This window comes from Thermosulfuriphilus sp. (assembly GCF_054026695.1).
Genome location: NZ_JBPMLP010000053.1, coordinates 56,723 through 114,393 on the forward strand (window position 1 = coordinate 56,723; position 57,671 = coordinate 114,393).

Annotated in this window: 51 protein-coding genes and 1 pseudogene (2 of these 52 running past the window's edge); 38 read left to right on the forward strand and 14 right to left on the reverse strand. The window is 53.0% G+C overall.

The window, feature by feature from the left end; translation table 11 throughout:
* From ACXJJX_RS09505 to ACXJJX_RS09550, 10 genes are all read left to right on the forward strand, one after another.
* Window positions 1-404: the final stretch of a B12-binding domain-containing radical SAM protein gene (locus ACXJJX_RS09505; protein ID WP_456434357.1), read on the forward strand. 1,345 nt of this gene lie to the left of the window's left edge; 404 of the gene's 1,749 nt are visible here — the last part of the coding sequence; its start codon lies off the left edge, out of view; the stop codon is at window positions 402-404.
* A 2-nt stretch (window positions 405-406) separates the two neighbouring features.
* Complete coding sequence (locus ACXJJX_RS09510; RefSeq protein ID WP_456434358.1) at window positions 407-1,096, forward strand: 2-phosphosulfolactate phosphatase; 690 nt, start codon at window positions 407-409, stop codon at window positions 1,094-1,096.
* 68 nt (window positions 1,097-1,164) lie between these two features.
* Complete coding sequence (asnB, locus tag ACXJJX_RS09515; protein ID WP_456434359.1) at window positions 1,165-2,976, forward strand: asparagine synthase (glutamine-hydrolyzing); 1,812 nt, start codon at window positions 1,165-1,167, stop codon at window positions 2,974-2,976.
* Window positions 2,963-4,117: a glycosyltransferase gene (locus ACXJJX_RS09520; RefSeq protein ID WP_456434360.1), complete on the forward strand. Its 1,155-nt coding sequence runs from the start codon at window positions 2,963-2,965 to the stop codon at window positions 4,115-4,117. The genes asnB and ACXJJX_RS09520 overlap by 14 nt, the downstream gene beginning before the upstream one ends.
* A 123-nt stretch (window positions 4,118-4,240) precedes the next feature.
* A complete protein-coding gene (locus tag ACXJJX_RS09525; protein WP_456434361.1) occupies window positions 4,241-4,459 on the forward strand; it encodes a rubredoxin in 219 nt (72 codons plus the stop codon).
* On the forward strand, window positions 4,459-4,779 hold the full coding sequence (locus ACXJJX_RS09530) for a hypothetical protein (RefSeq protein WP_456434362.1): 321 nt from the start codon (window positions 4,459-4,461) through the stop codon (window positions 4,777-4,779). Before ACXJJX_RS09525 ends, ACXJJX_RS09530 begins: the two co-directional genes overlap by 1 nt.
* 129 nt (window positions 4,780-4,908) lie before the next feature.
* Window positions 4,909-5,523: a CerR family C-terminal domain-containing protein gene (locus tag ACXJJX_RS09535; RefSeq protein WP_456434363.1), complete on the forward strand. Its 615-nt coding sequence runs from the start codon at window positions 4,909-4,911 to the stop codon at window positions 5,521-5,523.
* 9 nt (window positions 5,524-5,532) lie between these two features.
* Window positions 5,533-6,936 carry an efflux transporter outer membrane subunit gene (locus tag ACXJJX_RS09540; protein WP_456434364.1) on the forward strand — a complete coding sequence of 468 codons (1,404 nt, stop codon included), beginning with the start codon at window positions 5,533-5,535 and terminating at the stop codon, window positions 6,934-6,936.
* 9 nt (window positions 6,937-6,945) lie between these two features.
* The gene (locus ACXJJX_RS09545; RefSeq protein WP_456434365.1) at window positions 6,946-8,106 is read left to right on the forward strand and encodes an efflux RND transporter periplasmic adaptor subunit; all 1,161 of its coding nucleotides are present in this window, start codon (window positions 6,946-6,948) and stop codon (window positions 8,104-8,106) included.
* Complete coding sequence (locus ACXJJX_RS09550) at window positions 8,103-11,240, forward strand: efflux RND transporter permease subunit (RefSeq protein WP_456434366.1); 3,138 nt, start codon at window positions 8,103-8,105, stop codon at window positions 11,238-11,240. The genes ACXJJX_RS09545 and ACXJJX_RS09550 overlap by 4 nt, the downstream gene beginning before the upstream one ends.
* On the opposite strand, the gene ACXJJX_RS09555 is transcribed toward ACXJJX_RS09550, so the two are convergent.
* From ACXJJX_RS09555 to ACXJJX_RS09565, 3 genes are all read right to left on the reverse strand, one after another.
* Window positions 11,209-12,903, reverse strand: a complete 1,695-nt coding sequence (locus ACXJJX_RS09555) for an AsmA family protein (protein ID WP_456434367.1) — start codon at window positions 12,901-12,903, stop codon at window positions 11,209-11,211. The two genes, ACXJJX_RS09550 and ACXJJX_RS09555, sit on opposite strands and share 32 nt — an antisense overlap.
* 83 nt (window positions 12,904-12,986) lie before the next feature.
* The gene (locus tag ACXJJX_RS09560) at window positions 12,987-14,777 is read right to left on the reverse strand and encodes an ABC transporter ATP-binding protein (protein ID WP_456434368.1); all 1,791 of its coding nucleotides are present in this window, start codon (window positions 14,775-14,777) and stop codon (window positions 12,987-12,989) included.
* Window positions 14,749-15,756 carry a M48 family metallopeptidase gene (locus ACXJJX_RS09565; RefSeq protein WP_456434369.1) on the reverse strand — a complete coding sequence of 336 codons (1,008 nt, stop codon included), beginning with the start codon at window positions 15,754-15,756 and terminating at the stop codon, window positions 14,749-14,751. The genes ACXJJX_RS09560 and ACXJJX_RS09565 overlap by 29 nt, the downstream gene beginning before the upstream one ends.
* A gap of 87 nt (window positions 15,757-15,843) precedes the next feature.
* Here ACXJJX_RS09565 and ACXJJX_RS09570 point away from each other — a divergent pair, with 87 nt between their 5' ends.
* Both ACXJJX_RS09570 and ACXJJX_RS09575 read left to right on the forward strand, forming a co-directional pair.
* Window positions 15,844-16,941, forward strand: a complete 1,098-nt coding sequence (locus tag ACXJJX_RS09570; RefSeq protein ID WP_456434370.1) for a two-component system sensor histidine kinase NtrB — start codon at window positions 15,844-15,846, stop codon at window positions 16,939-16,941.
* An 11-nt stretch (window positions 16,942-16,952) separates the two neighbouring features.
* A complete protein-coding gene (locus tag ACXJJX_RS09575; protein ID WP_456434371.1) occupies window positions 16,953-17,336 on the forward strand; it encodes a response regulator in 384 nt (127 codons plus the stop codon).
* On the opposite strand, the gene ACXJJX_RS09580 is transcribed toward ACXJJX_RS09575, so the two are convergent.
* Window positions 17,323-18,837 (reverse strand): two-component system sensor histidine kinase NtrB, encoded by a 1,515-nt coding sequence (locus ACXJJX_RS09580; RefSeq protein ID WP_456434372.1) that lies wholly within the window; start codon window positions 18,835-18,837, stop codon window positions 17,323-17,325. The two genes, ACXJJX_RS09575 and ACXJJX_RS09580, sit on opposite strands and share 14 nt — an antisense overlap.
* Before the next feature lie 3 nt (window positions 18,838-18,840).
* Entirely contained in the window at window positions 18,841-19,272 is a 432-nt protein-coding gene (locus ACXJJX_RS09585; protein WP_456434373.1) for a hypothetical protein, read from the reverse strand.
* Window positions 19,273-19,441: 169 nt separating this feature from the next.
* On the opposite strand from ACXJJX_RS09585, the gene ACXJJX_RS09590 reads away from it, so the two are divergent.
* The 17 genes from ACXJJX_RS09590 to ACXJJX_RS09670 all read left to right on the forward strand — a co-directional run bounded on the left by ACXJJX_RS09590 (window position 19,442) and on the right by ACXJJX_RS09670 (window position 37,802).
* A complete protein-coding gene (locus ACXJJX_RS09590) occupies window positions 19,442-20,836 on the forward strand; it encodes a sigma-54-dependent transcriptional regulator (protein WP_456434374.1) in 1,395 nt (464 codons plus the stop codon).
* Between the two features lie 150 nt (window positions 20,837-20,986).
* A complete protein-coding gene (locus ACXJJX_RS09595; protein WP_456434375.1) occupies window positions 20,987-21,676 on the forward strand; it encodes a redox-sensing transcriptional repressor Rex in 690 nt (229 codons plus the stop codon).
* Window positions 21,677-21,699: 23 nt separating this feature from the next.
* Window positions 21,700-24,549: a molybdopterin-dependent oxidoreductase gene (locus ACXJJX_RS09600; RefSeq protein WP_456434376.1), complete on the forward strand. Its 2,850-nt coding sequence runs from the start codon at window positions 21,700-21,702 to the stop codon at window positions 24,547-24,549.
* Window positions 24,550-24,624: 75 nt separating this feature from the next.
* On the forward strand, window positions 24,625-26,292 hold the full coding sequence (locus tag ACXJJX_RS09605; RefSeq protein WP_456434377.1) for a GAF domain-containing protein: 1,668 nt from the start codon (window positions 24,625-24,627) through the stop codon (window positions 26,290-26,292).
* 8 nt (window positions 26,293-26,300) lie between these two features.
* Window positions 26,301-27,413, forward strand: coding sequence for a DUF362 domain-containing protein (locus ACXJJX_RS09610; protein WP_456434378.1), 1,113 nt, complete (start codon window positions 26,301-26,303; stop codon window positions 27,411-27,413).
* A 91-nt stretch (window positions 27,414-27,504) separates the two neighbouring features.
* Window positions 27,505-27,978, forward strand: coding sequence for a Fur family transcriptional regulator (locus ACXJJX_RS09615; RefSeq protein ID WP_456434379.1), 474 nt, complete (start codon window positions 27,505-27,507; stop codon window positions 27,976-27,978).
* 8 nt (window positions 27,979-27,986) lie between these two features.
* Window positions 27,987-28,217, forward strand: a complete 231-nt coding sequence (locus ACXJJX_RS09620) for a FeoA family protein (RefSeq protein WP_456434380.1) — start codon at window positions 27,987-27,989, stop codon at window positions 28,215-28,217.
* Window positions 28,218-28,227: 10 nt separating this feature from the next.
* The gene (gene feoB, locus ACXJJX_RS09625) at window positions 28,228-30,264 is read left to right on the forward strand and encodes a ferrous iron transport protein B (RefSeq protein WP_456434381.1); all 2,037 of its coding nucleotides are present in this window, start codon (window positions 28,228-28,230) and stop codon (window positions 30,262-30,264) included.
* 61 nt (window positions 30,265-30,325) lie between these two features.
* Window positions 30,326-30,556 (forward strand): DUF4911 domain-containing protein, encoded by a 231-nt coding sequence (locus ACXJJX_RS09630; RefSeq protein WP_456434382.1) that lies wholly within the window; start codon window positions 30,326-30,328, stop codon window positions 30,554-30,556.
* A gap of 14 nt (window positions 30,557-30,570) precedes the next feature.
* Window positions 30,571-31,863 (forward strand): TolC family protein, encoded by a 1,293-nt coding sequence (locus ACXJJX_RS09635; RefSeq protein WP_456434383.1) that lies wholly within the window; start codon window positions 30,571-30,573, stop codon window positions 31,861-31,863.
* Window positions 31,864-31,899: 36 nt separating this feature from the next.
* A complete protein-coding gene (gene miaB / locus ACXJJX_RS09640; protein WP_456434384.1) occupies window positions 31,900-33,273 on the forward strand; it encodes a tRNA (N6-isopentenyl adenosine(37)-C2)-methylthiotransferase MiaB in 1,374 nt (457 codons plus the stop codon).
* A gap of 30 nt (window positions 33,274-33,303) precedes the next feature.
* Entirely contained in the window at window positions 33,304-33,789 is a 486-nt protein-coding gene (locus tag ACXJJX_RS09645; RefSeq protein ID WP_456434385.1) for a bifunctional nuclease family protein, read from the forward strand.
* 3 nt (window positions 33,790-33,792) lie between these two features.
* Entirely contained in the window at window positions 33,793-34,437 is a 645-nt protein-coding gene (locus ACXJJX_RS09650) for a histidinol phosphate phosphatase domain-containing protein (RefSeq protein ID WP_456434386.1), read from the forward strand.
* Window positions 34,438-34,481: 44 nt separating this feature from the next.
* Entirely contained in the window at window positions 34,482-35,147 is a 666-nt protein-coding gene (aroD, locus tag ACXJJX_RS09655; protein ID WP_456434387.1) for a type I 3-dehydroquinate dehydratase, read from the forward strand.
* On the forward strand, window positions 35,135-35,962 hold the full coding sequence (locus ACXJJX_RS09660) for a shikimate dehydrogenase (RefSeq protein ID WP_456434388.1): 828 nt from the start codon (window positions 35,135-35,137) through the stop codon (window positions 35,960-35,962). Before aroD ends, ACXJJX_RS09660 begins: the two co-directional genes overlap by 13 nt.
* Before the next feature lie 20 nt (window positions 35,963-35,982).
* Complete coding sequence (gene aroA / locus ACXJJX_RS09665; RefSeq protein WP_456434389.1) at window positions 35,983-37,254, forward strand: 3-phosphoshikimate 1-carboxyvinyltransferase; 1,272 nt, start codon at window positions 35,983-35,985, stop codon at window positions 37,252-37,254.
* Window positions 37,251-37,802 (forward strand): shikimate kinase, encoded by a 552-nt coding sequence (locus tag ACXJJX_RS09670; protein WP_456434390.1) that lies wholly within the window; start codon window positions 37,251-37,253, stop codon window positions 37,800-37,802. The genes aroA and ACXJJX_RS09670 overlap by 4 nt, the downstream gene beginning before the upstream one ends.
* Here the strand turns inward: ACXJJX_RS09670 and ACXJJX_RS09675 are convergent.
* From ACXJJX_RS09675 to ACXJJX_RS09715, 9 genes and pseudogenes are all read right to left on the reverse strand, one after another.
* Window positions 37,763-39,775, reverse strand: coding sequence for a sensor histidine kinase (locus tag ACXJJX_RS09675; protein ID WP_456434391.1), 2,013 nt, complete (start codon window positions 39,773-39,775; stop codon window positions 37,763-37,765). The two genes, ACXJJX_RS09670 and ACXJJX_RS09675, sit on opposite strands and share 40 nt — an antisense overlap.
* A gap of 11 nt (window positions 39,776-39,786) precedes the next feature.
* Window positions 39,787-40,014 carry a helix-turn-helix domain-containing protein gene (locus tag ACXJJX_RS09680; RefSeq protein WP_456434392.1) on the reverse strand — a complete coding sequence of 76 codons (228 nt, stop codon included), beginning with the start codon at window positions 40,012-40,014 and terminating at the stop codon, window positions 39,787-39,789.
* Window positions 40,015-40,127: 113 nt separating this feature from the next.
* Window positions 40,128-40,433, reverse strand: coding sequence for an HU family DNA-binding protein (locus ACXJJX_RS09685; protein WP_456434393.1), 306 nt, complete (start codon window positions 40,431-40,433; stop codon window positions 40,128-40,130).
* Window positions 40,430-41,707, reverse strand: coding sequence for a phosphopyruvate hydratase (gene eno, locus ACXJJX_RS09690; protein ID WP_456434413.1), 1,278 nt, complete (start codon window positions 41,705-41,707; stop codon window positions 40,430-40,432). Before eno ends, ACXJJX_RS09685 begins: the two co-directional genes overlap by 4 nt.
* 81 nt (window positions 41,708-41,788) lie before the next feature.
* Window positions 41,789-43,705 (reverse strand): annotated as a pseudogene (locus tag ACXJJX_RS09695) (molybdopterin biosynthesis protein); the annotation flags it as partial.
* Window positions 43,706-43,714: 9 nt separating this feature from the next.
* Window positions 43,715-44,395 carry a HesA/MoeB/ThiF family protein gene (locus ACXJJX_RS09700; RefSeq protein ID WP_456434394.1) on the reverse strand — a complete coding sequence of 227 codons (681 nt, stop codon included), beginning with the start codon at window positions 44,393-44,395 and terminating at the stop codon, window positions 43,715-43,717.
* The gene (locus ACXJJX_RS09705) at window positions 44,388-44,669 is read right to left on the reverse strand and encodes a MoaD/ThiS family protein (protein WP_456434395.1); all 282 of its coding nucleotides are present in this window, start codon (window positions 44,667-44,669) and stop codon (window positions 44,388-44,390) included. The genes ACXJJX_RS09700 and ACXJJX_RS09705 overlap by 8 nt, the downstream gene beginning before the upstream one ends.
* A gap of 13 nt (window positions 44,670-44,682) precedes the next feature.
* Window positions 44,683-46,491: an aldehyde ferredoxin oxidoreductase family protein gene (locus tag ACXJJX_RS09710; RefSeq protein WP_456434396.1), complete on the reverse strand. Its 1,809-nt coding sequence runs from the start codon at window positions 46,489-46,491 to the stop codon at window positions 44,683-44,685.
* Between the two features lie 70 nt (window positions 46,492-46,561).
* A complete protein-coding gene (locus ACXJJX_RS09715; protein ID WP_456434397.1) occupies window positions 46,562-47,806 on the reverse strand; it encodes a molybdopterin molybdotransferase MoeA in 1,245 nt (414 codons plus the stop codon).
* A 335-nt stretch (window positions 47,807-48,141) separates the two neighbouring features.
* Here ACXJJX_RS09715 and rplM point away from each other — a divergent pair, with 335 nt between their 5' ends.
* The 9 genes from rplM to groES all read left to right on the forward strand — a co-directional run.
* A complete protein-coding gene (gene rplM / locus ACXJJX_RS09720) occupies window positions 48,142-48,570 on the forward strand; it encodes a 50S ribosomal protein L13 (RefSeq protein ID WP_456434398.1) in 429 nt (142 codons plus the stop codon).
* A gap of 14 nt (window positions 48,571-48,584) precedes the next feature.
* Complete coding sequence (gene rpsI, locus ACXJJX_RS09725) at window positions 48,585-48,977, forward strand: 30S ribosomal protein S9 (protein WP_456434399.1); 393 nt, start codon at window positions 48,585-48,587, stop codon at window positions 48,975-48,977.
* 74 nt (window positions 48,978-49,051) lie between these two features.
* Complete coding sequence (gene argC, locus ACXJJX_RS09730) at window positions 49,052-50,107, forward strand: N-acetyl-gamma-glutamyl-phosphate reductase (RefSeq protein ID WP_456434400.1); 1,056 nt, start codon at window positions 49,052-49,054, stop codon at window positions 50,105-50,107.
* Window positions 50,108-50,121: 14 nt separating this feature from the next.
* Complete coding sequence (truA, locus tag ACXJJX_RS09735) at window positions 50,122-50,862, forward strand: tRNA pseudouridine(38-40) synthase TruA (RefSeq protein WP_456434401.1); 741 nt, start codon at window positions 50,122-50,124, stop codon at window positions 50,860-50,862.
* Window positions 50,863-50,885: 23 nt separating this feature from the next.
* Window positions 50,886-52,085 carry a pyridoxal phosphate-dependent aminotransferase gene (locus ACXJJX_RS09740; RefSeq protein ID WP_456434402.1) on the forward strand — a complete coding sequence of 400 codons (1,200 nt, stop codon included), beginning with the start codon at window positions 50,886-50,888 and terminating at the stop codon, window positions 52,083-52,085.
* An 18-nt stretch (window positions 52,086-52,103) separates the two neighbouring features.
* Window positions 52,104-54,938, forward strand: a complete 2,835-nt coding sequence (gene ileS / locus ACXJJX_RS09745; RefSeq protein ID WP_456434403.1) for an isoleucine--tRNA ligase — start codon at window positions 52,104-52,106, stop codon at window positions 54,936-54,938.
* On the forward strand, window positions 54,908-55,384 hold the full coding sequence (lspA, locus tag ACXJJX_RS09750; protein WP_456434404.1) for a signal peptidase II: 477 nt from the start codon (window positions 54,908-54,910) through the stop codon (window positions 55,382-55,384). Before ileS ends, lspA begins: the two co-directional genes overlap by 31 nt.
* A gap of 47 nt (window positions 55,385-55,431) precedes the next feature.
* The gene (locus ACXJJX_RS09755) at window positions 55,432-57,441 is read left to right on the forward strand and encodes a tetratricopeptide repeat protein (protein WP_456434405.1); all 2,010 of its coding nucleotides are present in this window, start codon (window positions 55,432-55,434) and stop codon (window positions 57,439-57,441) included.
* 124 nt (window positions 57,442-57,565) lie between these two features.
* Window positions 57,566-57,671, forward strand: partial view of a co-chaperone GroES gene (groES, locus tag ACXJJX_RS09760; RefSeq protein ID WP_456434406.1) — the start only. It continues 185 nt past the right edge of the window; only the first 106 of its 291 coding nucleotides appear in the window; its start codon is at window positions 57,566-57,568; the stop codon falls past the right edge of the window.

The following is a 57,671-nucleotide window of genomic DNA, read 5'->3' on the forward strand; positions in this document are numbered from 1 at the left end:
CCATGACCTTTCGTTACGGAGACTATGCCCGGATCCCCCAGATCAAGAATAAGGAGATTATTGCAGAGAGGCTCTTTCTCAGGGCCCTTAAGTATCATCCTGATCATCATGCCTATCTGGGGCTGGGGGTCATTTATCAGCAGAGGCGGCGTTTTAAAGATTCCATCCGTTTTCTCGAGGAGGGCAGGAGACACTTTCCCCAAAGCGAACCCCTTAACGTCTGTCTGGGGGTGAGTTATATGAACGTTGGGGATTTTAGGCGGGCTCTGGAGTGTTTCCTGCCCTTTGAAAACTCCCCTGAGGCCCTGGCTCGGGCGGCGGCGTGCTATGAGGTCCTAGGGGACAGGGCGAGGATGAATCTCTGCCTTAAAAGACTTAAGCAGTTAAAGGGGGTCTTGGCCTGATTATGTCCAAGGTAGTCTTCGTTGAGCCCCTGCCCCGTCGGATAGAGACTGATGGTCTGGTTGTGCTGGTGGATATCCTTCGGGCCACCTCGACTATTGTCTCGGCCCTGGCTTTCGGGGCCGAGGTCGTTCGTCCGGTGGTTGGGGTTGAGGAGGCCTTAGCCCTTAAAGAGAAAGGCTACTTGGTGGCCGGGGAGCGTGGGGGGCTCCCCCCGGAGGGCTTTGATCTGGGGAACTCTCCCCTTTTGGCCCCGGATCTGGTGGCTGGCAAAAGGGTGGCTCTCACCACCACTAATGGCACCCAGGCTGTAGGCCTCATCTCCTCGGCCTCCGAGGTGGTCGCCGGGGCCTTCTTGAATCTTTCGGCCGTGGTCCAGGCGGCCCAGAGGCATCAGGAGCTGGTCGTCCTGTGTGCCGGCACCGAGGGTCATTTTTCCCTGGAGGATTTCCTCTACGCCGCTTTTCTTCTTAAAAGGCTTCCAGGGTATAAGCCGGATAATGATTCTGCTTGGTTGGCCCGGGACTGGGGGCAATCCATAGATGATCCGGCCAAGGTGATAAGATATTCCCGTCATGCCCAAAGACTGATGGCCCTGGGCTTGGCCCAAGACGTATCCTTTTGTGCCCGGGTGGACCTTTTCCGGATCCTTCCTGTGCTCACCCCTGAAGGTTTTAAATCTCTGCCGGCTTGAAAAACCCCTTAAAACAGCTCAAGATCTAGTTCGCCTTTTATACCAATGATAGGTCAGGGGTTTGAATAATGTGTGGAATCGCCGGGGTGATCAAACTCTCAGGCAAGGTAGAGGAGAAGGATCTTCGCCTTATGGCCGAGCTCCTGCGGCATCGAGGTCCGGATGATGTAGGATTCTTTGTTGAGGAAAACGTGGGCCTGGTCCACACTAGGCTTTCGATCATTGACCTCGAAGGGGGTCGCCAGCCCCTCTTCAGCTCGGATGAGGCCCTGGTAACCGTGGCCAACGGGGAGATATACAACTTTGTCGAGTTAAGGAAGGAGCTTGAGGACCAGGGTTGTCGTTTCTCAACCCGTTCAGACTGTGAGACCATTCTTCATGCCTACAGGGTCTGGGGGGAGACTTTTCTTGAACATCTAAATGGCATGTTTGCTTTGGCCCTTTATGATCGCCGGAAGAGATCCCTCATCCTGGCCCGGGATCGTCTGGGGATAAAGCCGCTTTTTTATGCGCCCTTGGCCGACCGGATCCTTTTTGCCTCGGAGATCAAGGCCCTGATCCCCTTTCTGCCCAAGGTGGAGTTAGATCCTGCGGCCTTGGTTCAATATCTTCAGGCCCAGTTCTCTTCCGGTCGGCAGACGATTCTTCAAGGGGTCCTGAGGGTCCTTCCAGCCGAACAGATAGAGATCTCTGCCGATCTTAGGCTCAGGCAGCGTGCCTACTGGTCGGCCTCGGAGGTCCATCCTCGGGTTTTGGGCTTTGAGGAGGCCCGTGAGGAGTTTGATTATTTAATAGAAATCGTCTTTCGGGAACATATGCGTTCAGATGTCCCCTTTGGGTTATTTCTCTCCGGGGGGCTTGATTCATCGATAGTCCTGGCCTTACTTACCCGGTTTGGGGCCGCACCGGTAAGGAGCTTTTCGGTAGGATTTGACAACGTGGCTATGGAGAGCGAACTTTCTGAGGCCGGCCGAATGGCCGCCCTCTTCGGGGCCCGCCATCGGGAGATCCTTCTGGACAAAGATCAGATATTCCGGGCCCTTCCCTTTGTGGTTTGGGCAGCCGATGACCTTATCCGGGACTATGCCTGCCTGCCCACAGCTCATCTGGCCCAGGCAGCCGCCGAGGAACTCAAAGTAGTCTTTACCGGAGAAGGTGGCGACGAGGTCTTTGCCGGCTACGGTCGCTATCGGGCCGGGCGTCTGGAGAGATGGTTGAAGAATCTGCGTTCTCCGGGTTCAGGGGGGCTTCGGACCAGGGGGCAGTGGCGGGGAAGATGGCCAGAGAAGGTCTTTGGTAGGACCTTAAGGAGACAGGCCCAGGCCTTTCGTCGTCCCTTTGTAGCTGCCTGGCAGGGGGCTCCCAAGGGCTGGGGCTATGTAAGACGGGCCCAGTACACTGAATTGCTCACTGTTCTGCCGGATGACCTTTTGGTCAAGGTGGACCGAATGCTTATGGGCCATGGCCTTGAAGGCCGAGTGCCCTTCCTGGATCACCGGCTGGTGGAATTTGGGCTCAGCCTGCCTGATGAGCTTAAGATCCGCTCTGGCTTCGGAAAAATCTTCCTGCGCCGCTGGGCGGAAGCCTATCTGCCCCGGGACCATATCTGGCTAAAGAAACGGGGCTTTCATGTCCCAATTGGTCACTGGCTTGGAGGGCTTTTTCTTGATCGGCTAGAAGAGAGACTTTTGGCCCATCGGGGTATCAGGGTCTGGTTTAGGCCTGAGGGGATAAGGGAGCTTGTGGCCAGCCAGCGTCAGGGGAAGGATGCTACCCGTGAGATCTGGTCGCTGATGCAGTTTGCCATCTGGTACAATCTTTTTATCGAAGGCCGAAGCTGCCGGCCCTCGATGGCCGAAGATCCTCTTGATTGGATTTAAGGCCGTGTCCAGCCTTGATCCTTCCCGGATAGCCTTCTTTCTGGCCACCTCCGGCCATAGCGGGGTGGACCGGATTGCCCGTCATCTTTTGCCGTCTATCGCCCGCAGGGGATATCAGGTGGACCTTCTGGTGGTGGAAAACCACGGTCCTTACATTGAATCCAATGAGCCCAACCTGAGGGTCATACGTTTTCCGACGGCCCATGTCTATACGGCCCTGCCTTATCTGGTAAGATATCTGCGACGCTACAGGCCCACCGTCCTTCTCAGTGACAAGGATCGTGTTAACCGGACCTCTCTGTGGGCCAAGGTGATCTCAGGGGTCGAGACTAGACTCGTCTTCCGCCAGGGGACAACCCTCTCTGTTGATCTGGCCAGCCGCGGTCTGTTGGACCGCTTCGTCCAGACCCTCTCCTTGCGTTATCTCTACAGGTTTGCTGAAGTCATTCTGGTTCCCTCCCAAGGGGCGGCCAGGGACCTGGCCCGTCTTGCCCGTCTGCCCGAGGCCAAAGTGCGCGTGGCCCCCAGTCCGGTGGTCACCATGGAGCTTCTTCAGGGTGAGCAGCCCCTTCCGGACCACCCCTGGTACCGGGAGAAGGTGCCCATAATCATTGGTGTGGGGGAGCTTTGTGCCCGTAAGGATTTTGCCACCTTGATCAGGGCCTTTTGTCACCTGAGAGCCAAGCGCCCCTTACGTCTGATAATTCTGGGACGGGGGCGGCAACGAAAAAGGCTTCTGGAGCTGGCCTCTGGCCTGGGGGTGGCCGAGGATGTCGATCTGCCGGGATTTGTTCCTAATCCCTATCCCTTTATGGCCCATGCCCGGCTTCTGGCCTTCAGCTCTCGCTGGGAGGGCCTGGGTTTTGTGCTCATTGAGGCTCTCTCCTTAGGGACCCCGGTGGTCTCCACGGATTGTCCCTATGGGCCAAGGGAGATCTTGAAAGACGGTCTCTATGGTCCTCTGGTCCCTGTGGGTGATGACCTGGCCTTGGCCCGGGCCATGGAGACCGTTCTTGAGGCCTCAACCTCGAAGGATTTTCTCCGTCAGGCCGCATTTCCCTATGAGGTGGAAAGAAGCACCACGGCCTATCTCGAGCTCATGGGACTTTCTCCCCGAAGGCTTTCAAATGCTCAGGCTTAAGGGGAAACTCCGGGCCCCACCCAAAAAGTATTGGGGAACCTTAATACTTTTTTCTTGACTTAAACCCCCTCCAAATTTATAACTCTTCTATAGTAGTTATTATCCTTAAGACAGGAGGCCACTATGGTAGAGAATCTTTTCGAAGGAGCCTATATCTGTTCGACCTCTAATTGTGGTTACATCTACAATCCGGCTAAAGGGGATCGTAAGGGCAGGATTCCCAAGGGAACAACCTTTGAAGACCTGCCGGACGACTGGCGTTGCCCGGTATGTGGGGCCAGCAAAAAGGCCTTTCGTCCCCTGGCCGGAATGGAACAAACCCCAGAGAAAGGAGAGAAGTGATGAAGTTTAGGTTTGACAAACAGGTGGTAGGTTTTATTCCGGAGAGCAGGGATGAAGAAGCCGCCCTTGATGCCCTCTGGAAATACTTAGTGGAGTGTGAGGGGGAAAGCCGCAAGCTTGCTCCTCTTGGGATCTATATCCCAGGGACTTCTAAGGAGGCTCTCTTTCAAGTAGAGGGCTATGATATGTCCCAGGCCAAGGCTTCCTCAGTCACAGAAACTATCCGCTATTACTGCCCCAAGTGTAACCGCTACGAAGAGATTCCCGCCGGTCAAACTCCCCCGGTGTGCTGTGGCCAGCCCATGCAGGCCATGGACTAACCCCCCTCTACTAAGGCCCCACACTAAGTGGGGCCTTTCTTCTTGTTTTTTAAGCGATCGTTTGATATGTACGCTTAAAACATTTGTTTAAATCTGAGTCTTCTTTTTAGGAATCTCTCATCAGGGATCATGACCACCAAAGAAAGGCTTCTTGAGGCTGCCGAAAGGCTGTTTGGCGAAAAAGGCTACCAGGGAGTAAGTGTCCGGGAGATCACTCAGGCTGCTGGATGCAATGTGGCCGCTGTCAACTATCACTTTGGAAGCAAAAGGGATCTTTATCTAGAGGTCTTCCGGGCCCGTTGGCTTCCCAGGGCCGAGAGGCTTTCTCGATACTTCCGGGACAATGTTGGTAATTCTCCAGCCTCTGCCGCTGAGGTCATCCAGGCCCTGGCCGTCTCCATTATTGAAGGTCCCTTAAGCGAAGACGAAAGGCTCCGTCACCGACAGCTTATGTTCCGCGAGCTTACTCAGCCGACCGAGGCCTTTGAGATCATTGTCAAAGAGGGCCTCAGGCCCCTTTTTGCTGAGATCGTCTCCTTGCTCAAACCATTTCTGCCCTCAGAGACCAGGGAGGAGGACTTAAGGCTTTCTGTCTTAAGCATTATGGCCCAGATTATTCATTTTCATGTTGCTCGGCCCAAGGTGAGTGCCCTTCTAGAACGACCCTATGATGAGGTCCTAAGGGCGAGGATCATTGCCCATATTGTTGATTTTTCTCTAAAGGGTCTGGGTCTAAGGGGGTAGGGAGGAAGGATGAGGTTTGGGGCCCTGATCCTTTTTATCTTTCTTTTTTCTTGTAGCCCCAGGGTCTCCACCGAACAGGTATCCTTTAGCCTTCCCTCAAGTTTTCAGCATGCTCCCAAGGGTTTGAGGGTTCCTCGGCCACCTGATCAGTGGTGGAAGACCTTTGGTGATCCGCGTCTTGACCGCTTGGTAGAAGAGGTCCTTGAAAAAAATCTTGATCTCAAAGAGGCCCTAGCCAGTCTTGAAGAGCTTCGCTCCCAGGTGACAGTGGCCCGTTCGGCCCGTTTCCCCCGTCTTGATTTTAACTTCCAAGGCCGACGGGAGCGAAACGTCATTTTGGGTCCCTTTTTTGCCCGTAGCCCCAGCTACATCATTGGTCGATTCAATGTTTCTTTGGCGGCCTCCTATGAAGTTGATCTTTGGCAGCGCCTCTCAAAGGAGGAGGCTGCTGCCCGGATGAGACTCCTTGAGGCCCAGGAGAATCGTCTGGCTCTGGCCCAGTCATTGGTAGCAGAGGCCGTGAGCCGTTACCTTAAAAGAAAATTCTTGCTCTGTGAGCTTTTAAAGCTGAAGGACGATATCTCTGTCCAAAGGAAACTTCTGGGGCTCCTCAAGGGGCGCTACCAGAAAGGGTTGGTCTCCGCCGTTGAACTTAAGGACCAAGAGGCCCTTTTGAGGGAGGCCGAGGCCGAGGAGGCCCAGTTGAGGGAGGAGATTCAAAGGCTTGCTCGGGAATTGGCCATCCTGAAAGGAGCCTATCCAGAGGATCTACTTCCTTCTAAAGATCCTTCTTATTGTGGCCTCGAGCTGCCTCCAGTTCCATCCGGGCTTCCTTCGGAGCTCCTTGAACGCCGTCCAGATATTCGGGCGGCCTGGGCCCGAGTCCTGGCCGCAGAGGCTGAGGTCGCTTCGGCCCGGGCTGCCCGTCTGCCCCGGATAAGTCTCACCGGTGATCTTGGCCGGATCTCAATAGCCCTTAAGGACCTTCTTCGGCCGGACAACCGATGGTGGCAATTAGCCGTCTCTTTGGGACAGCCGCTCTTTGATGCCGGAGGCCTTAAGGCCCAGGAAGAGGCGGCTCGTTTTCGGGCCCAGGCCGTCCAGGCTGCCTACATAAAGACCGTCCTTCAGGCCTTCTACGAGGTGGAAACCGCCTTGGCTGCCGAGGAAAGCCTTAGCAGAGGTCTGCAACTGCTCCTAAGTAGACAGAAGGCCCTCTGTGAAGACTATAAGCTCAAGGAGCGCCGTTATCGTCTAGGGCTGATTGGGGCTGTGGAGCTCCTTAGATCCAAAGGTCAATGCCTTAGAGCCCAAAAAGGCCTTTATGAAGCCCGAGCCTCCCTTTGGCTCAACCGGGTCTCTCTTTATCGGGCCCTTGGAGGGGCCTGGCCTGAACTTGAATCTGGAGACTAGGGGATACTCATGGAGAAGAAAAAGATTCTTCATCTAGTTTTGGCTTTAGTCATCTTGGGGCTCGGGGTGGTTTTAAGCAAATTAATCATCTCCAGCAGGCCTAAGCTTGAGCGGGCTTCCAAGGCTCCCTACATTCCGGCGGTTGAGGTGATTCCTGCCGTCTCCCGGACCTTAGAGGTTGAGATTACTGGTTACGGGACAGTGGTTCCAGTCCGCACCGGAAAGATTACCTCCCAGGTTGCTGGAAAGGTCATCTACATTGCTCCTGTTCTTGTTGCCGGAGGGCGTTTTAAGGCCGGTGAGGTCCTCCTTCGGCTAGATCCTCGGGATTATCAGACGGCCCTAGCCCTGGCCGAGGCCGACCTTAAGGAGGCAGAAAAGGTCTTTTCCGAGATCTCAGCTGAGGCCCAGATCTCGGAAAAGGAATGGGCCGAGATTGGCAGAGACCAGGGCCCTGCACCGGATCTTGTGGCCCGTAAACCCCAGCTGGCCGCGGCGAAGGCCAAGCTTGTGGCCGCTCGGGCTCGGATCCAACAGGCCCGTCTGGACTTGGCCCGTACAGAAATCAGGGCCCCTTTTGATGGCCTAGTCCTTAAGGCCCAGGTAGATCTGGGCCAATACGTTCGTCCTGGTGAGATCCTGGCGGAGATCTATGCCAGCCAGGAGGTGGAGATCGGGGTATCCCTTTCTCTAGAAGAACTCAGGTGGATCAAGGTCCCCGGCCTTAATGTCCCTTTTGGCCAGGGATCAAAGGCCACGGTGTTCGTTAAACCCTTTGCCGAGAAGGTGAGCTGGCCAGCAGAAGTAGTCCGGGTGGCGGCCCAGGCCGATGAAAAGACCAGGCTTCTCACTGTCTTTGTCCGGGTGAAAGGCCCCTTTGATCGCAGGCCTCCCCTCCTTCCCGGGCTTTTTGCCGAGGTGAGATTTAAGGGCAGGTCCCTCAAGGGTGCCTTTATCCTGCCTAGAAGGGCCCTTCATTATGCCGAAGATGGAGACTGGATGGTCTATGTGGTTGACGATAAGGGTATTTTGCACCTTCGAGAGGTAGAGGTGGCCCGGATTGAGCCAGAACGGGTGGTGATCACCAAAGGGCTTGCTTCTGGAGAAAAGGTGGTTGTCTCTCGCCTCTCAGGGGCAGTGGAAGGGATGAGGGTGAGGATTCTCCCATGAGGCCCTTGATCTCCTGGTTTGTAAGAAATCATGTAGCCGCCAACCTCTTGATGGTCTTTATCTTGGCCGCCGGCCTTCTGACAGCCATTAGCATTGTGGTCGAAACCTTTCCTGATGTCAGCCTTGAGGAGATCGAGATCGACCTGGAATACCGGGGGGCCTCTCCTTCTGAGATCGAAGATTCCTTGATTAAGCCCATTGAGGAGCGGATCGCTGGGCTTGCAGGGATAAAACGACTCCGTTCCGTGGCTCAGGAAGGTCGGGGGACCATCACCGTTGAGGTCCTAAGGGGCTGGGATGCTAACAAACTTTACGATGATATCAAAGTAGAGGTGGACAGCCTCACCAGCCTTCCGGAGGAGGCCGAACGTCCTATCGTCAAAAAGAAGCTCCGCCGCTATCCGGTCATAACCTTGGCCATCTACGGGAAGGCCTCAGAGAAGACCCTCAAGTACTGGGGGGAAAGAGTCAAGGATGAGCTCCTGGCCCTGCCAGGAATAACCGAGGTCGAGCTCTTTGGAACCAGGCCAGCAGAGATTCACGTGGAGATTCCGGAAGAGAATCTCCGTAAGTACAGCTTAAATCTTGACGAGATAGCCAGAATTATTGCCGAAAACAGCTTTGATCTCCCGGCCGGCCGCATCAAAGAGCCCTCAAGAGAGGTTCTTCTCCGCATCCAGGGGAAACGATACCGGGCCGAGGAATACCGAAACATCGTTATCCTGGCCAGACCTGATGGCCGAAGGCTCACCCTGGGAGAGATAGCCACTGTTAAAGAGGGACTGCGTAATGTAGTTGACCTTTTCGTTTTTTTTGAGGGCCAACGGGCGGTCATCGTCCAGGTCTTCCGCATCGGCAACCAGAACGCCATCAGGATTGCCGACACTATCCGAGCCTATTTGGGAGATCTTAACCGTGAACTGCCTTCGGGCCTCAAGGCTTCGGTAGTCGTCGATATGTCCCGGATTCTCAAGGCCAGACTCCATCTCCTCCTTAAGAACCTGAGTCTGGGGATGATCTTGGTCCTGATCACCCTGGGGCTTTTCCTCAACCCGGGCCTTTCCTTCTGGATCATGTTGGGTATTCCTATCTCTTTTGCTTTTGGGCTTTCTTTGCTTCCCCACCTGGGAGTCTCGATCAACATGATCTCCCTTTTTGCCTTTATCTTGGTCTTGGGGATTGTGGTCGATGATGCCATCGTCATCGGCGAAAGTATTCACCGCCATCGGGAACGGGGCCTGCCAGCGCCCCAGGCGGCCATTGAGGGCACCCTCAGGGTCACTACTCCGGTGGTCTTCTCACTCCTGACGACCATGGCCGCCTTCTTTCCCCTTCTTTTCGGTACAGGAATGATGGGGAAGTTCATCAGGGTCATCCCCCTGGTGGTTATCGCCGTGCTGGCTGGCTCTCTGGTGGAGGCCCTCCTGGTTCTCCCAGCCCATCTCTCAAACCCCGGTCATCCTCTCCTGAACCGCCCTGGGCCTTTGGCCAAAAGGGTGGAGCACTTTGTCAGAGGCCCTTACCAGGGCCTTATCAACTTGGCACTTAAGTGGCGCTATCTTACAGTTAGCTTGGCGGTTGTGATTTTTCTTCTCGTCTTTTCACTCTTCTTGGGGGGGCGGCTTAAGTATACTTTTTTCCCCCGGGTCGAAGGTGATGAGGTCGTCTGCCAGTTAACCCTACCTCCCGGAACCCCGGTTGAGGAGACCATCTCCTTGGCCCGCAAGATAGAGGCTGCTGGACGCAGGGCCGTGGAGGATCTCGAGAAGATCTCCGGCTGGCATGGACCAGGATCCCTCCTGCGCTACAGTCTCATTTATACTGGTTTTCACCAGCAGAGTCACGGTCCTAAGGCTGGCTTGGTCCAGCAGGGATCCCACCTGGCCCAGATCACCCTTGAGCTCATCCCTGGAGAACAAAGGCCGGGAATAAGCTCAAGGGAGCTCGTTCGCCTCTGGCGTCAGGAGACCGGGGAGGTCGTCGGGGCCGAGAGTCTAGTCTTCCAGAGTGAGCTTTTTGGTCTCGGGAAACCGATAGAGGTGGCCCTGTCTCATCGGAATGAAGAAGAACTTCTTGAAGCTGTTGAAGAATTAAAGGCCCACCTCGAAACTTTTCCTGGAGTCCATGATGTTGAAGACAGCTACATTCCGGGTAAAGAAGAACTCCGCTTCAGACTTAAACCCGGGGCCAGGGAGTTGGGAATAACCCTCCTTGACTTGGCCCGGGCCATCCGGGGGGCCTTCTACGGGGCCGAAGCCCTTCGCTTCCAGAGGGGAGAAGACGAAGTCCAGGTCCTTGTTCGCTATCCAGAGGCAGAACGCCGGGGGCTTTTTTATCTTAAAAACCTCCGTCTCCATCTGCCAGACGGCCGGGAAGTTCCGCTCTCAGAGGTGGCTCAGATCATCCACACCCAAAGCTATGTCGAACTCAACCGGCTCAACCGGCGTCGGGTGATCTTTGTTCGGGCCGAGGTGGATGAAAAGCTCACCAATGCTAAAGAACTGCGGGGTCATCTTACCAGCGATTATCTCCGGCAATTAAAGCAGAGACATCTTGGTCTGGTCTATTCCCTGGAGGGGGAAGGTAAGGAGGAGGCCGAGTCAACTCTTGAGGTCATCCGGGGATTTTTGTTGGCCCTTCTTCTGATCTATGTTCTCTTGGCAGTACCCCTTAAATCTTACCTTCAGCCCCTTATCATTATGGTGGCCATCCCCTTTGGGATCGTCGGGGCCTTTGTAGGGCATATCATCATGGGGTACAACATCTCCATCTTGAGTATGTTCGGGGTGGTCGGTCTTTCTGGAGTGGTGGTCAACGACGCCCTAGTCCTTCTTGATCGCATCAGGTGGTATCGGCAGAGGGGAAAGGAGGCCTTTGACGCCGTCATTAAAGCCTCAAGTGATCGATTTCGGCCGGTCATCCTCACCACCTTGACCACCTTTGCCGGCCTTATGCCGATGATCTTTGAAAAGAGCCTTCAGGCCCGGGTCCTTATTCCCATGGCCATAAGCCTGGGGTTTGGGGTTCTGATGGCCACTGCTATCACCTTGATCCTGGTGCCCTGTTGTTATCTTATCCTTGAGGATCTTCTCTGGTTGGGCCCTAAGGGCCGAAGGGAATCCCCAGCTTCTTGAAGATCTGTCGAGGAAGTTCTTCTTTAAGGCGCTTTTGGATGGCCTCCTGGTTCAAGGTCACCCTGGGGCTAAAGATAGTCCCCCGGAGTTTCAAATCGACTGTGGCCTTTGAGTTCTGGTTTAGGAGGAGATGTCCTCCCGGGAGGTGTCTGGCTACTTTCTGGGCTAAGGTCCCCGAGAGATAGACCTTTAGGGGCAGATTAAGGCTTCCATCCAGGCCTAGGGTACCTTGGGCCTGGATGGAAATGTCCTTGGCTTTGAGATCGGCCTTGATCTGGGCCTTTCCTTCCTTGATTTTGACCGATCCTTCGAGCCTTTCGAAGACCATCTTTTTTAGCTCCTGAAGTCCGAGGAGATCAGCGACAACCGAGACGACCGGGCTTTCGCGAAGCATGCCTTGAAGCAGGCTATAGCGTCCATCAAGAAAGAGGTCCTTGCTGATCTGAGACCACTCGGTCCCCCGGCCGGAAAAGATGGACCGGGAGTCAAGGACCCCAGTGATGGGCGGGCTGGTAACTCCGGCTGCCTCAAAAAGAAGGCCTCCGAGGTCAAGGCCTGAAGTCTTGACCTCCCCTTCGTAGGCCAGAAGGGGAGTGGCTAGATTTAGCCTTAAGCGGGTCTTGATCTGCCCCTGGGCTACACGGGCCGTAAGATCTTTGAGTTCGAATATTCCTCCTTCAAGTTGCCAGTTGGTCCTTAGGTCTTCAATGGTCATTTTCTGGTAGATGACCCGATCGATCTCTATCTGACCAAAAGCCAGAATATCATTGGCAGCGGAGGTCTTCTGCTCGCCATGGACCGGAGAAGACCTTTTCTTGGAAGACTGGGGGGCCAGGGCTGCTACGGATAAAATATGGTCAAGATTCAAGGAGTGGCTTTTTACATCGCACCTTATCTGAGGTCTTTTCTGGAGATAGTCCTGGATATGGCCGGAGAAGAAGACCTCTTCCTTGTCGAGGCTTATTCGGGCCTGATAATCGACCTTCTGCTGATCAAAACGTCCCTTTATCTGGATAAGAGGCTGGAAACCCTGATAGCTGATCTCGGATGAGATCAGATAACTTCCCTGGTAGGTAAGTGAGGAGAGATCCCGGCCGATCTTAAGGCCAATGTTGAGATCTGCCTCTCCTTGGGCCTGGGGAAGCTCTCCGGTCTCGTCCTTAAAGAAGAACTGGGCCCCTTTTACCACCACCCGGTCAACCACCAAGGCCAAGGGGATTTCCGGGGCCTCGCTCTCTCTTTCAGGGGCTTCGTGTTCCTTTTTCTCCTCTTCAAGGAGCTTTAGGGTCTCAAAATTGAAGTGTCCATCCTGTCTTTTTACGATCCGGATCTCTGGACTCAAGAGTTTGACCTCACTTATAATTAACTGGTGTTTCAAGAGGGGAAAAATCTGGTAGCTCAGAACAAACTCTTTGATTCGCAAAAAATCGTTCTTCCCGTCATCTTCCTTGATCTTTAAGCCTTTAAACCGTATGCCCTTGAGTAATCCGACCTCAATTTCTCCAAGTTCAACCTTTCTTCCCGAGGCCTTCTCGGCCAGAGGGACAATCATGTCCTTGAGGCGCTCTGGAGTAAGGTAGAAGTGAACCAGGGCCGAGAGACCGAGGAGGATAAGGACGATCACCCCGGCGAGGATGGCCACTGCCTGGAACAATCTCTTCATAAGACCTCCTAGGATATCATCGTCAATGAAGTCGCCCGAGACTGATTAGCTGAGAAAATAGTCACTTGATGAGCAATAGTCTACTATCTGTTTAGAGGGATGATCCGTCCTCGAGGGATTTTTTCTTCGTTGAGGAAGGTGGTGTAGAGATGACGGTAGGTTGTGTTTTTTTGATAGAGTTCTTCATGGTTCCCTTGAGCGATGATACGTCCATGGTCCATAACCACGATCTTGTCGGCACCTTTGATGGTTGAAAGGCGGTGGGCGATAACAATGGTTGTTCGGCCGATCATAATCTTCTCCAAGGCCTTCTGGACTAGCCGTTCAGAGACGGCGTCAAGGGCGCTGGTGGCCTCATCGAGGATGAGTATGGGAGGATTTTTGAGAATGGCCCGGGCGATGGCGATCCGCTGACGCTGGCCACCTGAGAGGTTAAGCCCCCGTTCGCCCAGCAAGGTCTGATAGCCTTGAGGGAGTTGTTCGATGAACTCGTGGGCGTAGGCCATCTTTGCTGCCTGGATTATCTCCTCCAGAGTGGCCTCTGGTCGGCCAAAGGCGATGTTTTCGGCTACGGTGTCGTTAAAAAGGATGACCTCTTGGGAGACAATCCCAATGAGCCGTCTCAGAGAGGCCAAGTCAAGATCCCGAAGGTCGTGTCCATCAAGAAGGACGCGACCAGCGACAGGATCATAGAACCGAGGAATAAGGTCTACCAGGGTTGACTTTCCAGCTCCGCTTGGTCCCACGATGGCAACTAGCTCCCCACAGCCGATGGTGAGATTGATATCCTCAAGGACCAAATCTTCGCTTCCCGGATACCTAAAGGAGACAGCCTCAAAGCAGATTTCTTTCTGGAAGGTTTTTATCTTTTGCTGACCACTTTGTTCTTCTGAAAGGCTTAAGAGGTGATCTACCCGGTCAATGGCCGCCCTTATTTCCTGGATATTGGTGTAGGATCGGGCCAGTCTTTTAACCGGGGTAAAAACCATAAAGAGGGCTGTTAACACGGAGAAGAAATCCCCCGAGGTGATGACCCCGCTTACCACTAGATGGCCTCCGTACCACAGGACCAGGGCGATTCCCAAACCGGTAAGGCCATCAGCCAGGACCCTGGTGCCCTCTTTGAGTCTAGTCAACCGGACCATCTCCCGATAGAAGCGTTTGTTTTCCTGGGCAAAGACAGCCTGTCTTGCTGCCTCTTGGCCGAAGACCTTGATGATTTTAAGCCCCTGGATGGCTTCAGATATGCGATGGGTGACGTCGGCAATCTTCTCTTGGGCCCGATGACGTCGCCGGTGAATACTGACCCCAAGGCGCCGGGCCATGTAGCCCACCAAAGGCAGAACAACAAAAGAGAGAATGGCTAGATCCCAACGGCGCCAGATGGCTACCCCAGCCAGGGTGATCACCGTGGCTCCTTCTATCATTGTTCTCTGGAAGATTGTCCCCAGACTGGTCTCGATAAGGGAAACATCGGTAACCAGCCTGGAGACTACCCGGCCCGAGGTCTCCCTTTCAAAATAGCTCAGCGGTAACCTGATCAAATGGTGGTAAAGTTGATCACGGATATCCCGGACAAGTCTCAAACTGGCCACCCTCATGCAATATGATTGGATAAAGGAGGCCAGGGACTTAAGGAAGATCAGGGCCACTACTCCTACAGGGAGAAGGGCTAAGTAGCGATAGTTGCGGGCCAGAAGGACTTTATCCATAGCGGGTTTGACTAGCCAGGCAATGGCCCCCTGGAGGGATGAGGCTACAAAACTGAAGACCACGGCCACAGCCACCAAGGGCCAATATGGCCTAGACAGCTGCCATATGCGCCAGAGATAGTGGGTGGATGGGCTATCTTTCGGTCTTGATGAGGTCTTCAAAGGTCTTTCCTTGTTTGATCAGGGCTACGATTTTCCTGATCCGGGCCAGCCGCTCTTCGGTCACTGGATGGGTAAGGAGAAGGCTGGGCTGGTTTGTCCGGGGCAATACTGCCCCTAAATAAAGCCAGGTATCAGCAGCCTTTTCAAGGTTAAAACCAGCCCGATAGGCATAGTAAAGGCCAAAGAAGTCGGCCTCTCTCTCCTGGTCACGGCTAAACTTAAGAAGGACAAAGTTAGTCCCCACCTGATAGATATCGTGGGCCGTCTGGCCCCCTAAAGAGCCTATCACTAGGCCAAATATGTCCCTTAGGCCCACAAGCCCTTGACGTTTGCCAATGTGGCCTCGTTTTAGATGGGCTAGTTCGTGGCCTAAAACGGCAGCTAGTTGGTCTTCTACAGGAAGGATGCGGCAGAGAGCGGTGGTTACGTGGACTACGTAATCAGGGGTCACCCAGGCGTTTATCTGCTCGCTATCAACAATTTTAAAATCCGCCGGTCTGGTTTGAATCATCTGGATCGGGATCTCTAACCTTTGGCCGCCAAGGAACTCAAGCCTGAGAGGTTCTCCTTTGGAGAACCTAAAACCCCTTGATTCTGGAGCCAAGATCTCAAAGCGTCCAAGACCAGCCTTTTCATAATAAGGGGTCAGATAAGTGATCACGTAACCCTTATTAGGTAGTCTCAGCCCTTCGGCTCGACCAAGGGCTTCTTTTTCTTCCGGGCCTAGATCAGCTAGATTGATCACCTTGATGCCCACGTAAGGATACCTCCGGCCATCTCCATCATCTATGGCCAGAAGCAAGCGATAAAGGACTTTGCCCACCCTCTGCTGGCAATGAAGATAGTCCTTCCACTTGTAGGTGAGGATGGCTATTTGGGCCTCACGGCGCTCCCTTTCAGTAACCTGCGGTCCGGTGATGGTTGCACAACCGACAAGAAAGAAGGCAACCACCAAAAGACTTGCTAGGTGCCGAGACATATTCTTATTCAACAACAAGGCTATTTTGGGGTCAACTAGGAGTAATTTCCGTTGACACAAACCGAGATTCAATGATTAAAGTGAAAAATGGTACATTCCCTAAGTTTCCAACTTTCCCCTCGGACCATGAGCCGACATCTCCAAAATCTACAAGATCTATTAGATATTTTGCCAGAGCTAGCCATCCTGGTTGATTCAAACTTTGAAATAAGATGGGTGAACCAGAGGCTCTGCGCCTGGGGCCTTGATGAGAAGGACTTGGTGGGAAGACCTCTGGCTTCTTTTTTTTCTGAAAGGGCCTTCTCAAACCTAAAAGAGAGACTTTCAAGCTCGGGAAGACTTAAGGATTTTGAGGCCAGCTTTAGCCTGCCTTCTGGTCTCAGTCGGCCAGTAGTCATCAATGGTCTCTGTCTTCCGGAGGGTAGGATCCTGATCATCAGCAGTCCCTCCTGCCAGGAACTTGACTGCCAACAATTGGCTCGCCTGGAGAGGCTGGCCACTGTAGGTCTTTTGGCTGCAGCCGTGGCCCACGATCTTAATACCCCCCTGGGGATTATCCTTGGCTATGTCCAGATGCTCAAAGAGGATCTCTCCCATGATGATCGTCTCTTGAAAGTGCTTAGTATTATTGAAAGACAGATTGACCATTGCCGTGGCCTGACTCACAGGCTTCTAAGGTTGGGTTGTAGCCAGGAGGAGGGCTTCAAGGAGGTTGACCTCAATCAGATAATCCAGGAGACGGTGGAGCTTTTGGCCGAGAGCTTTCGCTCCAGGAAGATCAAACCGGTGATGAACTTGGCCAAAAATTTGCACAAAATCTGGGGTGAGCCTGGGAGGCTGAGGGAGGTTTTTATCAATCTATTGACTAATGCCCTGGAGGCGATCGATGACTCGGGAGAGATCTTCTTGAGGACCGAAAATCAAGGTCCCTGGGTGGTGGTCGGTGTGGCTGACACCGGAAGGGGGATCCCTGAGGAGAAGAAGCCCTATCTATTTCGTCCATTCTTCTCTTGCAAGGAGAAGGGCACGGGCCTGGGGCTTTTTGTCGTTGATTCCATCCTCAGGCAGCATGGGGCGACCATTGAACTTCAGTCTCCGATCGAGGATCCCCGTTGGGGGCTGCCGGGTCGGGGAACGGTCTTTATCCTCCGTTTTCCCCGTTCAAAAACTCAAAGAGAGCCATAAGGAGGAGAGCTATGGCCAAGGTTCTGGTTTTGGACGATGTCGAAGATGCGGTGGTCATGCTCCAGAAGATTCTGGAGCGCAAAGGACATCAGGTCTTTGGTTTTACTGATGAGGAAAAGGCCCTTTCTTTTGCCAAAGATAACCCCGTTGATCTGGCTATCCTGGACATCAAGCTTGAGAAGATGAGCGGAGTGGAAGTCTTAAAGGAGCTAAAGAAATACCAGCCGGAGGTTAAGGTAATCATGCTCACTGGCTATCCTACCGTAGAGTCTGCCCGGGAGTCCCTGAATCTCGGGGCCAGTGAATACTGCCTTAAACCGATAGACAAAAACGAGTTAGAGACCAAGGTTTCCCAGGTTCTCAAAGGGGGAAAACCAGAGATCAAGATTGGTTAGGTCCTTCGAATCCGTTTTCTCGGCGGCCGTGGATCGGGAGACGGATATAGAAGACTGTCCGTAGTCCTTTCTTTTTGAGTTTTTCATCGGCCGGGGGGCTCTCGACATAAATCCTTCCCCCATGATCCTTGACTATCCCAAAGCTTACCGAGAGCCCCAGCCCCGTACCTTGGCCGACCTCTTTGGTGGTAAAGAAGGGATCAAAGATCTTGTTTATTATCTCCGGAGGGATGCCCGGGCCGGTATCAGCCACCTTTATTACTATTTCTTCGTCTAGTTGGTCGTAGCTGGTGTGGATTTCGATCCGTCCGTCATGGCCGATGGCCTGGAAGGCGTTGGTTACCAAGTTGACTAGCACTTGGCGGATCTTTTCTTCGTCTCCGACGATTTTGGGCAAAGTGGGGTCAAGTTTAAATTCTAAAGAGATCCTTTCAATGCTTAAGGTGTGGGAGAGGATGGAGGCTACTTCCTTGACACAGAGGTTGATGTCTACCTCTCCTTGGCCGCTTTTGCCTAGGCGGGCAAATCGTAGAAGGTCTCCAACGATGCGACGACAGATCTTGGTTTGCTTTTCGATGATCTCCAGATATTCCCGGGCCTCGGGGTTTTCAGAAAAATCTTCTTCCAGAATTTGGGTATAACCCAGGATGATCCCCAAGGGGGTATTTATCTCGTGGGCCACCCCGGCAGCCAGTTGACCAATTGAGGCCAGTTTTTCGGACTGGATGAGTTGCTGGGTCATTTCCCGAAAGCGGGTCATATCTTTGGCTATCCCCTCGCAGCCAACAAGGTGGCCCTTTTCGTCCTTTATGGCACTGGCAGTAATCAGGACATGACAGATTGAGCCATCTTTGCGGAGCAGTTGGGTCTCAAAGTCGATAACGTGGCCTTTCTGGCAGAGTTGGGTGTAGTAGATCTCCCAATCCTCGGCCTGGGCGATTATCCTCCAAAGGGGAGTGTTAACCAATTCGTCTTCTTCATAGCCCAACATGGCTGCTCCGGCCGGATTAATATCCGTGATGTGTCCGTATTCATTGCAGAAGTAGATCATGTCCTTGCTGTTTTCAAAAAGCCGATGGAATTTCTGCTCCGAGAGCAGAAGCTCCTGGGTCCGTTCTTCGATCCTTCTTTCAAGTTCGATGTTGAACCTCTTGAGCCGGTCAACGGCCTCTCGGAAGTTCTGATAGTAGAAAGTGGAAACAGCCACGGCGATGAAGAAGATGGTGTTCAGAGCCCCAGTATAAGGGGCAATCTTGAGCCAGATACTATGGAGCTCCAGAGAAAGGAGGACAAATCGGGTTACGTGGCCGGCGGCTCGAGAGATAGAAAGCCCTACTAGGCCCATAGAAAGCCAGAATAGATAACGCCAGAGAATATCTGTGGGGTCTTTTCGGACCAGACGCCAACTGTAAATAGAGGTCCAGAAGGCGAAGAAGAGCATCACCAGGGCGCCGATAAAATCCACAAGATAAAGAGGAAAAAGCGGGAGCCCGGAAGCCATCCATCAAGCCCCTTTGAGGTAAAAACTCCTCATGGCCAAAAAGAGGAAGATTATCTCCGGAATACAGAGAAAGTGATCAAAACTTAAAAAATAGTAGAGTATCTTCGTCCAGTTCAGGGGAGGAAGGAGCTTGGCTTCGAAGATATTGGCCCCGTAAATGGCCTCATCCGGGATTTTGAGGGCCAGAGCGTGGACAGTGAAGGCATCTACATTCCAGAGGAGGAAAAAGATCAAGGACCACTTGAGATAGCGCCAACCGGGTTTATCCCCAGGGGGGTGGCGGTAAAGAAGGAAGAGAAAATAGACAATGGCAGCTGTGAAGAAGATATGCCCCAGCATGTGGGCGATAAGGCCCTCTGGGGCCGGATGAACCTGGACGGCCCAGACCGGTGAGGCCCAAAGCACAAGGACAAGGATCAAGATCAACCAATGCATGGGCGCCATTTTAGGGACTTGTCAGGATTTCGTCAATTTGGTCCCTCCCTAGGATAAAAACGTGCAAAATCATCTTCTGGAGATATTTTTCCCCGTGGGGGCCAAATCAGGGGCAAGCTTTCTAAAATAAAGTTATAATCAGTATCGAAGCCCATCGGGAGAAGTCTTTATGAACGTCAAGGACCATATCAAAGATTCCTCTGAGCGACCGCTAGTGGTGATTATCGACGATGACCAGGATTTTGTTCGCCTTCTAGAGAGGGTTATTAAGCGAGGGGTCTCCTGCCGGACGTTGACCGTCACTGACGGCAGAGGGGCCATTGAACTCATTCAAAAACAGAGTCCGGATGTGGTGGTCACCGATGTCAGGCTTCCAGACATTGACGGTTTTGCTATCTTGGAGGCCACCCAAAAGACCAGTCCTTTGTCGACAGTGATCCTCATTACCGGCTATGGAACCATAGAGATGGCCGTTGAGGCCTTAAAACAGGGGGCCTACGATTTTATCCCCAAGCCCTTTGACAATGACCGGGTGATCCATGCCGTCCAGAAGGCCCTAGAACGCACCCAGCTCCTCAAAGAAAACGTCCAGCTGAAGACCAAGCTAGAGTCCTTTTCACAGGTGGATTTTGTCGGTCGTTCACCCCGGCTCCGCAAGGCTATCTCCCTGATCAAAAAGATTGCCCCTACAGACGTCACGGTCCTTATCCGGGGGGAGTCTGGGACGGGTAAGGAGCTTGCGGCCCGGGCCATTCATCGCTTAAGTCCCAGGGCTGACCGGGAGTTGATCGTGGTCAACTGTCCGGCAGTGCCGGAACATATTCTAGAATCTGAACTTTTTGGCTATCGCAAAGGGGCCTTTACCGGGGCCACCAGGGACAAAAAGGGCCTTTTTGAGATGGCCCATGGCTCGACTATTCTTCTTGATGAGATCGGGGACATCTCTCCAGCCCTTCAAACCAAGCTCCTCCGAGTCCTTCAAGAAAAGGAAATCCATCCACTGGGGGCCACCAGGCCCATTAAGGTTGATGTTCGGGTCCTGGCCTCCACCAACCAAGACCTTGAGGCCAAGATCAGGCAGGGCCTCTTTCGGGAGGACCTTTTTTACCGTCTGAACGTGGTCACCATCCGCATGCCTTCGCTCTCGGAGATCTCTGAAGATATCCCCCTCTTGGCCCGTCACTTCCTGGAGATATTTGGCCGGGAATATGGTCGGGAAGAATTGGAATTGAGCCCTGAGGCCCTCAAATATCTTCTCACCCGTCCCTGGCCAGGCAATGTTCGGGAACTTCAGAACGTCATTCGCCGGGCGGTCCTTCTCACCCAGGGTAAGGTCATCACCCCGGCGGATCTGGCCCCGGAGATGGAAGAGGCTGCCCTCGAGTCTTCAGAAAACGGGCTCTTGCCCTATCATGAGGCCAAGGCCAGGGTTCTGGAGAGATTTGTTAGAGAGTATGTAAGACAGGCCCTTGAACTTGCTGAGGGCAACGTTACCAAGGCAGCGCGCCTAGCCGGCTTAAGACGCCAAGTCTTTCAAAGGCTCATGCGCCAAACTGCCACATAATTGTGGCACCTGCCACATCTATGTGGCAGTGAAAATCTTCTCTTACCCTCCTTTCCTGAGCTAGCTCCAATTTTCTCCATTTTGTCTTTATGTCCTTTTGGCATCCATCTTGAAGAAATAATCCGGAAAAAGATCATGGAGGTGTTTCAGATGGAGTTTAGAGACAGCCAGAGCACAATTATCCGTCTTTTTCTTTATCGGCGGTGTCTGGAAGAGCTCTTAAGAAAAGGCCGCAAGGTTATCTCCTCTCAGGCTATGGCCCACTATTGTGGGGTCAACCCGGCCCAGTTGCGCAAAGACCTTTCCTTCTTTGGCCGTTTTGGGGTTCGGGGGGTGGGTTACAACGTGGCCCAGCTTCTTGAGGAAATCAAAAACATCCTTGGTCTTAACCAGCAGAGACGAATAGCCTTGGTAGGTTATAATCCCCTGGGAGAGACTGTGATGCGCTATTTTATTGAGCCCCGTCAGGAGTACCTTCTCACTGCGGTCTTTGATTATGATTCCTCTAGGGTAGGGGAGAGGGTCCGGGAGGACCTTCTGGTAGAGTCCATCGAGTCTTTGCCCCGGGTAGTAGCCGAGAAGGAGATCGAGATCGGAGTCATCTGTACGGATCGTGATCAGGCCCAGCAGGCAGTAAGCGACTTGGCCGAGGCCGGAGTAAGGGGAATACTCAACTTTTCTCCAGTGCGGCTCAATTGTCTGCCACACGTAATTGTTCAGAATGTTGACTTTACAATTGTACTAGACACCTTGACATATTCTATGTCAGAAAGGAGTAAAAGGAGGGCTGGCAGGAGGCAGTACAACAAGGCCAAACAGATCATTGCCGCCGTCCTCTGAGTAAGTGATCAAGGAGGGGGGAGATGGACGCAGAACTAAATGCCAAGCGGGCTAAGATCTATCGCTTTCTGGCGCTAACCCTTTATGATGAACCAGAGAAAGAGCTTATTTCTGCCTTGGCCGAGGAAGGATTTAAGAGGGAGGCCGAGGCCATCGTTGCCAAGGCCCCCTTGGCCGATCTGGCCACAGGCCTGAAGAAGATTCTGGATTTTATTAATCAACAGGGGCCGGAGGAGGCCTATCGACAGTTACGCTACGAATATGCCGATCTTTTCCTCAACGCCGGCCCCAACCCAGTCTTTCCCTACGAGTCTGTTTATCTGAACCGTGAGCCTGTAGTTATCAGGGGGGGCGTTCCTCAGGTTAGACAGGCCTATCGGGCCTTTGATATCAAAAAAGATCCGGCCTACTATGAGCTCGAAGACCACATGGCTGTAGAGCTTGAGTTTGTGGCCCATCTCCTTGAAAAGGCTGCCCAGGGGGATCAAAAGGCCTTTGAGGGACACATCCAGTTCCTGCGCAATCACCTCCTCAACTGGGTAGTTGAATTTGTGGCCGTGCTTTCTGGGGCTGCCCAGACGGATTTCTATCAGGGAGTGGCCGAACTGTTAATGGCCTTTCTCTTCCAGGAGAGGATGTACCTTTTCAGTGTGGAGTCAGGGACAAGCCCCAATCAGGCCTATCTTGAGACCCTGGCCCTTTTTTACCCCCTCTTTAAAAAGCTTCCCCTTGAAGACTATCGGACCCTTAGCCGAGGAGCCCTTCCTGAAGGAGGTCTCCGGACTTATCCCACTCATTGTTATATCTGTCTGGGGCTTTGTGGCCAGACGGTAAGGGTAAAGGATGGTATCATTCAGGGGATTACTGGGCTGGCTGGGGATCCCAAAGGCGGGGGGCGTCTGTGTATTAAAGGAGGCAACGCCCATCTTCAGACCTACAGTGCCTATCGCTTAAAGACCCCTCTTATCAAAGAAAATGGTCGTTTTCGAAAGGCTTCTTGGGATGAGGCCCTGGATCTGGTAGCTGCCAAGCTCAAAGAGCTTGATCCGGCTACTGTAGGGTATCATCGAGGCAATGATTTTAATGCTTGGCTGCACGAGGCCGTCATGGCCGCCTATGGTTGCCCCCACAAGGTGACCCACCGGGTAATGTGTGACAATCCCATTCGCATGGCCAACGAATATAATCTGAATGATAAGCGTCCCTGGATCGACTACAGTCAAAGTGATTTTGTCATTCTTTTTGGCATCAACGAATACGCCACTTCAGGGGGGCAGCGAAAACTCTCCCTCCTCAAAGAGGCCCTTAAGCGGGGCTGTAAGCTGGTGGCCGTGGATCCCCGGCGTAGCGAGACCGCAGCCGCAGCCACAGAGTGGATCCCCATAAAGCCGGCTACCGATGGGGCCTTGGCCTTGGCCATGTGCTATGTGATCGTCAAAGAGGGCCTCTATGACCGAGATTTTGTGGAAAACTGGACCTATGGTTTCGAAGATTTCAGGCGCCGCCTTCTGGGGGAGGAAGACGGCCAGCCACGGACTCCGGAATGGGCCGAGAAGATCTGTGGCGTGCCAGCGGCCACCATTGAGCGCTTGGCCCGTGAATTTGGGTATGCCGATCATCCGGCCGCCCTCTGTTGGACCGGGGTTTCTCAAAGCCCCAATGCCTTCTACGCCACCATGGCCATCATGGCCCTAAATGGACTCAAAGGTACCTTTGACGCCCCTGGAGGTCCAAGTCTTCCTTTTAAGAGAAAGTTGGCTAGTCCCTGGGGTGAAGGCCAGCCCAAACCCCCCAATAATGCTCCTAAGGTAAAGCTCAATGAGGGTCGCATCTGGAGTGGTTGGTGGCCGGCTTATCTGGAAGAACAGGTGGATGAGGGGAAAATCAAGGCCTTGGTCTGCTATTTCGGCGACCCGGTCCTTTCTTGTGGGAACGAAGATTCCATCGTCCGGGCTATCAAGAAGATGGACTTCCGGGTGGCCATAGATATATTCATGAGCAATACGGCCACTCTTTCTGATGTCGTCCTTCCAGACTGTACTTATCTGGAGCAAAGCCGGGTGGTGGCTGATTGGACCTATGAGTCTTTTATTAGCCTTTTCCAGAAAGTCATTGATCCCCTCTATGACTCTCGACCTATCTGGTGGATCTTCACGGAGTTGGCTCGTCGCCTAGGCTTTGGGGAATTTTTCCCCTGGCAGAAAGAAGAGGACTTTATCCGCAACCAACTTCGGGGATTTCCGGTAAGCCTTGAGGAACTTAAGAAGACCGGCTACTACATCACTGATCCTCATGAATATTACAAATATAAGAAGTGGGGTAGCCTCAATCCACCGGAGGGCTATGGCTCATCAGGGAAAACCCCCACTGGCAAATATAACTTCAAACATCCTGTGGCAGAGAAAAAGGGTCTTGATCCCCTTCCAGATTATAAAGATCCTTGGGAGGATTGGCCTGACCTTAAGCCCGATGAGAAATATCCCCTTATATTGGGCTATTTTCGAGTTTTGGAACATGAACACTGCGGGACGATGAACAATATCCAGCTCATGAAGCAGCGGGGAAGCAACCCTTTGTGGCTCAATGTTATCGATGCCAAGATCCGAGGGATCAGAGATGGTGATCAGGTGATCGTCAGAAGCCCTTGGGGGGAGTTTGAGACCAAGGTCCGGGTTACCTGGAATATTCGTCAGGGGGTAGTGGCTGCCGCTGGTGGTTTTGGGCACTGGCGCGGCCTTGAGGCCGATCCCAAGTATCCTCGGTTCTGGGGAACAGGAACGACAAAGGTTATGAAACCAAGCTGTAGCTGTCTTTATAGCGGAACACCGCCCTTGAAATTTAATAAGGTTCAGGTGATAAAGAAGACAGAATAAAAGACTGATAGTCTTTGTTGGCTAATAATTTAAGGAGGGGCCATTTAAGGGCCCCTCCTTCTATCTTAGATGTCTATGGGTGGAAGGCAAGAGACCTATTTTCAGCTTTTCCGGGATATAGTTAAGACCATTTCGGCCACGCTGGATGTTAATCGGGTGCTTGAGCTTCTGGTTGAACGGGTTCCCAAGGCCATGGGCTTTGATGGAGCCATGGTCTGTCTGCTCGATGAGACCGGTGATCACCTTGTTCCTCGGGCTTTCTCAGGGCTTACCGATCGGTCTACCAGACAGTGGGCGGCCCTTGATGACCATCTCCTTGATGAGGTCTTAGAAGGAGAACCCCTTCTCCTTGAAGCTTCTTCCTGGGCCGATAGGCCCTTATTTAAGGAGATCTTCTCCCGCGAGGGGATAAAGTCCTTTGTCACTGTCCCGGTAATCTCCCGGGGGCAAACCATTGGTATGCTCAGCCTTTTTTCCCGTCAGAGTAGGGAATTTTCTTCTGAGGATATAGATTTTCTGAAGGTCTTGGCCGAACAATGCGGCATCATCATCGAAAATGCCTGTCTCTATCGTCATCAGTTGCGTCAGGTGAAGTATCTCAAGACCGTCAACGAGATTGGTAAGGCTTTAAACTCCACTCTTTCTTTCCGAGAAATCCTGGACCTTATCGTCACTAAATTACCAGAGGTCATGGGGCTGAAGGGATGCACTATCCGTTTGCTTGATCCTAAAGGTGGTCATCTTGAGTTGGTTGCCGCCTCCGGGCTCTCTGAGGAATATCTTTCCCGGGGGTCTATCGACGATGAAAGGGCCATCCATGAGGCCTTGGCTGGCCGGCCGGTGGCCATCTACGACGCCACCCGTGATTCCCGGATTCGTTATCAGGAAGCCGCCAGAAGGGAAGGAGTGAAGAGTATTTTGGCTGTTCCTATCTTGGTAGAGGGGGAGATTCTGGGGGTCTTGCGGCTTCTTACCTCGGAGCCTCGGAGCTTTAGCGAGACGGAGGTTAACTTTGCCATGGCAGTGGCCGAACAGGGAGGCATTGCCCTTAAGAAGGCCCAGGCCTATGAGAAAATTAATCATCTGTTAAGGGCCCTCGAACAACAGGAACGCTTTCTGAAAAGCATTATTGACAGTCTTCATGCTGGTCTGGTGGTCATTGATCCTGAGGGGCGGATCGTTATGGCCAACAAGGTCTTCCTGAAGCACTATAATCTTTCCACGGAGGAGGTCTCTGGCCGGCCTTGTTATGAGGTCATTTCCTTCTGTAATGAAGAAACCTGTCCTACCAGGGAGGTCGAGGCTTCAGGAAGGCCGGCTACCAGGGTGATCGAACTTCCTAGGGAAGATGGCCCTCACTACTTGGAGGTGGTTACCTCACCGGTGGTGGACTCCCAGGGCAGGATTGAATTTTTTATCGAGGTAATTCGGGATATCACTCCTCAGAAACTCCTTGAGAAGGAAACCATGGAGCGGGAACGGCTCCAAGGGGTGGTAGAGATGGCCCGGGCCGTGGCTCATGAACTCAATACTCCTATGTTTGTGGCTATTGGGGCGGCAGAACTTCTCTTGGAGGAACTGCCTACGTCGCTTCCTGGGCTTCGAGAAGAGGTGGACCTTATCCTCCGTAACCTTAAACGGATGAGTCTTCTTACCAAAAAGATGACCCAAATCACTCGTTATCAGGCCAAGGACTACGTCGGGGACATCAAGATTGTCGATATTGAAGAAGCGGCTCGTTAGGAGGAACCATGGCTAGCAAGGTCTATTTTGCCGACTTGAGGGCCGAATCCAGGCAGAATCTTCTAGACAAGGTGGGCCTTCTCCTGGAAAAGGCTGGCCTTAAGGAGATCATCCGGCCCAGTCGTCGGGTGGCCATCAAGATTCATTTCGGAGAGAAGGGTAATCTGGCTTACATCCGCCCCCAATACGCCCGTAAAGTGGTCGATATTATTAAGGCCCTCAAAGCCACTCCCTTTCTTACTGACACCAACACCCTCTATAAGGGTAGTCGCTCCGATGCCGTGGTCCACCTGGAGACAGCCATAGAAAACGGCTTTGATTTTGCGGTAGTTCGGGCTCCGATTATCATCGCCGACGGCCTTCTGGGAGATAACTTTGTGTGCCTGAAGGTGGATCTTCCGCTTCTAAAGGAGCTCTATATTGCCCAGGCCATCTATCGGGCAGATCACTTGGTGGTCATGAGTCATGTCAAAGGCCATGAACTTTCAGGCTTTGGCGGGGCCCTTAAAAACTTGGGGATGGGTTGTGCAGCCCGCAAAGGCAAGCTCATTCAGCACTCTACCATTGCCCCCAAGGTCAACAAAAAGAAGTGTGTGCTGTGTAGGACATGTCTGGACTACTGTCCTTCTTCGGCTATCGCCCCCAGCCCTTCGGGCAAAAGAATGCTCATCGATTCCAAGAAGTGCATTGGTTGTGGGGAATGTATCGTTATCTGTCCGGAAGGGGCCATCCAGGTCCAGTGGAACGAGGCCGGGCCTTCCTTTTTGAAAAAGCTTGCTGAATATGCCTATGGGGCTCTTTGGGGCAAAAAAGACCGCTCGGTTTTTCTCAACTTCATTATGAATGTCTCCCCGGCCTGCGACTGCTACCATTTTAATGATTATCCCATTGTTAGGGACATTGGCATCCTGGCCTCCAGGGATCCTGTGGCTATAGATCAGGCCTCTGTTGACCTTATAAACCAAGAGTCAGCCCTTCCAGGTTCAGTCCTCACTAACAAAATATCCGCCGAGGAGGATAAGCTCCGGGGGCTTTATCCTAAGGTTGACTGGGAGATCCAGTTGGCCCATGCTGAAGAAATAGGCCTCGGACAGAGGGATTATGAGTTGGAGAAGATCTAATCACAATTGAAAAAGAGTCTCTACTTGACATAAAAAGGGATATTTTCTACTTCTAGCGACGATAGTCACAATCTGCTTTAAGGATTTATTCATGGGAGATGGAAAGGCATCCGGGGCCGAAGGTCGGCCCGAGTTTCAGATCTTTAAGGACTATATTCGCAAAAAGGGCCTTCGCTACACCCCTGAACGCGAAATTATCCTCCGCGAGATCATGGATACTCACGACCATTTCGATGTCGATGAACTTTATTTGAGGTTGCGCAACAAGGGCGAACGTCTCTCTAAGGCTTCCATCTACCGGACGATTCCCCTTCTTATAGATTGTGGCCTTATCCAGGAAGTCTATTATGAAGACGGCCACATGCACTATGAGTTCATCTATGGCCATGAACACCATTGTCACTTAAGATGCCTTGAGTGCCGGCGGATAGACGAATTTGTAGAGCCATCTCTTAAAAGAATCGAGGAAAATCTGGCTGAAAAGTTTGGCTACCGGGTTGTCGGCCACAAGTTGGAGGTTTACGGTTACTGCCCTGAGTGTCGCAAAAAGCTCAATCTGCGCTAGAGGTGTTTATGGCTTGTAGTCTTGATGATCTCCGTACCGGTCAGCGGGCCCGGATTGTAAGGATTCTGGGCAATGGGCCCTTTAAGATGCGGCTCATGGAGATGGGCTTTATTCCTGGAGCCGAGGTTGAGGTCGTCCGGTACGCCCCCCTGAAAGATCCGGTGGACTATCTCATTAAGGGGTATCATGTCAGCCTTCGTCACGAAGAGGCGGAAAAGATCCTAGTGGAACCTCTCTAGTCTTTATTCTATGAAGCAGATCACCTTGGCCCTAATCGGCAACCCCAACGCCGGCAAAACAACCATCTTCAATAACCTTACTGGAGCTCGCCAAAAGGTTGGTAACTGGCCCGGGGTAACCGTTGAGAAAAAGGAAGGCTACCTCACATACAATGATTATCAAATCCGAGTGGTGGACCTGCCTGGAATCTATTCCCTTACGGCCTACTCGGTAGAAGAGGTTATTGCCCGGGATTTTATTCTCGATGAACAGCCAGAGGTAGTGGTCGATGTTATTGATGCCTCCAATATAGAGCGCAATCTTTACTTGGCAGTTCAGCTTATCGAGCTTGAAGCCCCTCTGGTCTTTGCCATGAACATGGTCGATCTGGCCGAAGCCCGGGGGATCAAAATAGATTTCGAGCAGCTTTCCGTTCTCCTGGGGGTTCCCATTGTCAAGACTGTGGGTACCAAGTCCGTAGGCATGGAGGAACTCATCTCTTCGGCCATTGCTGTGGCCGAGGGGCGGGAGCCCCGTAGCCGTCGAATCCACATCAACTACGGTTCAGAACTGGAAAAAGAGATTGCCCGTCTAAGTGAGGTCCTCTCCCAAAGCCCTTTAAAGGATAAGTATCCTTCCCGTTGGCTGGCAGTAAAACTCCTTGAGGCAGATCAGGACATTGTCGCCAAAGTGGCCTCTTACGGGGGCAGAGAGATCGTCGCCATGGCCCAGGAGGCCCGGGAGCGGATCCAGGATCTCTTTGAAGAAACAGCAGAGGCCCTTATTGCTGAGGCCCGTTACGGTTTTATCGCTGGGGCCCTCCGGGAGACCATGCGTCTTTCCCCCCAGGCCCGAGTAAGTCTTTCAGATCGTATCGACCAGGTTGTCACCAACCGTCTTCTGGGCTTCCCCATATTTTTTCTCTTCATGTATCTCCTTTTTTATCTTACCTTCCGTCTGGGAGAGATCCCGGTCTCTTGGATTGAGGCTGGAGTGGAATGGATTGGCAACCAGCTCACCGCCCACATGGCCCCGGGCCTCCTCCGGGATCTCCTCGTCGAGGGGATTGTCGGAGGCGTGGGGGGAGTGATCGTCTTTTTGCCTAACATCCTTTTACTCTTTCTGGGGATAAGCCTTCTTGAGGACACCGGCTATATGGCCCGGGCGGCCTTTATTATGGATCGGATCATGCACACCCTGGGGCTTCATGGAAAGTCCTTTATTCCCCTTCTTATGGGCTTTGGTTGTAACGTCCCGGCGATCATGGCTACCAGGACCTTGGAATCGCGTAAGGACCGGCTTCTGACCATCCTTATCAATCCTTTGATGAGTTGTTCGGCAAGGCTACCGGTCTATATCCTTTTTGCCGGTACGTTTTTCCCAGGACGTGAGGGGAATGTGATCTTTGGTATTTACGTCTTGGGCATCATCTTGGCGGTTCTTATGGGCCAGATATTCAGTCGGACAATCTTCAAAGGAGAGATCGCTCCCTTTGTTCTGGAGCTTCCTCCTTATCGCCTCCCGACTATAAAGAGCATCCTTATCCACATGTGGGACAAAACCAAGGTCTATCTTCAAAAGATGGGCGGTGTGGTTCTGGCCTTCTCAGTGGTTCTGTGGGCTCTAACGGCCTTTCCCCGGATAGATGGTCAAGCCCCACCCATTGAGGAGAGCTACATCGGGCAGGCTGGCCAAGCCATCGAGCCTCTGATTGCCCCCTTGGGTTTTAACTGGCAGATGGGGGTTTCCCTGATGACAGGCTTTGTGGCCAAGGAGGTGGTCGTCTCTTCTATGGGGGTTCTCTACCACGTCCGGGAAGCCACCACAGAGGGAGGATTCTCTAGCCTCTCTGAGGCTCTGAAATCCTCGGGTATAACCCCTCTTACAGCCTTTGCCTTTATGGTCTTTGTCCTCATCTATGTCCCCTGTATTGTCAGTGTGATCACCATCTGGAGGGAGACGGGTTCTGTTAGATGGACTTTTTTTTCCATCTTTTATCTGATGACCTTAGCTTGGCTGGTGGCCTTTTTTATTCGTCAGGCAGGAAGTCTCTTGGGGATCGCCTGAGGCCCATCTCTGGTTCCCTCATCTTTGACTTTTTGCTATGACTTAGCAGGGGCGTTGCTGGATGGATGATTGCCTTCGAGAAGAGGGTCTTAGAATCTATCTTCGGATCAATCCCCAAAAGATCTATTGGTTGCGTTTTGTCCTTGAAGGCTATGGCCACTTGGGCCTCTTGAGGACCAGGGATCCTTTGAGGGGGGAAGTAGAGCTTCTGGTTACAAGGGAGACCTATTCTGAGGTCATGGCCATCATTGACGACTTGGCCCCTCAACTTCTACCAGAGGAGATTTCATGAGGTGGCGGTCTTTAATGAGGCTTATTTTGCTGGTTTGGTTTTCTCTTTGGCCGGTGACGGCGTTTTCAGCCCGCCTTAGCTTGGAAGACTGTCTTCACTTAGCCCTAGAACGCCACCCACGCCTTAAGGTCTTTCGGGAATCTGTCTCTGAGGCTCGGGCCAGGGAACGTTCAGCCTATAAAGATTTTTTACCTAAGCTTTGGACCTCTTACACCTTCACCAAATACAGGGATCAGACCACCGTGGTCATCCTTAACCGGGATGTGCCCATCTCTGCCAAGCAGACCTATCAATGGCAGGTTGTCCTTCGTCAGCCTCTTTTTCATGGTCTGGCCCTTTGGGCCAGACACCGCTTGGCCGCCTTAGAGGCCGATATCTCCAAAGTCGAAGAGGTCCGTAGCCGTCAGGAGCTGATCTATGCTGTCAAAGAGGCCTATTTCCGGCTCCTGGAGGCCAAACGGCGTCAGCAGGAAATGTTTTTGGCCCAGAGGCGTCTTGAGGCCCATTTTAAAGATGCCCAGGCCTTCTTTACTCAGGGCCTGATCAACAAGGCCGATCTTCTCCAGGCCAAAGTGGCCTATCTTGAGGCAAAACATAATCTGATAAGGGCGACTAACAATCTTCGTCTGGCTCAGGCTAGGCTCAACGTCCTCATTCAAGAAGACATCAATGCTCCGATAGAAGTGATTGATTGTCTGGATGAGGTGGTCAGCTATCCTCCCTTTAAGGTGGCCCTTGACTTGGCCAGAAAAAGACGTCCAGAGATTGTCGCGGCCAAACTGGCCATCGAGAAGGCCAAAACTGGTATCCGCTTGGCCCAAAGTAATTATTATCCTTGGCTCGATCTGACGGCGACCTACCAACGCATTGGTGATACGGCTGACCTTGACCGTAATCCTTACGGCAATACGGAAAACATTACTTTTATGGCCGAGGTGCGCTGGAGTATATTTGAGTGGGGAAAGACAGCTGATACCGTCTCTGCGGCTCGTTCACGCCTGAGGAAAACCGAGGCTCTGGCCCAGGAAATCCTTGATCAGGTGACCCTAGAGGTCAAGGAAGCCTATCTGGGTCTTTCTGAGGCCCAAGAGAGACTTAAGCTAACCAAGGCCTCCCTTGAGCAGGCTCAAGAGAACTTTCGGCTTCATCGGGAGCGATACCGGGAGCAGTTGGCAGCGACCACCGAGGTTCTGGATGCTGAACACCTTCTTCTTGTAGCCCGTACTAACCATATTAATGCTCTTGCCGAGCTGCATCTGGCCCTGGCCCGTCTGGCCCTGGCCATAGGCCTTGATAGTCTGGACTAGGTTGAACATATGGACTCGATAGAATAAGTTTTAAATATGCTGACCGATATCGAGGCTCGGAAAGAACAGACTGCCCAAGCAGCCAAAAAGAGGCTCTTCATTCGCACCTTCGGTTGCCAGATGAATGAGTATGATTCCCGGCGCATGTTCGAGGCCCTGCGCCCGGATTATGACCTCGTTTCGGATCCGGACGAGGCCGATCTCATTATCCTCAATACCTGTAGCGTCCGGGAAAAGGCCGAGGTCAAGGTCTACAGTCTAGTCGGAAGGCTTAAGCACCTCAAACGTCGTCGGCCAGAGGTGATCATTGCTGTCTGTGGCTGTGTAGCCCAGCAAGAAGGAGAGCGCCTGGTGGAGAGGCTGCCCTATGTAGACATAGTCCTTGGACCTCAGGGTGTCTATCGTCTCAGGGAGGCCTTGGCCAGGGTTGAAGCTGGTGAGGGACCGGTGGTCGATACCGAGATAAATGACAATTTCTGCCTGCCATCTTCGGCCTCGCCCGAGGTTGGTCAGAGGGCTGTTAGGGCCTTTGTTACTATCATGCAAGGGTGCAATAATTATTGCTCTTATTGTGTCGTTCCCTATGTTCGTGGCCCTGAGATCAGCCGGCCTCCAACAGAAATCATCGCCGAAATTGAAGCCCTGGTGAAAAAGGGGGTCAAAGAGGTCACCCTTCTGGGGCAAAATGTCAACTCCTATGGCAAAACCCAGCCTGGCTTTCCCTCTTTTGTTGAGCTCCTCCGAGAGGTGGCTATGGTCAGGGGGCTTGAACGTTTGCGCTTTACTACCAGCCATCCCAAGGACCTCTCTCCGGAGCTAATGGCAGCCTTTGCGGAGATACCGATCCTCTGTGAACATCTTCACCTGCCTGTCCAGTCGGGCTCTGACCGGATCCTCAAAGCCATGAATCGAGGCTATACCCGACAGGGGTACCTGGAGAAGGTGAGGAAACTACGGGAGATGGTTCCTCAGATAGCTCTCACTAGCGATCTCATTGTTGGTTTTCCTGGGGAGACTGAAGAGGACTTTGAGGCTACCCTTTGTCTGTTAGAAGAGGTTCAGTTTGATGAAATCTTTTCCTTCAAATACTCTGACAGACCTTTTGCTCGAGCCCGTACCTTTCCTGACAAAGTCTCAGAGGAAGTCAAAGAGAGACGTCTGGCCAAGGTCCATAAGCTTCAGCAGGAGATAACCCGTCGACGATATCAACGTCTGGTCGGACAGAAGGTGGAGGTTCTGGTCGAAGGTCGGGGTAAGACTGATCCTCATCAATGGATGGGGCGGACCAGGCAAAATACGGTGGTAAACTTCTATGGTGGTCAGGACCTCATTGGTAAATTGGTTGAGGTCTTGATAGAGGAGGCCTGTCGACATTCCCTCAAGGGTCGCTTGGCAGGCACTCTCCATTGAACTCCGGTTGTCCGGAGGGAGGAGGCAGTGATGATCAAAATGGAAATACAGACCATTGCCCTTGATCCCGTCTCCAACACCCCCATTATGATCCTTAAAGAAAAGGGGGGGCAGCGGACGTTGCCCATCTGGATCGGGCTTCTGGAGGCGACGGCCATTGCTACTCAGATCGAAAAGATTGAGTTCTCCCGCCCCATGACCCACGATCTTCTGAAAAACATCCTGGACAGTTTGGGAATCAAGATTCCCCGGGTTGAGGTCTGCGATCTCAAAGATAATACCTATTATGCTCTGATCACCTTGGACCTTGATGGTCGGGAGATGCAGATCGATGCTCGTCCGAGTGATGCTATCGCTCTGGCCTTGCGTACCGGAGCAGAGATTTATGTCCACGAGGAGGTCCTGCGCAAAAGTCGTCAGCTGGAGGAACAGAAATCCGAAGCCAAAGAGGGGGATAAGTGGTCTGATATTTTGGAGTCCCTTGACCCAGAGACCTTTAGCAAATACAAAATGTAGTCCATGTTCGATCTGCATTGTCATTCTATCTTTAGTGACGGAGAGCTCATCCCCTCGGAATTGATAAGGCGCCTTGAGGTCATGGGCTATGAAGCCGTGGCCATCACCGATCATGCCGATAGCTCCAACCTTGATTTGATCATTCCCCGGATGGTCAAGGTTGCCGAAGAGATCAACGCTCACAGCCAGACGAGACTCATCCCGGGCATCGAGATCACCCATGTGGCTCCTGACTTGGTAGCTCCTTTGGTCAAAAGGGCCCGGGAGCTTGGGGCCCGGGTTGTTGTCGTCCACGGTGAGACTTTGGTTGAACCTGTGGCCCCTGGGACTAATCGGGCAGCGATCCTTGCTGGTGCTGATATCCTGGCCCATCCTGGACTTATCTGTGAAGAAGATGTCCGATTGGCCGCCCAAAAAGGGGTTTTTCTGGAGCTTTCCGGGCGCAAAGGCCACTGCCTTGGTAACGGCCATCTGGCGGTGCTGGCCCGGCGCTATGAGGCTCCCTTGGTAATAAACTCCGATGGCCACGCTCCCAGTGATTTTTTGACCAAGGACTTTGCCCATCAGATCGGCCTTGGGGCGGGGCTAAATAGTGAAGAAGTGGCTCGGATCTACCAGATAGCCAAAAAGAGATTTCTCAAGCCCTGATGCGACTATCTAAGTTTCCAGTGTAAAAAGGAGGTTTTCAAAGCTTGATCTGTGTCTCTATTCTTGAGGCCGACCCCAAGGAGGCCCTTCGAAGGGCCGCTCAAGCCGGGGCCTTGGCTGATCTCATCGAGATCAGACTTGATGCCCTTAAGGATCCCGACCCTAGGGTCTTTATGGAGGCCCTTCCTTTTCCCCTTCTTTTTACCTTCCGGCCTAAAAGGGAGGGAGGGCTCTATCAAGGCCCCGAGGAGTTGAGATTGGCCATCTTATCTGAGGCCTTAGGGCAGGCCGACTATCTCGATCTTGAACATGATGTCCCTCGGGAGGTCTGGAGGGAATTTGTCTATCGTAAGGGGAAGACTAAGCTTGTTGCTTCTTATCATAATTTTTCAGAAACCCCTCGGGAAGAACATCTGAAAGAGCAAGTAGTTCTTCTCAAAGAAACCGGGGCTGACTGGGGCAAAGTTGTTACCTATGCCCGGGCTCCAGAAGATAACCTTCGTCTTCTGGAACTTCTTCCCTGGGCCCAAAAGGAGTTGGGTTTTCCGCTGGCAGCTTTTTGTATGGGGCCTTTGGGACGCATAAGTCGCTTGGCTACAGTCTTACTTGGGGGGGTGATGACCTACTCTTGTCTAGAAGAAGGCCGAGAGGCTGCTGCTGGTCAGATTCCGATTAGGGCCTTGAAGGAGATGCTTAAATGGCTGGAATAATTACCGGCCGGACCAAGGTCTTCGGGATTATTGGTTATCCAGTGGCCCACTCTCTTTCCCCGGCCATGCATAATGCCGCCTTTAGGGTCACAGGTTATCCTGGGGTCTATGTGCCTTTCCCGACCCGGCCGGAGACCTTACCGGCGGCCCTCTCCGGGCTTAAGGCCTTGGGGATAAACGGTGTTTCGGTAACTGTACCTCATAAGGTGGCAGTAATGGATCTTCTTGATGAAATAGATCCTCTGGCCCGAAGGATCGGGGCGGTAAACACCATTGTCACCAGCCCGAAAGGGCTTAAAGGTTTGAACACTGATTGGCTCGGGGCCCTTAAGGCCATTGAAGAAGTGATTGATCCCCGGGGGAGGCGGGTGCTTATCTTGGGGGCCGGGGGAGCGGCTCGGGCCATTGCCTACGGCCTCTCTGAGGCCGGAGCCGAGGTGGTGATCCTCAACCGAACCCGTTCAAAAGCCGAGGCCCTGGCCCGCGAAATCGGGGCCGTTGCCGGAGATCTCGAGGAGATGGTTCACCTATCGGCCGAGATCCTCATCCAGACGACGACGGTAGGCCTAGAGGAGGATCGTTCCCTGGTGCCAAGGGAAGTCCTTTCTCAATTCAAGGTGGTCATGGATATTGTTTATTCTCCCCTTAAGACCAGATTACTCAAGGAGGCCGAGGCCGCTGGTTGCCAGACGATAGACGGGCTCTCTATGTTGGTCTATCAAGGGGCCGCCCAGTTTGAACTCTGGACGGAGGAAAAGGCTCCGATAGAGATCATGAGAAAGGCGGCCTTGGATGCTCTAGTTGGCAAAGGCTGATAGGGAAAGGGCTGAAACTTATGGATCTTTATAAGATAAGGCCGCTTAAAGGTCCCCTCAAGGCCCGAGTTCGAGTTCCAGGCTCAAAGAGTATAACTCAAAGGGCCATGGTCTGCGCTGCTTTGGCCGAGGGAATCTCTCGGCTTGATGGCTGTCTGGTAAGTGAGGATACCGTGCTTTTGCGTCGGGGTCTCTCGGGCTTGGGGGCTAGGTTTGAAGATCGAGATGGAAGCCTTCTGGTCGCCGGCACTGCCGGCAAGATCTCCCTCCCTCCGGGCCTTATTTACATGGGCAACAACGGTACCGGAATAAGATTCCTTACGGCTGTCTGTGCCTTGGGCCGTGGTGGGGCCTTTATTATTGGTTCCCGAAGGATGGACGAACGTCCTATAAAGGATCTCATCGAGGCCTTATCCCTCTGGGGCCTTAAGGCTTACTTCCTCAAGGAAAGTCCTTGTCCTCCGGTTTATCTGGAGGCCCAAGGGCTTTTCGGGGGGCCGACCAAGGTCTCTGTGGCCAAAAGTAGCCAGTATCTTTCAGCCCTGCTCCTGGTTGGTCCCTATACCCAGAGACAGGCAGAGATCAAACTAGGTGATAGCTTTGTCTCCGAGCCCTATGTGGCCATGACCCAGGCCGTAATGAAGGCCTTTGGGGTGGATACCGATCGTCAGGAGGGTCTTTTTCGGCCTGGTCGGGGTCCCTATCTGGCCAGTCACTATCAGGTTGAGGCTGATGCCTCTTCAGCCTCTTATTTTTTGGCAGCGGCGGCCATCTGCGGAGGTGAGGTTACGGTACTTAATCTGCCCCAGACCTCTCTCCAGGGCGATGCCGCCTTTGCGGGCATTCTGGCCCAGATGGGTTGCCGGGTCTCTTATTCTTCAAACTCAGTTACGGTTTCTTCCTCAGGCCACCTTCAGGGCCTCGAGCTGGACATGGGTCGCTGGCCAGACCTCGTCCCTACGCTGGCCTCTGTAGCCGCCTTTGCCAATGGCCGAACAGTAATCCGCAATGTAGCCCATCTTCGTATCAAAGAAACCGACCGCTTGGCGGCGGTGGCCACGGAGCTCAGACGCCTTGGAGGAATAGTTGAAGAGCTTGAAGATGGGCTGATCATTGAGGGTAAGGTCCCCCTCAAAGGGGCCACTATCGAGACCTACGATGACCATCGCATAGCCATGGCCTTCTCCTTGATTGGCCTTAAGGTGGCCGGGGTAAAGATTAAAGATCCAGGCTGTGTGGCCAAGAGTTTTCCCCAGTACTGGGAAGTTTTTGAATCCCTGTATCCGCGATGAAGCTCTTTCTTGTAGGCTATCGAGCAACTGGGAAGACGACCCAGGCCCGCCTCCTGGCCGAGGCCCTGGAGATGGATTGGGTAGATCTTGATCAGCTCATAGAGAAGGAGGCCGGCTTGACCATCAAGGAGATAGTGTCCCGGAAAGGATGGCCGGTCTTCCGGGCTCTTGAACGTCAGGCCCTAGAGATGGTTGTCTCCCTAAGCCAGGAATTAGTAGTTGCCTGTGGGGGAGGGGCCGTAGTCCATGAGGATCTTTGGCCAGAGATCAGGGCTCAAGCACTGGTCATCTGGCTTAAGGCCACTCCGGAGACCATCTATCAACGTCTCCTTTCCGATGGGAAGACAGAAAGTCAACGCCCTTACTTGACCAAAGCCAAGGATTTGATGACCGAGATAAGAACCACCCTTGAAGAAAGGCTCCCCCTTTATGAAAAGGTAGCCCATTTGGCTATCGAGACCGAAGGACGTTCCCCTTTTGAAGTCAGAGATCTGATCCTTAAGGACCTTCAAAAACAGCCGTTTTGTTCAAGTTCTTCAAGTTCTTGAAGGATACCTAGGCTGAAGAGGGCCTTGAGCAGTGAAGGCCTTTGAGGGGGTTTAGGAAGGATCTCAAATGGACAGTTGGTGTAGACTTCAAGGAGTTCTTCGGTCTTGAGTTCATCGGTGTCGTCATAGAGGATCATTCCTACCGAAGGGGCTGTTTTGTCTATAAAATTGAGCAATTCTTCTCCAGTCCGGATTTTGGCCTCCTCCCGACAGGGAAATATCAGGTCTGAGATGATCAGCCTCGGTCGTCGGTCTATCTCAATCATGGCCGCCACCTCGTCTGGATGACAGAAGAGGTGATAGGAGAGCTCCTTCTGTTCAAGGACTTCTTTTATCTCCGGATAGCCAACTCGGTTGCGGAAGACCACAAAGACATCAACAGGCTTTTTGGCCTCTGGGGCCATGGGGGCTGTCCGGGTATCGAGGTCTCCGGCAGCCGGGAGATAGACCCGAGCCATTGTCCCTCGGCCAAGACCCGGGCTGGTCACAGAGAGCCGGCCGCCCATAAGCTCGGCCAGTTTTTTGGATATGGTCAGACCCAGCCCGGTTCCACCATAGGGACGGCTAGGAGAAGAGTCCACCTGGCGAAAGGCCTCAAAGATGATCCGAAGTTTGTCTGGAGGAATACCGATCCCTGTATCTTGGACATTGATAACTACTAGATCCGTTCCCGGCTTTATCTCGGCCCAGAGCCGGACCTCGCCCCTGTCTGTAAACTTGATGGCATTGCCAATCAGGTTGACAAGGATCTGCCGGAGACGTTGCTGATCTGCATATACATAGAGATTTCCAGGATCATCTACCACCAGCGAGATATTCTTACTCCGGGCCTGAATCAGAGCCTGTTGACGGATCTCGGTGAAGAAATCCGAGAGGTTAAGGGGCAGACAGTCGATCTCCAGACGTCCGGCCTCGATTTTGGCCACATCGAGGACATCGTTGATGAGGTTAAGGAGATGGCCAGCGCTTTCGTAAGCCGTACGCACAAAATCGAGCATTTCTCCCTCATTGTCATAGAGACCATCGAGGACGAGCTTGAGGAAGCCCATGATGGAGTTGATCGGGGTGCGAAGTTCGTGGCTGGTGCTGGCCAGAAACTCGCTCTTTAGCCGATTGGCCTCCTCGGCTTCTTGTCTGGCTAGCTCAAGTTCCCGATTCTTAACTTCCAGCTCCTGGTTGATCTCCCGGATCTTGGCATAGGCGTATTCCAGGCGCTGATGGGCCTCTATCAGGTTGGCCTGGGCCTTGGTGAGATCAGAGATGTCGATGATGGTCAACACCAATCCCTGACGAAGGTTGGTCCGCTCAAGGGGCGACAATCCCACCAGACAATGGACCTTGTTGCCGTTTTTATGCCTCAAAGTGCTCTGGAAACGATAGCGTCCTTCGAGCCTTAGGGCCTGATGAGCCTCTTTGCGGCGGATGTTTATCTCTAGCTCTGAGTCAAAGAGGCTGGAGAGAGGCATGTTCTGAACTTCGGCCATCTCGTAGCCGAGAATCTCTGTAAACCCCCGATTAACCCATTGGAAACAGTGATCTACCAAAAAGGCGATCCCAGAGACAGAGGCATCCAGGATAGCTGTAAAGGCCCTTTCGGTCTGCCGAAGTCGGTTAAGCTGTTCGATCTCTTCGGTTATTTCCCTTACTAGGTGGAGACAGGTTTTAACCTTCCCTTCTTTATCAAACTCAAGGGGTGTTACCGTGACTTCGGCCGTTCGGCCAGGCATGATCTCTTCAGTTCGAACTGTGGTGTGGTGATTGAAATGGATGACCTCCATGAGGGGGCAAAAGGAAGGGAAGGCTTCAAGGTTATGGAGGAGTCGATAGCATTTTTCCCCCTTGACCTCCTCCAGAGCTTTACCCACCAGATCGGCAAAGGCCTGATTGGCCCAGAGGATGCTTCCGTCCCGGCTGTGGACAGAGAGGGGATAGGGGAGCCGTTGGCAGAGGAGCCGGAAGAGTTCGTCCCTCATGCTTGCAGGAGTCAGCTTCTCTGGCCATTGCCGCCTTTCTGACGGCCCCTTCCCTGATTGGCGCACTCGCGCATCCATGCGTCGATCTCATCCTTTCGAAAACGCCAAAGACGCCCCACCTTGAGGGCCGGTATGCGTTTCTGTTGGACCATCTTGTAAAGGGTGTTTATGGAGATACGGAGATACTCGGCGACCTCTTCTAAAGTCATGAATTCGGGTTCAGGGCGCTTACCTTCCAAGGTCCTTACCTCCTTAAACATGGCCTATTCTCTCCCTTTCCCATCTTGTTGGTCTAATCGGCACTTTTTAGTCAGGACTTCACTATTCTGTCTGGAAGAATTATCTGGAGAGCTCAGGCTGGTTGGCGAAGTCGATGGCGCAGACTGCGAGAGGGCCTGAATGTTACGGTCCAGCTCGGAGGGATCTCGACCTCCTGGCCAGTTTTGGGATTACGCCCCTTTTTGGGACCGCGGCAGCGGACCTCGAAGCGCCCAAATCCCGACAAGAGGACGTCTTCCCCCTTAAGGAAGGCCTCTTTGATGAGTAAGAAGAATAGATCCACCAGGGCTGTAGCCTCAAAACGATTCAGGCCCCGGCCCCCTTTTTGGGCCGAGGCCTGGTGAACAGCCCTTATGAGGTGGATTCGGTTGATGGTCATGTCCTAAAGGCTTTAGGGCCAGCAAAGATGGCTGCTGGCCCCAGTTCCTCCTCGATCCTCAGGAGCTGGTTGTACTTGGCCACTCGGTCAGTCCGACAAGGGGCCCCGGTTTTGATTTGGCCACAGTTGGTCGCCACAGCTAGATCGGCAATGGTGGTGTCTTCCGTCTCTCCTGAACGGTGGGAGACAACGGTCCGATAACTAGCCCGATGGGCCATCTCTACTGCTGCCAAAGTCTCACTTAGGGTTCCGATTTGATTGAGCTTGATGAGGACGGCATTGGCCACCCCTTCTTTAATACCCTCAGAGATGATCTGAGTGTTGGTGACAAAGATATCATCGCCCACCAACTGGACTCGGTCTCCCAAGGCCTCGGTGAGTTTCTTCCAGCCGATCCAGTCATCCTCGGCTAGACCATCTTCTATGGAAACGATGGGGTAGTTTTCTAACAGATGGGAGTAGAAGTCGATCATTTCTTCGGCCGAGCGGCTTCGGCCCTCAGCGACAAAGACATAACGGCCGTCTTTATAAAACTCGCTGGCCGCAGCGTCTATAGCCAAGGCGATATCGTCTCCCACTCGAAACCCGGCCTCCTCAATAGCCCGAACTAGGACCTCCAGGGCTTCCTCGTTAGAGGCCAAGTTGGGGGCAAAACCGCCTTCGTCTCCCACGGCCGTGCTGTGGCCAGAGCCCTTGAGGACACTCTTTAGGGCATGATAGGTCTCCACTCCATATCTTAGGGCCTCCCGGAGGCTCGGGGCCCCCAGGGGGACGATCATAAACTCCTGGATGTCGACATTGTTGTCCGCATGGGCCCCGCCATTTAAGACGTTCATCATTGGTACAGGAAGCACCCGGGCCCCAACTCCGCCAATATATTGGTAAAGAGGAAGCCCTTGTTCTCTGGCCGTGGCCTTGGCCACGGCCAGAGAGACGGCTAGAATGGCGTTGGCTCCCAGGTGACTTTTGTTTTCCGTGCCATCGAGGTTGAGTAAGGTCTGGTCGATAAAACTCTGCTGACTCGACTCCAACCCCTCAAGTTCAGGCCCAATGATGTTGTTTATATTTTCAACGGCCTTAAGGACCCCCTTACCTTTGTAGCGCGATTTGTCCCCGTCTCGAAGCTCTAGAGCCTCTTTGGAGCCAGTAGAGGCTCCAGAGGGGACGGCTGCCCGTCCAATGAAGCCACTGTCAAGAAGAACTTCGGCCTCGACTGTGGGATTGCCGCGGGAATCAAGGATTTCGCGCCCGATGACCTGAACTATCTCACCCATACCAAACCTCCTTGATCTCTCTTCTACCAAAGGGGTGTTTTTTGGACAAGTTTCAGAAAAAAAGCTTGAAAGAATAATCTTCCCCATTTCCTCTACTCTATAGCCCCCCAGTCTGGAGACAACCTCGGCGAACTCTGGATTCCTTAAGACTTCATAAAGCTTCTCAAAAAGAGGGCCTTCAAAAAAATCCTTCCTTACCACGAGATCATAGCGTTCCTCAAAAAGGGGAATAAAATCCAGGTTCAGAACCTTGGCAGCGGCCTTGATCCCCAAGCCAACATCGGCTTGGCCCGTGGCCACGGCCACCGCTACCCCCAGATGGGTGGTCTCCTCCTGTTCGTAGCCTTTTATACGTTCGGGACGGATTCCCAAACGTTTTAGATGATAATCAAGGAGCACCCTGGTTCCAGAACCCGGTTGGCGGTTTATAAAGATTACCCCCTCACGAGCAAGATCAGAGAGGGATTCAATGGCTTTGGGATTTCCTGGAGGAAGGATCAGTCCTTGGGATCTACGGGCAAAGTGGATCAGGCGGACCGGTGTTTTGGGAAGGTATTTTCTGATGTAGGGCAGATTGAAATCCCCGCTCTGAGGGTCGAAGAGATGGCATCCAGCCAAGTGGGCCAGCCCTTCGCCTACGGCCAAAATCCCGGACAGGCTTCCTACATGAGCCGACGAGAGTTCTAGCTCTGGATAATGGCGGCGTAGAAACTGACCCAGAAGCTCAAGGGCCAAATCGTGACTGCCAACCACGAGGATACTTTGATCCAGATCCTTTTCAGGCCGCAGAAGCTCGACCTCCATTTTCTCTCCGGCCAGGATCCCTTCACTATTTTCAGGAATGCGGACGATTCCGTCAGCCCGGGTGAGGGTGGTTATGGCCCCGGCTCCTCTTTTAAGAGGCAGAAAGACCCGGTGTCCAGAGACCTCCCCCACCTTGACTCGGATAAACTCTTCAATCCCCAGACGAGAAGGGATCTTCCGACCAGAGTGGGCCTGAATCCGCAGTGGGGCCGGGAGTTTCGTCCCCAACAAGGCCTCAAAAGCTGATTTCCCCAAGGCTTCCATGGCTACCACTGCCGAAACCGGATATCCGGGAATTCCTATTATCGGGGTCTTTTCGATTTGGCCGAGAACTACCGGTTTGCCTGGCATAATGGTCACCCCATGGACCAGGAGTTCTCCCATCTCCTCTACCAGGGCAGCAGTAAAGTCCCGGCTTCCAGCTGAACTTCCGGCAATAATAAAGAGAAGATGATACCTTCCGAGACACCCTGAGACTGTCTCCTTTAAGGCATTGATGTCATCGGCTACAATAGGAAGGACACTCGGTCTGCCTCCCCATTCCTCCACCTGGGCTGCTAAAATGGCAGAGTTGAATTCGATAACCCTTCCTTCTGGAAGGGCCTCAAATCCTTCTCTGGGATCAACGAGTTCGTCTCCGGTAGGAATTATGGCCACCCGAGGTCGTTCTTTGACTCTTACCTTAAGGTGGCCGGCTGCTAAAAGGGCCCCTAAATCCCAAGGACTTAATCGGTGGCCTTGGGTAAAAAGGAGCTCACCAGAGACAATATCCTCACCAACCTTGCGTACGTGTTGCCATGGATAGGCCGGTGCCCGGATCTCAATCATTTCATCATCTAAAAAGTGGATATGTTCCACCATAATGACAGCATTTTTTCCGGCAGGAAGGGGCTCTCCAGTATTCACCATCACAGCCTCTCGGCCTAGACGGAGGGAGATAGGGGTGGTCTCACTGGCCCCAAAGGTCTCTTCTGCCCAGACAGCTACCCCGTCCATGGCCGCAGCATTAAATGTTGGCGAGGAGAGGCGGGCGAAGACCGGTTCAGCCGTGATCCGCCCCCGGGCCTCAAAGACCGGTATCTCTTCGGTCTTGAGAATGTCGTCCCAAGTGAGGTTACCCAGAAAAAGCTCCCTGGCCTCAGACAGGGGCTTCATGCGCAGATAAATCTTCCGCTTCATTTGATATCCTTCCATTTAAAAATTTTATTGCCTCAAGGGGATGATCTCAAAGCGATAATTTAGTAGATCAACAATCAAGAGGCGTCCAACTAGGGTCCCCCCAAAACCAATGATGATTTTGGCCACCTCGAGGGCCTCTATGGCCCCCAGTAGGAGACATATAGGGGCCAGGGCCGGAGGAGACACTGAGCTTTGTTCGGCACCGGCGAAGATTTCCGTCAGCCGTGGCCCCCTATGAGGAAGGATAGTTGTTACCTGACCCAAGAGACCATTTAGACCAGCATGGACCAGGAAGACCTCAGCCTCTTTGGCGGCTTTATCAAGGATGAAACGATCCCTGAAGTTATCAAGGGCATCCACGATTCCAGAGATCCCTTCGGGAACAGAAAAATCTGCTCCAATCTCCTGCTGGTAGCCCCAAAGTTGGACTCCTGGCCTTATCCTGGCCAACCTCTCCAGGGCCACCTCCACCTTGGGCCGGCCAATATCTTCAGCGGTGTAGAGGATTTGGCGATTGATGTCCGGCCAGTCGATCCGGCTAGGATCGACCAACACCAGTCCTCCGATGCCCAAGCGTACCAAGGCCTCCGAGACGGCTGCCCCCAGACCACCTAGCCCGGCCACCAAAACTTTGGCCTGGCTCAGGAGCTGATGGTCGGCCTCGGAGATCACCGATAGTTGTCTGGCAAAGATGCCCCTAGCCACCGGCCCCTGGAGGAAAGAGATCAATTTTATCTTTTTCTTTAAGTTCTGTATCTAAGCCTTTAATGTAAAGAATATTTTTCCCATTAATGAGGATTATTGTTCCTCTCCTTGGTCCTGTTCCCTCAAGAAGGCGATTTTTGAGGTCTGGGCCCAGGATTTGGGCTGCCTTCTCCAGGGCCATCCGCACAGAGGCCCCTTCGGGTAGCAAAAGCGATAGCTCCTCTTTCTGGAGATCGAGGCGCAAAAGACCAAAGAACCGGAGCTTTACCTTCATGGAGAAAATGGTCTCAGACCAGACCTAATTCCTGGAGCTTCTCTGGGGTAGGCCTTCCAGAGCCATCCCAGCCTCTCTCTCGGTAGTAATCAGGAAGCATTTCAGATAGCCGGACAACGGCACCTTTCTGGGGTCCTTCGGGCATGGGGGCCTTGAGAAACCTTTCTGGAAGGGTGTCTTGGGAGGGATCAAGTCCGGCTTTAAGATTAAAGATTCTTTCCAGGTTCCAGATGCGCTCTCCACAGAGGAGCATTTCTGCCGTGGTGTAGTTAAGGCCAGTGGCTGCGGAAAGGAGCTGGGCATAGTCGTCGGCCTTCAGGGCAAAAGAGGTAAAGAGACACAGACCAAGCGAGTCTATAACCGCCGTAAGATCTTGGAATATTTTTACCCACTGGGCCTTTCCCCGTGTTTCTTGGGGGTCTAGCTTCTCGGGGACACCGAGGATCTCGGGGGCGATTAGGTAACCACGAACATGACAGCCGCCGCGATTAGAAGTGGCGTATTGAAGGGCGTGGCCCTGGGCCCCTCGGGGATCATAGGCAGGGAGTTCCTGACCCTTGACAGTCATGGCCAGTTCTGGATGTCCATAGCTTTGGGCGAGCCTTAGGGCCCCTTCGGCAAGCCTGTCTCCGAAGCCTTGGCGGTAGGCCAAGGCTCGAGTGTAGTAGACAATGGCCTCCGAGCTTCCAAAGCGGGGCTCTGGCCCCTTGGCCAGGTCATCTTTGGGAATATGGCCTCGTTCGTAAAGCTCCATTGCACAGGCGATGGTCACCCCGCAGGAGATGGTATCAAGCCCTAGACGGTTACAGAGATAGTTGGCCTCTGTTACGGCAATGAGATCCTTGACTCCACAGCAGGCCCCAAGGGACCAGCCGCTTTCATATTCAGGACCTTCTCCTTTGTTACCGGTGGGAAGCTCTGTCACCCGGCCACAGCGGATAGGGCAGGCATAGCAGCCTTTGTTTTTCTTAAGGTAGCCCTTTTCCACCAGGGCCTCACCAGAGACCTCACTAGTGGCCTCAAATACTCCGGTCTGAAAGTTTTTGGTAGGATAGAGGCCGTGGGCATTGATGATGGAATCAAGGACCTTGGTTCCTAGCCTGGGGAGGCCTTCGCCGGTGATGGCGTCTTGGCGGAGGATTTCGTTTTTTTCGCGGATAAAATCCATAAATACTTTTTCCTCCGGAGCCTGTGGACGCCAAGTGCCTCGGACGACAATGGCCTTAAGCCTTTTGGCGCCCATAACCGCTCCTACCCCGGAACGACCGGCTGCCCGGTGTCGATCATTTATAATGCAGGCAAAGCGAACCAAGTTTTCTCCGGCCGGACCAATGCAGGCCACCTTGGCCTTTGCATCTCCAAAATCTTCGAGCACTTTGGTTACGGTCTCATCGGTGGTCAGCCCCCAGAGATGATCGGCCGGACGGATGGCAACCTCTTGGTCTTTTATAGAGAGATAGACCGGTCTTTCGGCCTGACCCATGAGAACCAGGAGATCGAAACCAGCGGCCTTGAGCTCGGCTCCAAAATGGCCACCAGAGTTAGAACAGGCGATGAGCCCAGTGAGGGGACTTTTGCAGAGGACCATATATCGTCCACCCGTGGGGGCTGGAGTGCCCGTAAGGGGGCCGGTGGCAAAGATGAGAAGGTTTTCTGCCCCCAGGGGATCGACTCCAGGATCCATGAGATCGAAGAGAAGCTTCGTTCCTAGACCCCGACCACCGAGATATTTTCTAAAGAGATCCTCGGGGATTTCCTCGGTTTTGATCTCGCCGGTGGAAAGGTTGACCTTAAGAAGTCTTCCAGCGTACGTCCCGGCCACCGCCCACCTCCAAATCGATCTTTTCCGTCTTTAAAGCACAAAGAGGCCCCTTAAGCAATAAAATTGCCCTTTAAGGGAGGAGGAAGACCTCGGCCAACTCTCCTTGATATAGACCTTCAGTGTTTTGGGGAATACGTATCAGGGCTTCAGCCTTCACCATAGGAGAGAGGAGTCCGGAGCGTCCGAAGATCGGCTCTACCCAGAGTCCATCTTTCTGGTGGATGATCCGGGCCCGGATATAATCTTCCCGGCCCAAAGCCGAGGCCAGGTTTCGGCTGACCCGGGCTTTCGTCCGGGGTAGGAAAAGGCCATCTCCTTGGGCCCCCTGAAGGTGGCAAAGCAAGGGCCGGACAAGGATGTAGAAGATGAGAAGGGCGCTGGTTACTTGGCCTGGAAGACCGAAGACGGCCTTTGTCCCCACCCGGGCCAAAATGGTAGGTTTGCCGGGGCGGACAGCCAGACCGTGACAGAGAAGCTCCGAGCCCGCAAGGTCCTCTATTACCTTAAGGGTATAGTCCCTGGTACCCACAGATGAGCCCCCAGAGATAAGGACCACTTCTGCTTGATCAAGGGCGTTTAAGACGGACTCAAAAAGGGCCTCCCGGACATCAGGAATAATCCCTTTTATAATAGGTTGCCCTCCGGCCTGTCTAACGGCTGCTGAAAGAGAGACACTATTTATATCCCGGATCTTCCCCAGCGGGGGCCTCTTTGTGGCCTCAACAAGTTCGTCTCCAGTGGAAATTATAGCCACCTGCGGTTGCTTCCTTACAACGAGGCTGCTTATACCTACACCGGCCAAAAGCCCAAGGAGGGCCGGTGAAAGCCGGCTGCCCCTGGGTACAAGAAGGTCTCCCTTGGAGATATCTTCTCCCTTTTTGATGACGTTTTCCCATGGAGCCACCGGACGAAGAACCTCTACCAGATCTCCTACGGCCTCAGTGTGTTCGATCATGACCACTGCATTAGCCCCCTCAGGGAGCATGCCTCCGGTGGCGATCTTGACGGCTTGGCCGGAGGAGAGCCGGAGATGGGGGGCCTCCCCCATGGCGATCTCACCTATTATCTTTAGAACGGCCGGTTCTGCCTCTCGGGCCCCAAAGGTATCCTCAGCCCGAACGGCGTAGCCATCCATGGTGCTCCGAGCAAAGGGGGGAAGATCCTCCGGGGAGAGGATATCATGAGCGGCAAAGCGCCCCTGGGCCAAAGACAAAGGGATTTCTTCTTCCGGAAGGGGCGGAAAAGAGACCAGGATGTCTAATATTTCTGACACGGTCTTGACCTTGAAGAAAAACTCCACGCCTAGACGAAACAAAGTCTCCCCTAAAAAGTCAAGTTTCTTGCTCGAACTAAAATTTTTTGACCAGCGTCTTTTTAAAAAAACTCGAAATTACACACTTAAAAGCGAAGACGCTCTATTTTAGATATAAAGGAAAAACTTTCCTTACTAGAGAATCTCAAGATGAACTAGGGGGGTGATGGTTGATTGGCCTAAGGGATGATGATCTAAAGAGTTCCCCGCTCCAAGAGGTGCAATGTGACCCTAAATAAGTAGCAATTGCTTGACAAGTTGCCCATCTTCTTTTAAACATTCGACGCTGTTCCGAGGATTTTTTTAAAAAACTTTGAGGAGAAAGGCGGGAAGACCCCATGAAAACTCCATTGCCAAAGGTCAATGAGATAAAGAGAAAGTGGTACGTAGTTGATGCCAAGGACAAGGTTCTTGGGCGTTTGGCCACTCAGATTGCCTTGCGGCTTCGAGGCAAGCACAAGCCTGAGTTTACCCCGCATCTTGATACCGGAGACTTCATCATTGTTATTAATGCCGACAAGGTCCGCCTTACAGGCAAAAAACTCAGCGATAAGTTTTATTACCGGCACTCTGGCTATATGGGAGGTCTTAAGGTTCGCTCTGCCGCCCAGATGCTCTCTCAAAAGCCCGAGGAGGTTATTCGTCTGGCGGTCAAGCGGATGTTGCCCAAGAATCGCCTCTCCCGCAAGCTCCTAAAGAAGCTCAAGGTTTATCGGGGTGAGGTTCATCCTCATCAGGCCCAACGGCCCGAAAAACTAGAACTATAATCGAGGTGTTCGACATGGCTGAGACTAGATTTTACGCCACAGGGAAAAGGAAGACAGCTATTGCCCGCGTCTGGCTGACCCCAGGGGCCGGGCGGATCAAGGTTAATAATCAGGATTTTGAACAGTTTTTCGATACAGAGGTGGCCCGGTTTGTGGTTGATAAACCCTTTGATCTTACCGGTACAAAGGGCCAATTTGATGTGATCTGCACGGTCTGTGGGGGGGGGAAGTCGGCCCAGGCCGAGGCCATCCGCCATGGGATAGCCAAGGCCTTAGTCCTTTATAACCCTGATTTTCGCTCCTCCCTCAAAAAGGCTGGTTTCCTTACCAGGGATGCCCGGGTCAAGGAACGTAAGAAGTATGGTCTTCGTGGGGCCAGAAGAGGCCAGCAATACTCAAAGCGCTAGTTTTGGATTTATTTTAAGGAAGGGCAAATCCAAAAAGGGGAAGGCGGACCTTCCCCTTTTTAGTTTTTAAAGCGATGTCTGAGAAAAAAATTGCCGTTGCCGTTATTGGGGCTACTGGTTACACCGGAGCTGAGCTTTTACGTCTTTTGGCCTCTCATCCTCAGGTAGAGCTTACCTGTGTCACCTCGCGCCAAGAGGCCGGTAAGGCCTTAGGGGAAGTTTTTCCTTCCCTAGGCCCTTTTTATCCTGATCTTTTCTTTATTGAGCCGGATCTTGAGCAGGTAGCCTCCCAAGCTGAGGTGGCCTTCTGTTGCGTGCCACACAAGGCAGCCATGGCCATGGTTCCGGATCTTCTGGCTGCTGGTCTCCGGGTAATTGACCTTTCAGCAGATTTTCGCCTAAAAGACGCTCGTGTTTACGAAGATTGGTACGAAACTCCCCATACTGCTCAGGACCTTCTGCCCGAGGCGGTGTATGGTCTCCCGGAGCTCTGGCGAACCGCGATCCGGAAGGCCAAGCTGGTGGCCAATCCAGGCTGTTACCCCACCAGTGTTATTCTGGCCCTCTATCCGCTCCTGGCCAAAGGCCTTATCAAGGCCTCTGGGATCATTGTTGATTCCAAAAGTGGGGTTTCGGGAGCCGGCCGGAGCGCTAAATTGCCCCTGATCTTCTCTGAGGTCAACGAGGCCTTTAGAGCCTATGGTCTTCCCCGTCATCGCCACATTCCGGAGATGGAACAAGAGCTCTCCAAGGCTGCGGGCAGGGCTTTGACCATTTCCTTCACCCCGCACCTTCTTCCCGTAAACAGGGGGATTCTTTCTACGATATATGTCATCCCTAACGAAGGTGCCACGGATGAGGACCTAAGACAGGTTCTGATGGAGTATTATGCAGATGAGCCTTTTGTTTTGGTGCTTCCTCGAGGCGTCCTCCCCGATGTGAGTCATGTTCGAGGGACGAATCAGTGTCGGCTGGCCGTAGTCTTTGATGTTCGGGCCCGGCAAATGGTCATCATTTCGGTAATAGACAATCTAGTCAAAGGGGCTTCCGGGCAAGCCCTCCAAAACATGAACTTGATGTTTGGCCTTAAGGAAACCTTGGGGCTTGAGTTGCCGGCCCTTTACCCCTGATAAAGGGGGCGCTGGTGCGAAACATCAAGCTGACCATTGAATATGATGGCACTAACTATCTTGGTTGGCAGAAACAGCGGGTCGGGCCGACCATTCAAGGAGTCCTTGAAGAGACCCTCTCGCGGATCCTAAATCATCGAGTCAGCGTCCGAGGGGCAGGACGCACTGATGCTGGAGTCCACGCTTTGGGGCAGGTTGCCAATTTTAAGACCACCTCCCGGATGGACACTGCCAGCCTCAAGAGGGCCTTGAATGCCCTTCTGCCCCGTGATATGGCCATTATCAAAGTGGAAGAGGTTGAACTTAAATTTCATGCCCAGTTTTCAGCCAAAAGAAAGACCTATTTCTACCAGATTATCTCTCGGCCGGTACGTTCAGCCATTTGGCGCAACTATGCTTGGTGGTTACCAGATAGACTTGACCTTGAGGCCATGAGGGCCTGTTTGCCCCATATCTGTGGTCGGAGGGATTTTGCCAGTTTTCGCAACACCGGCACATCTACTAAGACTACGGTGCGGACGGTCTATGAGGCGATCATCAAGCGGGTTCCGGTGGCTGGAATGATTCGGTTTGAGATTACTGCTGACGGCTTCTTGCGTTATATGGTGCGAAATCTAGCCGGAGCTCTGGTCAGGGTGGGGCAGGGAAGAATGAGCCCAGAAGAGTTTGTAGCCTTAATGGAGGCCCGAGACCGGTCCTTGGCTCCGCCACCAGCCCCCCCTCAGGGGCTTTATCTTAAAGAAGTCGTTTATTGAAATCTGATAGAAAGGAAAAGGCTATGGGAAAAGGGCTTTCACGTCGGGTAAGGGATCTCAAACCCTCTCCAACATTGGCAGTAAATGCCAAAGCCAAGGCCATGCGGGCCCAGGGGGTGGATCTGGTCAATCTTTCGGCCGGAGAGCCTGATTTCGATACCCCTGAGTTCATTAAAAAGGCCGCCGGTGAGGCTATTGATCAGGGCTTTACTCGCTATACCCCAGTGCCGGGTATCCCGGAGCTCAGAGAGGCTATCGTCCGGAAGATTGAGGCCGATTACGGCCTCAAGTACAGTCCCGAAGGAGTAACGGTGACCTCTGGGGGCAAACAAGCCATATTTAATGCTGCCATGGCCTTGATAGATGAAGGAGATGAGGTGATCATCCTTTCTCCGTATTGGGTCTCGTATCCCCCAATCGTGGAGATCTGTGGGGGAAGACCGGTGGTTGTTCCGACCAGTGAGGAAAAGGGCTTTGAACCCTCTTTTTCGGCAGTGGCCGAGGCCATAGGGCCCAAAACTAAGATGATTATCATTAACAGCCCCTCAAATCCCACCGGAGTGATTCTTTCTCCAGAATTTTTGAAGGCAGTAGCAGAGTTGGCCTTAAAACACGATTTTTATATCCTTAGCGACGATATCTACGACTTGATCCGCTTCGATGGTCGTTCCCCTTTTAATGTTGTCTCCCTTGAGCCCCGGGTCATGGACAGGACCCTTGTTGTCAATGGGGTCTCTAAGACCTATTCCATGACAGGCTGGCGCCTAGGGTGGCTGGTGGGCCCGGAGGATCTGATAAGGCCAGCGGCCAGGATCCAAAGCCAGAGCACTTCAAATGCCTGTTCTATCTCCCAAAAGGCCGCCTTAGCTGCCCTTACTGGCCCCCAGGATTCTCTCAAAGAGATGGTTGAAGTCTTCCGAAGGCGGCGGGATTTGATGATCCGCCTTCTTTTGGAGATCCCTGGGGTCAGCTGTGTACTTCCTCAGGGATCCTTTTATATGTTTCCGAATTTTTCGGCCTACTATGGCCGCCGTTGGCAGGACCGGACTATTAGCGGCTCTCTGGATATGGCGGACTACCTGCTTGAGGAGGCTCGAGTGGCTTGTGTTCCGGGGATTGCTTTTGGAGAAGATTCCTGTATCCGGCTTTCCTTCGCCACCTCTGAAGAAGAGATAGAAAAAGGTATCTCCCGGATCAAAGAGGCCCTGGCCAAACTCAGTTAAGTAGCACAGGAGGAGACAATGCCGGACTGGCGCGAGACTCTCAATCTTCCCAAGACCAAGTTTCCCATGAAGGCCAACTTAGCCCAACGAGAGCCAGAGATGCTCAAACGCTGGCAGGAAAACGGGCTCTATCAGAAGATGCTAAAGATCGGCCAGGGACGACCCCGTTTTACCCTTCACGATGGTCCTCCTTACGCCAACGGGCACATTCACATGGGCACTGCCTTAAACAAGGTGCTGAAGGATTTTATCCTCAAGAGTCGTCGGATGATGGGTCTTAACTGTCCCTATGTTCCCGGCTGGGACTGTCATGGTCTTCCTATTGAACATAATGTCGAAAAGGAGCTTAAGGCCCGGCGAGGGGAGTTGCCCGTCCTTGAGGTTCGGCGTCACTGTCGGGCCTATGCTGAGCGTTTTATCGATATTCAACGCGAGGAGTTCAAACGTCTGGGGGTCATTGGAGATTGGGAAAATCCTTATCTGACCATGACTCCTGACTACGAGGCCGTAATCGCCCGGGAGTTTTTGGCCTTTTTCCATCAAGGAAATGTTTACCGGCGCAAGAAACCGGTTTATTGGTGTCCAACCTGTGTAACGGCCTTGGCCGAGGCCGAGGTAGAATATTATCCTCATCGTTCACCCTCGATTACCGTTCGTTTTGACGTCGTCGATGATCTCCTAGAGGTCCTTCCGGTCCTCAGAGGCAAAAAGGCCTCGGTTCTCATCTGGACAACCACCCCCTGGACCCTTCCGGCCAATCTGGCTGTGGCCATGAATCCGGAGTTTGAATATGTCGTTTTGCGGGTCGGAGATGAGTATTTCGTCGTGGCCGAAGGTCGCGCCCTCTCCCTGGTGACTCAGATAGGTACAGAGGATTATGAGATCATCGAAAGATTTTCTCCTGAGGCTCTGGAGGGCAAACACCTCCGACATCCCTTTTACGACCGGGATTCAGTGATTATCTTGGCCGATTACGTAACCCTTGAGGCCGGTACCGGCTGTGTTCATATAGCGCCGGGCCACGGAGATGAAGACTACACCAGCGGCCTTAAGTACGGCCTGGATGTCTACTGTCCGGTGGACGAACGGGGCCGTTTTCGGGATGATCTGCCTCTTTTTGGGGGAGAGTTTGTCTTTGCGGCCAACGAGAAGATTATCGCCCATCTTGAGGCCCGGGGGGCCTTGGTCCTCCAAGAGGAGATCGAACACAGCTATCCCCACTGTTGGCGTTGTAAGCGCCCGGTTATCTATCGGGCCACCGAACAGTGGTTCATCTCCCTTGATGTTAAGGGACTTCGGGAAAAGGCCCTCGAGTGGATAGATCGGGTTTCGTGGATCCCGGCCTGGGGAAAAGAGCGGATTCGCAATATGGTTGCCTCTCGGCCTGATTGGTGTATCTCCCGCCAGAGGGCCTGGGGAGTGCCCATCTGTGTGTTTATTTGTGAAAAGTGCGGTGAGCCGCTTAAGGACGAGACAGTCTCCAAACGGGTGGTCTCCCTTTTTGAAGAGGCCGGAGCCGATGTCTGGTTTGAACGCCCCGTGGGGGATTTTCTGCCCTCTGGCATCCGTTGTTCCCACTGTGGGGGAGAGTCCTTCCGTAAGGAGACCGATATCCTTGACGTCTGGTTTGATTCTGGGGTCTCCTGGGCGGCTGTCCTTGAGCCCCGTCCAGACCATGACTATCCGGCCCATCTTTACCTTGAGGGCAGCGATCAGCATCGAGGCTGGTTTCAGAGCTCTCTTATCTGTTCTGTAGGTACCCGGGGGCAGGCTCCATATCAGGCAGTACTCACCCACGGTTTTGTGGTCGATGAGGCGGGTCGGAAGATGTCTAAAAGCCTGGGTAACGTCATCCGACCGGAGGAAATTATCAAGAGATACGGGGCCGAGATCCTTCGCCTCTGGGTGGCGGCCGAAGACTATCGCGATGACATTAAGATCGGCAAAGAGATTCTCGAACGCTTGGTTGAGGCCTATCGGAAAATCCGCAATACTGCCCGTTTTCTCCTAGGAAACCTTTACGACTTTGATCCCCAGAAGGATCTTGTGCCTCCGGAAAAGATGCCCGAATTCGATCGCCTTATGCTCTACCGCCTCTCGGAGCTTATCCATCGGGTCCGTAAAGCCTACGAAGATTACAATTTTCATCTAGTTTACCATCGTCTCCACCAGTTCTGTGTGGTCGATCTCAGTGCCACCTATATCGACATCATGAGGGATACCCTCTATTGTGAGGCTCCGGAGGCCTTGATCCGGCGTTCAGCCCAGACTGTACTCTATCAGGCCCTGATTAGCCTCACTAAGTTAATGGCTCCGGTACTCTCCTTTACGGCCGAAGAGATCTGGAGTTACCTACCTGGAAAGGGGCGGGAGGAAAGTGTTCATCTTAGTACCTTTCCGGAGCCGCCCCTTGCTGATCTCCCAAAGGGATTGTTAAAAAAATGGGAAAGACTCTTTGAACTTCGTTCCGAGATTACCAGGGCCCTTGAGAGGGCCCGAAAAGAGGCCAAGATTATCAGGAATGCCCTGGAGGCGGAGCTGATACTCTCGGCCTCCGGTGAACTTGGATCCTTTGTGAAGGAGAATGTGGGGCTCCTGCGCTTTCTGGCCATTGTCTCTTCAACCAAGTGGGTTGAAGAGCTCCCTGATCCGGCCCCTGATGAGCTTCTTTATCGCTCAGAAGATCTCCCTGGCTTTGCCCTTTTGGTCCGCCACGCTCCGGGGAAAAAGTGCGAGCGGTGTTGGACCTGGTCGGTGGAGGTCGGGCAGTTTGCCGAGTATCCGACCCTTTGTGGTCGCTGTTACGAGGTGGTCAAAGGACGATGGAACGACGTGGTCTCGGCCTCTTTTTAAGCCCAGTCTTGGTGGTCTATCTTCTGGATCAGGCCTCTAAGGCCTGGGCCCTTAAAGCCCTTGTCCAGGGCCCAAGGGTACTTATCCCCGGTCTGCTTGACCTTACGTTAGTCGAGAATACCGGAGCAGCTTTCGGCTTTTTGGCCGGAGAGGAGGGCTGGCGACACTATTTTTTTGTCACCGTGAGTCTTCTGGCCCTGGCCATGATCGTCTGGATTTTTGTCACGGCCAAGGACAGGCCGGCCGTCCTCGCCCTAGGGACAGGCCTTGTTTTTGGTGGAGCCCTGGGCAATCTTACCGATCGAATCCGTTTCCATCGGGTAATCGATTTTATCGACGTCCACTGGACTGGCTACCACTGGCCAGCCTTCAACATTGCCGATTCGGCCATCACTGTGGGAGGGTGCCTTCTGGCTTACTATTTTTTGAGTCGGAGCCGGATTTAGCCCCGCTTTCTGTTCCGCCGATTTCAAGGTTAAGGTTTTAACTAGAAATGAAAGAGCCAGTACTCTCTCTATATGCACCACTGCCCTCTTTGGGAAAGGTCCTTTTCCCCGGTAGATTTGAGGCCTTTGTCCAAACAGTGGGCCGAGAACTTTCCCGCAAGGGGGGTCGGGTTTCCTCCCATAAAGGCTTTTTCTATGTCCTCTCTCCCGGCCTTAAAGAAGCGGTCTTGCTGGCAGATGAGCTCTTTTCTTCGATCATTGATTTCTTTAAGGGGCCTCTTTCGGTAGCTCCTCCGCCATTTCAAGTGGTCCTTGAACTAGGCAAGGATGCCGCTGGTCTTACCCGAAGGCTTTTTAGCAATACCGATCGTCTCCGTCCCGGCCATCTCTATTTGGCCCCTCAGGCAGCCCATCAATACCGCCGCGAGAAAACAGCCAGCTGGGGTATCCTGACCCAACTCGAACCCCTTGAGGGGACAGATCTGAGCGAGCTGCGTCTAGCCTCAAGTTTTAAGAGCGAGGCCCTTTTTGGAGCCCGAGACCTTCCTTTTTTGGGGCGGGAGTCAGAATGTTTTTACTGTGGGGCATTTGATCATCACCCAGGAGACTGCCCTAGCAAAAAGCTTGATCTCAGCCAGCAAGGCCTAAGAGCCCTGGCTCGGATCAAGCCTGAACATGTAGGTCATCGTTTTGAGAAGGCCTGGTTTAAGAAAGACCTGCGAGATGTGGGTTATCTGGCCTTCTACGATCTTCGTCTCATCTACCAACTTCGGTTTCTGACCCAACTTTGTGGTACAGAAGCCGAAAGGTGGGAGGGGATAAACCTCCGGCGTCCTACTCCTCCAAAGGGGCCTCTTTTTTTGGCCCTTGATGCCCTAAGGGTCGGAGGGCATGAGGAGGCCCAGAGGCTTCTGGACAAGCTTATTGAAGACCGGCCTCAGGATTCAAAGCCCTTTTTGGTTTTGGCCTTTCTGGCTATCGAGAGCCTGAATCTTGACCGGGCCCTGGTCTTCCTTGAAGAGGCTCTTGATCGGGCCCGACTCCCGGTGGAGCGTTCCTATCTTTACCTACTCAAGGCCCGCTGCCTTGATCTCAAGGGCCAGAGTTCCCTGGCCGACGAGGCTCTGAAAGATGCCTTCAGGATTGACAAAAGCTGTGATGAGGCCCTCTATGCCGAGGCCATCGCCCTTTCTCGAATGGGGGTCTACGACGAGGCCGAGGCCAGGGTCAGGGCCCTGATAGGCCAGTCATCATTTTTTTGGATGAAGGCCTACTTGGAGCCCAATTTTATTGGTTGGCAGCTTAACCTGGAGGAGATCTTGGCTCGCCATCTCACCGTGGCCCAGGAAGAGGCTTTGGCCCATCTGACCCGGGCCGAAGAGGTGGTGGCCGGGCTTAAGAAGGTCTTCAGCTCCGAGGACGAAGAGGTGAAGACCAAAGAGGAAAGCCTTGAGGAGATAAGAAAGGCCATCTATGAAGGAGGCATTGCCTCAGTAGAAGAAGCCCGGAAAGCGGCGGCTCACTTGGCCCTTGATGGTCAGGGTATGATCGTCCGGCGACAGCGGGAGGTGGTTGAAGGGGTCAGAGAACTCATCAGACGCTATGATGATCTGGTGATCTTCTGGCGAGAATATCCTTACAAGGCAAAATATGCCCATTTTGGTCGGGCTCTTGAGGAGATCAAAGAGGCCTTAAGGGGATTGGAGATTCTGTCTAAGAGTGACCCGCAACGAAACATCAAAAAGGTGATGACTGAGGCCAAAAGGCTAGAGGAGGCCCTTGACAGTCTTGAAGCCCAGAAGGGAGGCCTTATTTCCTATCAGACGACCATGGAGCGTTTTCGCTACTTCCTTCGACTTTCGATCATCGGTGAGCTCTTGGTTCTCCTTATTACCCTGGGGCTTCCAACCCTTTTTTCCTACCTTTATTATTTGGCCCCTCAGATCTTTCCCTTTCGACCGCGGCTTTTTTTTGATATCCAGGGGAAGTTTTTCATCTGGGCTACTGTTTTGGTCTTGATCTATTCCTTGGTGAAGACATTTTCCCGAGAAGATTGAACCACCCCTCAAAAAAAAATCTTGCACTGTCAGATCAAGTGATTATATTAGCAGCCGACCTCAGCGAGTGCTAATAAGCCTACGGAAGGTTCAAAAAATCTCAAATTATAGGAGGGAAGGGCGTATGAAGATTCGGCCGCTTCATGACCGGATCCTTGTTCAGAGGATCGAAGAGGAAGAGCGTACCAAAGGGGGAATTATTATCCCTGATACTGCCAAAGAGAAGCCTA

Bases quoted from the DNA above. Each gene is read 5' to 3' on its own strand.
- ACXJJX_RS09525 (WP_456434361.1), top strand. From the start codon at position 4,241: ATGGTAGAGAATCTTTTCGAAGGAGCCTATATCTGTTCGACCTCTAAT.
- ACXJJX_RS09705 (WP_456434395.1), bottom strand. From the start codon at position 44,669: ATGAAGGTAAAGCTCCGGTTCTTTGGTCTTTTGCGCCTCGATCTCCAG.
- ACXJJX_RS09620 (WP_456434380.1), top strand. From the start codon at position 27,987: ATGGCTTGTAGTCTTGATGATCTCCGTACCGGTCAGCGGGCCCGGATT.
- ACXJJX_RS09540 (WP_456434364.1), top strand. From the start codon at position 5,533: ATGAGGTTTGGGGCCCTGATCCTTTTTATCTTTCTTTTTTCTTGTAGC.
- ACXJJX_RS09530 (WP_456434362.1), top strand. From the start codon at position 4,459: ATGAAGTTTAGGTTTGACAAACAGGTGGTAGGTTTTATTCCGGAGAGC.
- aroA (WP_456434389.1), top strand. From the start codon at position 35,983: ATGGATCTTTATAAGATAAGGCCGCTTAAAGGTCCCCTCAAGGCCCGA.
- lspA (WP_456434404.1), top strand. From the start codon at position 54,908: ATGGAACGACGTGGTCTCGGCCTCTTTTTAAGCCCAGTCTTGGTGGTC.
- ACXJJX_RS09685 (WP_456434393.1), bottom strand. From the start codon at position 40,433: ATGACCATCAACCGAATCCACCTCATAAGGGCTGTTCACCAGGCCTCG.
- ACXJJX_RS09675 (WP_456434391.1), bottom strand. From the start codon at position 39,775: ATGAGGGACGAACTCTTCCGGCTCCTCTGCCAACGGCTCCCCTATCCC.
- argC (WP_456434400.1), top strand. From the start codon at position 49,052: ATGTCTGAGAAAAAAATTGCCGTTGCCGTTATTGGGGCTACTGGTTAC.
- ACXJJX_RS09595 (WP_456434375.1), top strand. From the start codon at position 20,987: ATGGAGTTTAGAGACAGCCAGAGCACAATTATCCGTCTTTTTCTTTAT.
- eno (WP_456434413.1), bottom strand. From the start codon at position 41,707: ATGGGTGAGATAGTTCAGGTCATCGGGCGCGAAATCCTTGATTCCCGC.
- asnB (WP_456434359.1), top strand. From the start codon at position 1,165: ATGTGTGGAATCGCCGGGGTGATCAAACTCTCAGGCAAGGTAGAGGAG.
- ileS (WP_456434403.1), top strand. From the start codon at position 52,104: ATGCCGGACTGGCGCGAGACTCTCAATCTTCCCAAGACCAAGTTTCCC.
- ACXJJX_RS09570 (WP_456434370.1), top strand. From the start codon at position 15,844: ATGGTACATTCCCTAAGTTTCCAACTTTCCCCTCGGACCATGAGCCGA.
- ACXJJX_RS09535 (WP_456434363.1), top strand. From the start codon at position 4,909: ATGACCACCAAAGAAAGGCTTCTTGAGGCTGCCGAAAGGCTGTTTGGC.
- ACXJJX_RS09755 (WP_456434405.1), top strand. From the start codon at position 55,432: ATGAAAGAGCCAGTACTCTCTCTATATGCACCACTGCCCTCTTTGGGA.
- miaB (WP_456434384.1), top strand. From the start codon at position 31,900: ATGCTGACCGATATCGAGGCTCGGAAAGAACAGACTGCCCAAGCAGCC.
- ACXJJX_RS09645 (WP_456434385.1), top strand. From the start codon at position 33,304: ATGATCAAAATGGAAATACAGACCATTGCCCTTGATCCCGTCTCCAAC.
- ACXJJX_RS09605 (WP_456434377.1), top strand. From the start codon at position 24,625: ATGGGTGGAAGGCAAGAGACCTATTTTCAGCTTTTCCGGGATATAGTT.
- ACXJJX_RS09660 (WP_456434388.1), top strand. From the start codon at position 35,135: ATGGCTGGAATAATTACCGGCCGGACCAAGGTCTTCGGGATTATTGGT.
- ACXJJX_RS09575 (WP_456434371.1), top strand. From the start codon at position 16,953: ATGGCCAAGGTTCTGGTTTTGGACGATGTCGAAGATGCGGTGGTCATG.
- ACXJJX_RS09510 (WP_456434358.1), top strand. From the start codon at position 407: ATGTCCAAGGTAGTCTTCGTTGAGCCCCTGCCCCGTCGGATAGAGACT.
- ACXJJX_RS09670 (WP_456434390.1), top strand. From the start codon at position 37,251: ATGAAGCTCTTTCTTGTAGGCTATCGAGCAACTGGGAAGACGACCCAG.
- ACXJJX_RS09565 (WP_456434369.1), bottom strand. From the start codon at position 15,756: ATGTCTCGGCACCTAGCAAGTCTTTTGGTGGTTGCCTTCTTTCTTGTC.
- ACXJJX_RS09635 (WP_456434383.1), top strand. From the start codon at position 30,571: ATGAGGCTTATTTTGCTGGTTTGGTTTTCTCTTTGGCCGGTGACGGCG.
- feoB (WP_456434381.1), top strand. From the start codon at position 28,228: ATGAAGCAGATCACCTTGGCCCTAATCGGCAACCCCAACGCCGGCAAA.
- ACXJJX_RS09580 (WP_456434372.1), bottom strand. From the start codon at position 18,837: ATGGCTTCCGGGCTCCCGCTTTTTCCTCTTTATCTTGTGGATTTTATC.
- ACXJJX_RS09590 (WP_456434374.1), top strand. From the start codon at position 19,442: ATGAACGTCAAGGACCATATCAAAGATTCCTCTGAGCGACCGCTAGTG.
- ACXJJX_RS09600 (WP_456434376.1), top strand. From the start codon at position 21,700: ATGGACGCAGAACTAAATGCCAAGCGGGCTAAGATCTATCGCTTTCTG.
- ACXJJX_RS09610 (WP_456434378.1), top strand. From the start codon at position 26,301: ATGGCTAGCAAGGTCTATTTTGCCGACTTGAGGGCCGAATCCAGGCAG.
- ACXJJX_RS09650 (WP_456434386.1), top strand. From the start codon at position 33,793: ATGTTCGATCTGCATTGTCATTCTATCTTTAGTGACGGAGAGCTCATC.
- ACXJJX_RS09615 (WP_456434379.1), top strand. From the start codon at position 27,505: ATGGGAGATGGAAAGGCATCCGGGGCCGAAGGTCGGCCCGAGTTTCAG.
- ACXJJX_RS09585 (WP_456434373.1), bottom strand. From the start codon at position 19,272: ATGCATTGGTTGATCTTGATCCTTGTCCTTGTGCTTTGGGCCTCACCG.
- ACXJJX_RS09630 (WP_456434382.1), top strand. From the start codon at position 30,326: ATGGATGATTGCCTTCGAGAAGAGGGTCTTAGAATCTATCTTCGGATC.
- ACXJJX_RS09545 (WP_456434365.1), top strand. From the start codon at position 6,946: ATGGAGAAGAAAAAGATTCTTCATCTAGTTTTGGCTTTAGTCATCTTG.
- rplM (WP_456434398.1), top strand. From the start codon at position 48,142: ATGAAAACTCCATTGCCAAAGGTCAATGAGATAAAGAGAAAGTGGTAC.
- ACXJJX_RS09555 (WP_456434367.1), bottom strand. From the start codon at position 12,903: ATGAAGAGATTGTTCCAGGCAGTGGCCATCCTCGCCGGGGTGATCGTC.
- ACXJJX_RS09550 (WP_456434366.1), top strand. From the start codon at position 8,103: ATGAGGCCCTTGATCTCCTGGTTTGTAAGAAATCATGTAGCCGCCAAC.
- ACXJJX_RS09740 (WP_456434402.1), top strand. From the start codon at position 50,886: ATGGGAAAAGGGCTTTCACGTCGGGTAAGGGATCTCAAACCCTCTCCA.
- rpsI (WP_456434399.1), top strand. From the start codon at position 48,585: ATGGCTGAGACTAGATTTTACGCCACAGGGAAAAGGAAGACAGCTATT.